At 36.8% G+C, this 45,967-nt stretch carries 30 protein-coding genes and 1 pseudogene; 5 read left to right on the top strand and 26 right to left on the bottom strand.

Translation table 11 applies throughout. The features are described 5' to 3' along the window. The first annotated feature begins 390 nt into the window (after window positions 1-390). Entirely contained in the window at window positions 391-1,062 is a 672-nt protein-coding gene (locus tag A3EM_RS0126195; protein WP_020531217.1) for a response regulator transcription factor, read from the top strand. A gap of 950 nt (window positions 1,063-2,012) precedes the next feature. Here A3EM_RS0126195 and A3EM_RS0126185 read toward each other — a convergent pair. The 11 genes from A3EM_RS0126185 to A3EM_RS0126135 form a co-directional block, all read right to left on the bottom strand. Continuing rightward, window positions 2,013-3,254, bottom strand: coding sequence for an exo-beta-N-acetylmuramidase NamZ family protein (locus tag A3EM_RS0126185; RefSeq protein ID WP_020531216.1), 1,242 nt, complete (start codon window positions 3,252-3,254; stop codon window positions 2,013-2,015). A gap of 269 nt (window positions 3,255-3,523) precedes the next feature. After that, window positions 3,524-5,272 (bottom strand): RagB/SusD family nutrient uptake outer membrane protein, encoded by a 1,749-nt coding sequence (locus tag A3EM_RS0126180; protein ID WP_245576555.1) that lies wholly within the window; start codon window positions 5,270-5,272, stop codon window positions 3,524-3,526. An 87-nt stretch (window positions 5,273-5,359) separates the two neighbouring features. Continuing rightward, window positions 5,360-8,743: a SusC/RagA family TonB-linked outer membrane protein gene (locus A3EM_RS0126175; protein ID WP_020531214.1), complete on the bottom strand. Its 3,384-nt coding sequence runs from the start codon at window positions 8,741-8,743 to the stop codon at window positions 5,360-5,362. A 333-nt stretch (window positions 8,744-9,076) separates the two neighbouring features. Beyond that, window positions 9,077-10,162, bottom strand: coding sequence for a hypothetical protein (locus A3EM_RS0126170; RefSeq protein WP_157638092.1), 1,086 nt, complete (start codon window positions 10,160-10,162; stop codon window positions 9,077-9,079). 315 nt (window positions 10,163-10,477) lie between these two features. Continuing rightward, the gene (locus A3EM_RS0126165; RefSeq protein ID WP_020531212.1) at window positions 10,478-11,110 is read right to left on the bottom strand and encodes a response regulator; all 633 of its coding nucleotides are present in this window, start codon (window positions 11,108-11,110) and stop codon (window positions 10,478-10,480) included. A 19-nt stretch (window positions 11,111-11,129) separates the two neighbouring features. Beyond that, on the bottom strand, window positions 11,130-12,014 hold the full coding sequence (locus A3EM_RS0126160) for a polysaccharide deacetylase family protein (protein WP_020531211.1): 885 nt from the start codon (window positions 12,012-12,014) through the stop codon (window positions 11,130-11,132). A gap of 90 nt (window positions 12,015-12,104) precedes the next feature. After that, window positions 12,105-12,866, bottom strand: coding sequence for a sugar isomerase domain-containing protein (locus A3EM_RS0126155; RefSeq protein ID WP_020531210.1), 762 nt, complete (start codon window positions 12,864-12,866; stop codon window positions 12,105-12,107). Window positions 12,867-12,870: 4 nt separating this feature from the next. Beyond that, window positions 12,871-14,034 carry an MFS transporter gene (locus A3EM_RS0126150; RefSeq protein WP_026210604.1) on the bottom strand — a complete coding sequence of 388 codons (1,164 nt, stop codon included), beginning with the start codon at window positions 14,032-14,034 and terminating at the stop codon, window positions 12,871-12,873. After that, window positions 14,031-14,969: an ROK family protein gene (locus tag A3EM_RS0126145; RefSeq protein WP_020531208.1), complete on the bottom strand. Its 939-nt coding sequence runs from the start codon at window positions 14,967-14,969 to the stop codon at window positions 14,031-14,033. Before A3EM_RS0126145 ends, A3EM_RS0126150 begins: the two co-directional genes overlap by 4 nt. A 34-nt stretch (window positions 14,970-15,003) precedes the next feature. Further along, entirely contained in the window at window positions 15,004-16,788 is a 1,785-nt protein-coding gene (locus A3EM_RS0126140) for a glycoside hydrolase family 9 protein (protein ID WP_245576553.1), read from the bottom strand. Between the two features lie 198 nt (window positions 16,789-16,986). Beyond that, window positions 16,987-17,382: a hypothetical protein gene (locus A3EM_RS0126135; protein WP_020531206.1), complete on the bottom strand. Its 396-nt coding sequence runs from the start codon at window positions 17,380-17,382 to the stop codon at window positions 16,987-16,989. Between the two features lie 209 nt (window positions 17,383-17,591). On the opposite strand from A3EM_RS0126135, the gene A3EM_RS0126130 reads away from it, so the two are divergent. Both A3EM_RS0126130 and A3EM_RS0126125 read left to right on the top strand, forming a co-directional pair. Then, window positions 17,592-18,332: a DeoR/GlpR family DNA-binding transcription regulator gene (locus A3EM_RS0126130; RefSeq protein ID WP_020531205.1), complete on the top strand. Its 741-nt coding sequence runs from the start codon at window positions 17,592-17,594 to the stop codon at window positions 18,330-18,332. Window positions 18,333-18,425: 93 nt separating this feature from the next. Further along, window positions 18,426-18,665 (top strand): alpha/beta hydrolase, encoded by a 240-nt coding sequence (locus tag A3EM_RS0126125; protein ID WP_020531204.1) that lies wholly within the window; start codon window positions 18,426-18,428, stop codon window positions 18,663-18,665. Between the two features lie 241 nt (window positions 18,666-18,906). Here the strand turns inward: A3EM_RS0126125 and A3EM_RS0126120 are convergent, their stop codons facing one another. The 15 genes from A3EM_RS0126120 to A3EM_RS47995 all read right to left on the bottom strand — a co-directional run bounded on the left by A3EM_RS0126120 (window position 18,907) and on the right by A3EM_RS47995 (window position 44,653). Beyond that, window positions 18,907-20,082 (bottom strand): alpha/beta hydrolase-fold protein, encoded by a 1,176-nt coding sequence (locus A3EM_RS0126120; RefSeq protein WP_157638091.1) that lies wholly within the window; start codon window positions 20,080-20,082, stop codon window positions 18,907-18,909. Window positions 20,083-20,139: 57 nt separating this feature from the next. Beyond that, a complete protein-coding gene (locus tag A3EM_RS0126115) occupies window positions 20,140-21,285 on the bottom strand; it encodes an alpha/beta hydrolase-fold protein (RefSeq protein ID WP_020531202.1) in 1,146 nt (381 codons plus the stop codon). Between the two features lie 11 nt (window positions 21,286-21,296). Beyond that, a complete protein-coding gene (locus A3EM_RS0126110; RefSeq protein WP_020531201.1) occupies window positions 21,297-22,475 on the bottom strand; it encodes an alpha/beta hydrolase in 1,179 nt (392 codons plus the stop codon). 107 nt (window positions 22,476-22,582) lie between these two features. After that, entirely contained in the window at window positions 22,583-23,539 is a 957-nt protein-coding gene (locus A3EM_RS0126105) for an alpha/beta hydrolase fold domain-containing protein (protein ID WP_020531200.1), read from the bottom strand. A gap of 76 nt (window positions 23,540-23,615) precedes the next feature. Beyond that, the gene (locus tag A3EM_RS0126100; protein ID WP_020531199.1) at window positions 23,616-26,165 is read right to left on the bottom strand and encodes a glycoside hydrolase family 9 protein; all 2,550 of its coding nucleotides are present in this window, start codon (window positions 26,163-26,165) and stop codon (window positions 23,616-23,618) included. Window positions 26,166-27,412: 1,247 nt separating this feature from the next. Beyond that, on the bottom strand, window positions 27,413-28,960 hold the full coding sequence (locus A3EM_RS0126075; protein ID WP_020531194.1) for an alpha-N-arabinofuranosidase: 1,548 nt from the start codon (window positions 28,958-28,960) through the stop codon (window positions 27,413-27,415). 531 nt (window positions 28,961-29,491) lie between these two features. Then, the gene (locus A3EM_RS0126070) at window positions 29,492-31,054 is read right to left on the bottom strand and encodes a carboxylesterase/lipase family protein (RefSeq protein ID WP_044239881.1); all 1,563 of its coding nucleotides are present in this window, start codon (window positions 31,052-31,054) and stop codon (window positions 29,492-29,494) included. Window positions 31,055-31,153: 99 nt separating this feature from the next. Then, the gene (locus A3EM_RS0126065; RefSeq protein ID WP_026210599.1) at window positions 31,154-33,070 is read right to left on the bottom strand and encodes an alpha/beta hydrolase-fold protein; all 1,917 of its coding nucleotides are present in this window, start codon (window positions 33,068-33,070) and stop codon (window positions 31,154-31,156) included. An 85-nt stretch (window positions 33,071-33,155) separates the two neighbouring features. Continuing rightward, window positions 33,156-34,907: a glycoside hydrolase family 43 protein gene (locus tag A3EM_RS0126060; protein WP_020531191.1), complete on the bottom strand. Its 1,752-nt coding sequence runs from the start codon at window positions 34,905-34,907 to the stop codon at window positions 33,156-33,158. Between the two features lie 70 nt (window positions 34,908-34,977). Then, on the bottom strand, window positions 34,978-36,504 hold the full coding sequence (locus A3EM_RS0126055) for an alpha-L-arabinofuranosidase C-terminal domain-containing protein (RefSeq protein ID WP_052323391.1): 1,527 nt from the start codon (window positions 36,502-36,504) through the stop codon (window positions 34,978-34,980). Between the two features lie 571 nt (window positions 36,505-37,075). Further along, complete coding sequence (locus tag A3EM_RS43735; protein ID WP_044239878.1) at window positions 37,076-41,203, bottom strand: hybrid sensor histidine kinase/response regulator transcription factor; 4,128 nt, start codon at window positions 41,201-41,203, stop codon at window positions 37,076-37,078. 499 nt (window positions 41,204-41,702) lie between these two features. Then, the gene (locus tag A3EM_RS0126040) at window positions 41,703-42,620 is read right to left on the bottom strand and encodes an SDR family NAD(P)-dependent oxidoreductase (RefSeq protein WP_020531187.1); all 918 of its coding nucleotides are present in this window, start codon (window positions 42,618-42,620) and stop codon (window positions 41,703-41,705) included. Window positions 42,621-42,702: 82 nt separating this feature from the next. After that, window positions 42,703-43,269, bottom strand: a complete 567-nt coding sequence (locus A3EM_RS0126035; RefSeq protein WP_026210598.1) for a Crp/Fnr family transcriptional regulator — start codon at window positions 43,267-43,269, stop codon at window positions 42,703-42,705. Window positions 43,270-43,755: 486 nt separating this feature from the next. Further along, the gene (locus A3EM_RS0126030; protein WP_020531185.1) at window positions 43,756-44,487 is read right to left on the bottom strand and encodes a hypothetical protein; all 732 of its coding nucleotides are present in this window, start codon (window positions 44,485-44,487) and stop codon (window positions 43,756-43,758) included. After that, a complete protein-coding gene (locus tag A3EM_RS47995) occupies window positions 44,465-44,653 on the bottom strand; it encodes a hypothetical protein (RefSeq protein WP_083925307.1) in 189 nt (62 codons plus the stop codon). The genes A3EM_RS0126030 and A3EM_RS47995 overlap by 23 nt, the downstream gene beginning before the upstream one ends. A gap of 147 nt (window positions 44,654-44,800) precedes the next feature. On the opposite strand from A3EM_RS47995, the pseudogene A3EM_RS0126020 reads away from it, so the two are divergent. Together A3EM_RS0126020 and A3EM_RS0126015 are read left to right on the top strand one after the other, a co-directional pair. Then, a pseudogene (locus A3EM_RS0126020) lies at window positions 44,801-45,032 on the top strand (IS91 family transposase); the annotation flags it as partial. A gap of 420 nt (window positions 45,033-45,452) precedes the next feature. Beyond that, window positions 45,453-45,967: SDR family NAD(P)-dependent oxidoreductase (locus A3EM_RS0126015; RefSeq protein WP_020531182.1), on the top strand; the 515-nt coding region annotated here is incomplete at its 3' end.

Raw genomic sequence — 45,967 nt, 5'->3', positions numbered from 1 at the left:
ATTATATCCTTTTCGGAAGCATTTGCAATCGCAAATTTTAAGGAAGCAAACTTGGCACTACCTATTTTATCCACCCCACTTTTAGAAACTAATATTTCCCGTCCCAAAGAAGAACCAACAATGGAAAAAATTCCTATCATTACTAATAGATAANTTTTCCCTAAATGGAGCCAAATCTTTAATGTTTTAATTTTCATGGAGTATTAGATTGGTTATCGTTTAGCAAAACTAAGTCTTAGAAAAGCCGAAAAAATGCCATTTTCACCTATTTTCATCAGTTTTTGGAAAATAGGTTTTTTACCTACTTTTTTAAGATAGATCAATAAATTCCATAATAATGAGTTAATAATGCAAAATAATCATCTTTACTAATTATCATATAATATCAAAATGAAATCTATAAGAATACTGCTTGTTGATGACCACAAAATTATTCGAGATGGAATAAAATCATATTTTACAGAAGATTCTAATTACACTATTGTAGACGAGGCCTCAAACGGACAAATGGCTCTTTTAAAGTTAGAGCAAATAAGTGAAGAAATTGATTTAGTTATTTCTGACATTTCTATGGATGTAATGGATGGAATAGAATTTACTAAACAAATTTCAAAAAAATTTCCCCATGTAAAAGTTTTGATAATGTCCATGTTACTTGATTCTAAAACTATTAAAACGGTTTTAAAAGCAGGAACAGCTGGATATTTGGTAAAGGATAGTACAGAATATGAAATTAAGGAAGCTATAAATTTAATAATGAAGGGCGAGACCTATTTTAGTAAGCAGGTGACTCAAATAATAATGGAGGGGATGAGGAAGAGGAGAATCCCGAATTCTATTGTTAATGACAGAATTAAAATTTCTAAAAGAGAAACAGAAATTATTCAACTTATTTCTGAGGAATATTCAAATCAAGAGATTGCCGAAAGATTATTTATTAGTGTTAGGACTGTAGATTCCCATAAAAGAAACCTGTTGGAAAAAACAGGGTCAAAAAATATTATAGGTTTAATTAAGTATGCTATCAACAATGATCTCCTTGAAGAATTTAAAGTAGCATAATTTTTATTTTCAAAGAGTTTCTTGAGATGACATAAGAAACTACGGCATTTTAAAAATGTAAAATTGCCAGGAATAAGAGAGAAAAATATATGACTTTTATAATGTAAATTATAATTATTTCAATATTTTTCATTGAATGATAAATTCATTTATGTTAAGTAGAATAATATTTATTTGAAAATAACACCATTCCTTATTTATTATAAAAGTACAAAAACCAACCTAAGTATCAACCAGATCAAAAAAGAAATTGCTCATAATGTGAGCAGAGTAGTAATTGGTAAAATCGTACAGGAAACACGATCAGACTACTAAATTAGCCCTACGCCAATTTTTGTGCATATCCCGTACATACTCGTAGTAGCAATTTATTAAAATTGTTTAAAGGAACCTATACTTTAAAAATTACTGATATTAACGGTGCATTTTGGGAGCATAAAATGGAAAAATAACAATAGCTAATGAGTATACCCGAATTTTAAGGGGTTATACATGAATAGGGAAAAAACCTTCTTGTTAAGTAAAGAAAGAACAAATTTTTTACAATCAAGAAGATTTTTTTATAATGATACAAAACTACATTCTTAAAAAGCAAACACAAGAACCAAATCATTTTAATGGCCAATCAGCTAACTACTTCTGTTGAAACCATGCCCTTTACAGGACTAACCCACCAAACTGGGCTTTTGGATACTGTATAAGTGTACACTGAAAAAAAAATGGGTACACCAAGTAAAATCAACCTCACCAAAAAAGCTATCCTACAAACAAGAAAAAAATGAAATTACACAGAGTTTTTACGGACCCAAACCCAACCAGATTAGTCCAAGATCGGTGAAAAAATCCATTGGTATCCTTGGAACCCAATGGATTTGATCTCTTATTATTAGCAATATATTTTTTTTACGGAAGTTGAATCCTAACATAACAATCCGTTTATCCAACTATTTTTAAGGATAAATGAGATAATTTAATCGCATTGATTTGTACTCTGAAAGTTCGGGTTCCCAACTTTTTCTGATTTCGCTTTCAGGTACTCTATTGATAATTTGTTTTCTGAAAAGCCCTGAACCGATAAGTTTTTCAATCACGCCCATCTGATTGCTTAAACTAGAATCAAAAAATTTCTCCTTATTAGGGTGGGCTTTATAAAGTTCCATAATCCAAGATAAGTTTATTTTTTTTTCCTTTCTTAATATTTCTACATCAAAATTTCTAAGGTCAATTCCATAACAGACTTCACCCTTAAAAATCGGATTTTCTGCCATTCCCTTTATTCCGTGTGGGGTGAAATTGAATTTGTATTTACCTTTAAGGTCTGGACTTCCCAAAATCGTAAATGGTGAATATGTACCCCGTCCATGGTTTATGTAGGTACCCTCAAACATACAGGTGGAAGGATATAATAAAACAGATTGCTGTGTGCTAAGATTTGGTGATGGTTTGACAGGCAACTCGTATGGCATATCATGATTGTAATTGGCTACAGGTATTACTTCGATATTGCATTGGACACCATTTGTTAGCCATCCTTCTCCATTTGCCATCATAGCGAACTCACCAACTGTAAGTCCATGCGACATAGGAATGGGGAACATTCCTATCCCTGATTTATACTTCAGGTCAAGAACAGGACCATCTACCAAATATCCATTAGGATTTGGGCGGTCCAAAATGATAAGTTTTTTTTCATTTTCATAACATGCCTCCATCAATTTTACCAAGGCATTAATATTTGTGTAAAATCTACATCCTACATCTTGCAGATCATAAATTACTATATCCACGTCTGCCAAATCCTCATTGCTTGGTTTCTTCTTTTTGCCATATAATGAAATAATAGGAATACCAGTAACCTTATCCGTTTCGTCATTAACTTCCACTCCGGCACTGGCATTTCCGCGAAAACCATGTTCAGGGCCAAACACCTTCACAATATTAATATCAAGAACAAGTAAGCTATCGACCAAATGACGCTCTCCAATTACTGTTGTAGGATTTGCCATTATCGCCACTCTTTTTTCTTTTAAAAGGTGTAGATATTTATCTAATCTTTCAGCACCAGTAATTATTGGAAGCTGTGAGTTTCCAGAAATTTCAGGTTTTTGAGTGTTTGAGGTAATAAGTAAAATTATCAGTAATGGTATGATTTTATATAAAACCGACTTGCTTATTTTATAAAACTTGTACATTATTTTTCAATTTTTGCTTATGAACAGTAATAAATCCCTGGTCAGGAAAGGTAGCCGAAAACCAATCTTCCGGTTAGAGCTTAAAAATTTGGTATTCCATCACAATTGAGAACTTTCCCTAGTTTGAATTTCCAACATTTTAAGCAAAACCTAAGAGAAACAAAATTGGATAAAATAAGCCCCCCAATTCGGAATTCTTCCGGAAAGGAGGGCTGTTTATCTAAAAATATTTAACGACCAATTATTTTCATAAAATTAAAGGATTGCTTTTACCAGCCAGTAGTTTGAGAGAGCGTATAACCTCGCTCAGCATATTCACTAATTTGATTTTCACCAACTGGAGCCATGTAAACCCGATCACTGAATGGATCCCTGTTAGAAATGTTCTCAGGAACATAAAAACCAACCATTTGTGTAGGGTTTGCTCCATCATAGGTTATTACAGTTCCATCTTCCTTTTCTATCTTAAGAATTCCTTCCTTTTCAGGTACAAGGAATTCAGGCATTTCATTTGGAAAATCTACCCAAGGGCCTAATAAAATATCCGGGTTGACAGAACCATCCATATTGTTCAATTTTTTCCATCTTTTAATATCTAGCAAGCGGGTATGTTCATGCACAAATTCCATTCTACGTTCCCTCCTTATTTCCCATAATAGTTCTGGCACATCTGGATCACGATTAGGATCATTGGGTATCGATGATACATTTAGTGGTGAGGTTTTTACTACCCCTTTAGCGATGGCAACTGCATCAAGTGGTCGGTCTCGGATAGCATTAATAGAAACATCCAAATCTCCCTGGGTAATCACAACACCTCCAAGAGTTGCTAATTCAGCTTTTGCTTCAATCCAATTTAACGCAACTTCAGCCAATCTCATAACAGGAGCATCATTGGTATTTGTATTTGAACCATACATTGGCGGATATCCAGAACCTGCATAAGTAGGTCCTATTCGATCTATAAATTTATCTGAATATAATAAGGTAGCTGACTTTACCAGAGGTACATCCCAAAAGGTGGCTTCGAATCGTGGATCGCGTGTTTTGATCATATTATCAATATCAAGCTTATTTGCATCCGGAACCGTTGATAATTGATATGGTAATCCATCTGTTGCTATAAAAGAACGCGCCAAATCTAAATTTGCTGCTGAACTCTGCCCTTCATTCACATTGGAATAGGAGGCAATACTATGTTTTACAAGTGCTGCATCATAATGCCTATACAATATTACCTCAGAGTTACCTGATAAATCCTGTGAGCCAAATAAACTACGAAAATCACTACCGAAGCTCCATAAACCCGAATTTATTACCAAATCACCTGCTTCTACTGCTAATTGAAGGTATTTTTGTGCTTTTTCATTATCGGCTTCATGGTATTTTTGCCAAGTACCTTCAAACAACATAAACCTGGAAATAAAACTGGCGGCTATAAACTTATTAAGATTTTGTTTACTGCCTCCATCGAGGACACGCATATTTTCCATAGCGTATACAAAATCGTCATACACCTTATCCATCACAACCCCTCGATCATCACGATCTTTATACAATTCGTCCAACTCATTGTCACCTACCAAATTTTCATAGTATGGAACATCCCCAAAGACACTTACTAATCGACTATATTCAAACCCTCTAAAAAACCGAGCAACAGCACTCCAATGATTATATTCCTCATCCGTCAAGTGTGAACCCTTCATCCCTTCGATTCGATCAATGAATAAATTGGATTTGCGAACCCAAGAAAAATTCCAAGTTGGACCAGCATATCCACTCATCCAGGCAGCTGTTTCACTGGTAGTTGCACGTGAGGCAGGTGGTTGATTCTCAAAGTTGACTTGCTTACCAGTAGTAGCCAAATCATCAGAGAAAGTATACCCACGCATTGGTGCATAGTCTGTCGCATAACTGGTATTATAACCAACAAAATAGTTAGAATAAAAGCCATGAGAAAACAACCTCACATTGAGTTCTGATACCCAATAAGTTTCATCGTTTAGTTGGGTCAAAGGAGGTCTTTCGAGAAAATCCTCACAACTCACTGAGAGAAGTGTAAGGAATAGTATTATTATATTTTTTTTCATTTTTTTAAAAGTTTAGAAGGTTAATTGGATACCAAGTGCAGCGCTTTTAAAAGCTGGGACACCCATACCTGTACGCCCTAAATTATACGACCCTGAAGTATTCCACATAGAATAACCGGAGATAACCTCAGGATCTATTGGCAACCCTCTTAAATTATCGAAAGTAAAGAAGTTCTCAAGCGCACCGTAAATACGAAGCTTTGTTATTTTTGCTCTTTCTGTTACAGATTGAGGAAAGGTATATCCAATGGTAATGTTCTTAATCCTTAAGTAAGACATATCCAGTAAATAGCGGCTTTGTACCTGCATATTGTTAGTAGAATTACTATTCCACTGGTTCCATGGTCTGGGATAAAAGGCATCAGTTCTATCTTCTTTCCAGAAATCACCTGCGATTGCTTGTGGCATAGCTCCATCTGCAGAGTTATAACCAGGAATAACTAAGAATCCATTTCCCCAAATTTCCCTTTTCCCGACACCTTGAAGAAACACTCCTAAATCAAAGCCTTTATAAGCTGCCCCCATCCTAAAACCGTATTCAAAACGAGGTGTCGAATTTCCGATTACTTTGCGATCTCCAGCATTACCAACAGTATTAGTTCCAAAATCAATAACTCCATCACCATTCAAATCCTTAAACTTGACATCACCTGGCCCGAACATAAAACCCCCACTTTGCAGTTTGTTTTGAGTCGGTGCATTTTCATCCGCTAATTGGTAAATAGGAACTCCTTCAACATCAATAGTGATCAACTCACCATTATTATCGTAGGCAAAATCATTAGCCTGATACAGCCCATCGGTTTCATACCCCCAAATTTCTCCATAGGTTTTACCTACATAATTTGCATAGATGCTCTCAGAGGTACCGTATTTTGTAATAGTAGTAACAGCATCAGCAAATGTCGCTACAAAACTCAATTCCAATCCATTTTCAAATACATGCCTATAATCTAACTGGAGTTCTACACCCTTTGTTCGCAGGTCGCCTAAATTGCTCTGCGGGGCACTTGTACCAAATGTGACGGGTATACCTTCCTGTGGTACAATCATATTTTTTGTATCTCGTTGAAACCAATCAAATGAAAGTCCCAGTGCACCTCCAAATGTTCGAATATCAAGACCAAAATCTAAGGTTACTATATCTTGCCATGTAATTGAGTTCGAAACGGCTGCCGGTGTCCCATATTGGTATGGTCGTTGATTATTAATCAACCAATTATTGTATGAACCACTCATGGTTGGGACATAAAGATTATTTCCCACAGATTGGTCCCCTATACTTCCCCAAGATGCTCTCACTTTAAATTCATCAAGAAAATCTTCGCTCCAATCCATAAATGATTCTTTGTTTATGCGCCAACCTGCCGAAAAAGAAGGAAACCACCTCCATTTGAGATCAGAAGGAAATTTAGAACTTCCATCATAGCGTAGGTTTGCCTCTAGCAAATATTTCTCCCGGAAATTATAATTAATACGGCCAAAGAATCCTAATTGGGAATCCCAGTATTTATTTCCACCAGAAGTTTGAGTACCCGTAGCCAAATTAAACTGTGGATTATTAATGTCGGACAACTCTGTCTTTTGGGCGTAACTGTCTTCCCATTTGTACCCCACCCTATTCATTCCCAACATGAACCTGAGGTTTTGATTATTGTTGAGGTATAGATCATAAGTTGAGAACATGTTTATGGTATTCCATTGATCATTTCGAACTCCCCGGTATATATGGTCTGGGTTAGCTCCTGGAGCCGTATAGGTTATATGTGTTAATTCAAATGCTGGAATGGCACCAGGAGTTGTAGATGATACTACCTCACCTGCATCGTTTACATATATACGATCGCCATTTTCGTCATATACCGCTGTCTCAGGAGTCCACCAGGAATCTCGTGCGGAAAATCTGGTACCTGGTCTCCTGTTGATGTAATCCTGATTAGAATGCGTATAATCAAACTTAATTTCCCAATTTTTTGTAGGATTAATAACAAACCCACCGTTAAAGCTAGAATAATTTGTCTCTTGAATTGCTGTATTTGCATCAGCATATTCTGTAACTGGACTTTTGATTTTCTCACCACCTTCAGTCGTGAGAGGGTATGTAGCAGCCCATCGATATAAGTATAACCAAGGATCTACTGTTGTAGAGCTGGTTACATAAGGATAGCTTTTTACTCGCTTTGAGTAGATTGCTCCAGCATTAACTTTCAGCCAATCATTTATATGAGTTCCCAACTGTAATGACCCATTATAGCGCTTAAAATTATCTTCTTTAGCTGCCTTATTCATACCACTCTGATCCATGATACCAAAACCTATATTATAATTAGTCTTTCCGGTCAATCCACTCACAGATAGGTTATGTAACTGCGTAGGAGCCCATTCATTGATAATATAATTATAGGGGTCATACATCCTTAAACCAATCCTCCTTCCATTGGCATCTTTGTAGTAATCACGACCATATAACATTGGATCATTTGGCCCAACAAAATCAGCATATTTTTCTTGCCATTCCTTTGCTCTTTCAAATCCATCACGTGTAACTTTCCAAAAAGCACCTGCTTCGGAGCCACCTGTCCTTTCAAAAGCATGTAGCGTATATTCCATGGCATCAATTTCCCCCATTTCCATTTTTTTAGAAATATTCTGGAAGGAAAGATTACCTGAATATGAAACCTTAACACTTTCCTTTTTTGCTCCTTTTTTTGTGGTAATCAGAATAACCCCAAAAGCAGCTTTTGCTCCATATATGGACGCAGAAGCTGCATCTTTTAATACCGAGATTGATTCGATATCATCTGGATTAACCATTTGAATAGAAGGAATTTGCACATTATCTAACAATATAAGTGGCTCAGACCCTCCTGCAAAAGAAGCAATCTGACCCCTAATTTTCATAATCGGATCTGAACCAACTTCACCACTAGGGATGGTAATATTCAACCCTGGGGTTGTGCCTTGTAGACCTCGACCTACATCTGGTATAGGTCTTCCTTCAAGCACCTTAGTGTCAACAGTAGCCACAGCCCCAGTGAGGTCGGTCTTATTTTGGGTTCCGTATCCCACTACCACTATTTCTTCAAGACTTGAGATATCCTCAATCATTTGGATTTCAAAAAACTGCCTGTTTCCCACCTGCTGCTCATAAGTTTTCATACCAATGTAACTAAACTGCAACACATCGGTGGGTTCTGCTTCAAGACGAAAATTCCCTTCAACATCCGTAACTGTTCCTATAGATTTTCCTTGAATAACCACCGATACTCCGGGAAGAGGCTCATTGTCAGACGCGTTTAAAACTGTACCTGATATCGTACTGTTTTGCGCTAAGAGCGAACTATGGACAAGGAAAAACCCTAATATCCACAGGTAATTTTGTAGCTTTTTTTTCATGCTATTAATTTTAATTTTTAACTTTTCACAATGGTCTCACTGTGATGAATAAATAATTTTTATATGTACCAGACCATAAACAAATTTTACTTTTTAACAGCAAAAAAACATCACTGAAAACTGTGATTTCTAAAGCTTAGGGAGGATTTTGACATGACATATTTTAGATTATCATCTAAATTTTAGCCGTTAAAAAGACAGAAGGAATTATCGGAACTTGATAGTATGGTGACCCCAATCAGTATAATATTGAGGTCAATGGTTTTCATGTGTAACCTCACTGAATTCCTGTTTTTTTATCTAGCCTCTACTGCTATCTTATATTACTGTTTGTTATTTGTTTGGAAGGTAGGCTAAAACAGTATCGTACATCTTAGAATGTACCTTTGTGTATTTTAGATAACCCTTATTTTTAAGAGTCTTATAGTCCTCTTTTTTTAATCGGGCTGGATCTGATTTCCACACTTCAATCATTTTTTCAATCCGATCTGTATCATGAGTTGCCGCATACCAAAATATTATTCCTCTGTCATTGTATGAATTTCCCAAGACCACTTGTTTTCCATAATCGCCTCTTTTATTTGCGTTGTTGTCAACATACCCGTTGGGAGAAGAAGGTGCAATATCATCATTAAATCTAACCGGGCTTAACCAGTAATCGGGATTAAGATTTTTTTGTATCATTAACCAAAAGTATTCGCGAACTGCGTTGGGAGAGCGAACCCCATGAGAATTATAGTGCAACTGAACAAGCTCACATATCACCTGAATATGGATATCAGGATTTTCCCATAATATACCTTCCAACTCATCAACCATATTAGAGAATTGAATACTCGCTGCTTCTTCTCCTTCTGCTTCCTTCATTTTGGTTTTGAAGTTCCAAACAGTTGCACCATATTTTGTTACATTGTCCTTATATAAGGTCTCAATGCCTGAATGAAAAGCCCTTCCGTAGTCCAGGTAATTGGCCGTAACAGCCTGAAATACACTCCACGATATTAAACCACCAAGGTCGTTTGATGGGTGAGAACGAAAATTCCAGATTTCCTTGTCCTGAACTCCTTTCTTATTCATCTTTACCAATTCACCTTTTGATTCTTGCAAAGCATGCGACATGAGGTCTTCCAATTCTACGTCCATCCATTTTCCATTCGCTTGGCCCTCAAGTAATACCGAATAACATCGATCAATAATTTCTTCTTCTACCGGGTCGATAGCATACAATAGCATTGATTCTTTTTTAGTGTCATGCTTTTCCTTAACGGTCATACCCGAATAGTCTATGCTGACAATTGGGGTATCAGATTCTTTATCTCCTGGCTCCGGACTTTCGATGCAACTGGCAAAAATGAACCCTAATAAAAGAAAGAAGCCAGCTTCTCTCCATAATTTAAATTTAAAATAACTTGAATGCATGTTTTTTTGATTTACAAGATTTGTGTTGTTGTTAACCGGCCTGAAACCGGTTGAAATATTACAATTGGTATTTTTTAAAAAAATATTGTTCACTATATCACTAATTGATATTTTCTTTTTTTAGCACAAAGGGTTTATCATAAAGGAGAAAGTGGTTTTAGACACTAATTTTTTATAGACAATTAAATTTTGTGACGTGGAGAACTAAAATAAAATGATATTTTACTATTTACTGACCATTTTGATTTGCAACCGTTATCAGAAAGCGTTTTAGACTTAACTTCCTGTCAAGGCAAACTTTAACCCCGATTAATTTCACTGCATTACTCGATGTCTAAAGGCATTATTAATTAATTCTGCAGTATTACGGGCCATCAGTTTATACAATAGATTTTTTCGGTGAGTTTCAACGGTGTTCTTGCTAATGAATAATTTTTCACCGATCTCAAGTGTAGTAAGGCCGGAGGCAATACTTTCTAATACTTCAATTTCCCGCCCTGATAGCTTTTCGATGTATTGATGAGATGGAGTGGGCGTAAATTCTTTCAAAAGAGTGGCACGAACCTCCATTCCTAGGTAATTTGCACCAGCCTGAATAGTGTTAATTCCTTCCGCCAAACTTTCCTTTCCTGTGTTTTTCAGAATATAACCAACTGCACCTGCTTTTAAAATACCTGATATGTAATCCATATCACTACACATTGAAAGACCCAGGATCTTTATACCAGGAAATCTTTTTGACAATTCCTTCGATACCTTTACCCCCCCCATCACGGGCGTATTAATGTCAATTATTACCAAATCAACATGGAAAGAACTGCAATAGTCTAACACTTCTTCCCTGTTCTTAGCTTCACCAACTACACAAATATCTTTTTCATTTTCCAGAAGAGCCTTTAATCCATCAATAAATACCTGATGGTCATCGGCTATAAGTATATTGGTCATATTCCTTAAATTTAATTTTTCAAACCAATGTCAACCCTCCCATTTTTTTATTTGACAACCCTTTAATTTCCTTCCAGGTAATTAAATCAATCCCTTTTTTCGCGAATGTTGCTTTTTCTAATTCATGAAAAAAATCAAAATCTATTTGACGCCATTTCGATCCGAAATTGGGATGGTCAACTGTGATACCTTGCATTTCCGAATCATCAAATGCCGGGTGAATTTGTAGTAGGTTGATTCCCTCTCCCAGGTTATTTAAAAGATGATCATAGTAATCTTTTAAACGGCCATTTTTAAATTGTTCAAAATCACCAAAGTGCACTTTGTCGATGGTAAAGTCATCCTCATTTACAGCAATGGCAGGATCGAGACCTACCATTGACAATAATTCTGTGTTAATTAAAACTGGGATGCTGTACTTTTCTTCAAGTGCTTTATAAACCTGAAAGATTCGATTGTCCGAACCTACACTATACATGTGCGAATCAAGGTGAGTCGGCCTTAAACCTAAATTGAGGGCACGGTTGATTTGTGCTTCAAGTTCACCTCTGATTTCTTCGATGTTGGCCCGATCCTTCAACTGGTCTCGTTTTCTAAAAAAAAATCCATTTTCATCTACCAATGTTGGAACCTCAGAAACTGGAAGTACCGGGCTAAATTTATAGTTTTTCCATTCACAAGTAAGAGTTAAATGAATACCATAGTCATATTGTGGATTGGCTAATGCATATTCTGCCATTTCATAAAACCATGCACAAGGAACCATCATGCTATAGGAGTTAATCGTTCCTCTCTCCAGCAATTGAATAGTGGCCAAATTATGCGAATGGGACAACCCTGCGTCATCAGCATGAATCATTAGTAATTTAGTACCGTTTTCTATTCCAACTTTTAATTGCTTCATCTTCTCCAAAAATTTAATTCATTAACTAAAAAATACTGACTGGGAAACTTTTATAATGATTTATACCCTCCCAGTCAGTAGCCATCACGATTACACTCCAGCAATCCTACGTTTGTATTCTGCTAGTGCTCCATCTAATCTTTCCTTTGGGGAATTACTGCCTGGCGCATTGTGAGAAGGGTGAATATGTAGTTTGAAACCACGATCAGCCAAAATTTCAGCAACGGTGGTAACCGTCATCCAGACACATGTAATAAATGCCATGGTTGAAACAGGTCCAACTTTGTCTTCATGATTTTTTAAGGTCACTGAGGCATCAGCCAGGGGGGCACAAGAATCTACCACATGATCAGCAATATCAAAAATTGTTTTCCCACAAGAATGCCGGGTGCTTTTTCCTTTTGCTTCGGACACAGAACCAAATGCAATTACTTTCATTCCTTTTTTTTTCGCTTCCAGCGCCACATCTATATTCACATTATTGATACCGGTGTGTGAAAATATCCACATGGTATCTCGTGAATCAAAGTTGTACCCCTTCATAATTTCAACCCCATATCCTTCTGCACGCTCCAGGAACAAAAATTGATGAACTCCCATTTCGCCAGTAATACGGGTGAAAAAGGTAAGCGGTAATTCGATGATTGGGTGAAATCCAACAAAACCACCGATACGCGGATACATTTCTTCAATGGGAATAGTGGCATGTCCACAACCAAAGGTGTGAACCCATCTACCTGATTCTATACTATCTGCCATAATTTCCGCAGCTTTACGGATGTTATCAAGTTGCGTATCCTCGATTTTATTCATTACATCTCGAGCGTTGTTAAGCCATTGTTTTGCTAACATTTTCTTATTTAGTTTTAATTTGAATTTTATTGAAAATAAAAAGTATAAGTACAAGCATTACAATTGATAGGATAAAGGATAGCAAAGTAAGATTGCTGATCCCAGACCATTCCACGAGCGACCCCATCCCATAATTTAAAAGAACACTTCCTATCAATGCAATTGAAATCACAATACTAAAAGCTGTACCGGAAATATCAGAATATCTTGTTCCTACCATTCCGAGCATTACCGGAAAACCAGCTGCCAAACCCATGCCCAGTAAAATTAATCCAGCTAATACAAAACCATACGAAGTTGTAACAGAGAGCAATAATGTACCTACTAATAAAAAGATAATAGAAATTAACACCATTGCTTTTGTACTAAATTTCCTTAACAGGCTTCCAAGTACCAGCCTCATGACTGCCATAGCTCCTACGTAAACAGTCAATGCATACAGCGCATTGCTGTTTGATATCCCTTTGGAATTGACAAGGAATGTGGTAGTCCAGTTATTTAGAATTGTTTCGAAACCACTTTGACAGAAAAGGAAAAGTCCAATTATCAACAACAGGTCATCTCTAAACAATTGAAATATTCGTTTTAAAGGAATTCCCTCTACTAATTTCGGTTTTGGAAATTTAACAACCGTAAAAATTATGGTAAATAAAAACACCAGGGCTCCTGTAAAAGAAAGTACAGTTTGATAGGATGTCTGGTCATCAAGCAACCCTAGGATAAACGGCATGCCCAAAGCACCAATTGCAAAAAAGACACCAAGAACACTTAGGTTTGCACCTCTGTTATCATTGGAAATATCAGAGACTACTCCATTGGCAGCGCCATTAATCGCACCACCTCCAAGTCCGAAAAGAAATACGCTGATCTTTAAAACCAAAACCGAATGGGTAAAAGCAATTCCCTCAAGACCTAGAATGATTACCAGAGATGCCAACACCAAAATAATCTTATATCCAAAGCGATCAGCGATCGGACCAAAAAGTAACGATCCCGATAGAATACCAAAAGGAAGTATGGCGAATAAAGTGCCCGAAGATACGGCATCTAGGCTAAATTTACTCTGGATATCCAGGGTAACAGCACCCAGGGTTATCATAGTTATTCCAAACAACAACATACCTAGGCATGCCGAAACGAAAATACTTGTAGGAATGCTTGTTTTCATATCCTATTTGTGTTTTTTAACGTTAGAAAGGCGGCACCGTAAACCGCTGCATCTGGACCTAAAACTGATTTCTCAAAATCTACTTTCGTCACACTTATAGGCTGTGCCCACCTTGTAGCTTCTAGTTTAATACGTTCGATAAATTGATCAGCGGGTCCAAAAATCCCTCCTCCAAAGATGATTTTACTGGGATTAAAAATGCTTACCATGTTGGCGGAGGCCATACCCCAATATGCAACAAACTCATCTATAATCTTGATTGCCAATTGGTCATTCTTATAGTAAGCATCAAAAACATGATAAGCTGAAAGTTGGTCTGGTAGCACATCCCTTAATAATGATGGGGTACTAAACTGTTGAAGGACTTCCAATGCAAGACGTGGAATTCCTTCTCCCGATGCATAATGTTCAAAACAACCACACGCTTTATATTTATTTTCATAAGGTTTATTTAGTGCCATCCAACCAATAGCCCCTGCTATATCATTAGCACCTCGAACAAGATTTCCATTAACTACAATGCCTGCTCCGATTCCTGTACCTACCGCCATAAATATAGCATTATTACAATTCTGGGCATTACCCTTCCATTGTTCCCCAAAAATGCTGCACGCCCTATCACTATCAATACTAATATGTCTGTCTCCAGCAACTTGTCTGACCTCTTTCAACAATGGATAATCGTCCCATCCTGAAATATTTGGTGCATATACGGTCCCAGTTGTTTGTCGACTTATTCCTGGTACTGAAATTCCAATTGAATTAATGTTGTATTTTTCAATTTGCGTTTCAACCTGTGAAGTGATAAGACTTCCAACGGTTTGGCCATCACCATGATTAAGAAAAACAGTATCCCTGAATATTAATTCACCTTGGGTTGAAAAAACGGCAACAGCTATCTTTGTGCCTCCTAAATCCAATGCTAGTACTGCCATGTGTAATCCATAAGTTTAAATCAATTTAAATGCATTATTTTTTCCGACTCACGTTTAAATCCAATGTCCAATGTACCATCATGATAATAGAACCTGCAGTTCCATCCATAGTAGGTTCATTAGTAGAGTAATCCCCAATATCATCATGATACACAACATAATCATTTTGCAAATGCTCAAATTCATCAGGAGTATATAATGTTATACCTTTGAGAGAATTGTAAATTGAAGAGAATATAGGACCATCAACAAGTCCTCCCGGAACCATTTTTTTTGTCAACGCCCATGTACCAGTATGTACATCTTCCGGATATTCTCCGGTTTCAGGAATACCAGTAAACATAGATGTACCCCATGGATTACGTCCCAAAAGCCAATCACGTTGATCAATAAGGAAGTCATGGTAGGATTTATCTCCTGTCATCTTTTCGTATAGTATTATTTGTGTATTTAAACTGGTCATCAGGTTGTTGGAACACCAGATAAATGGAACACCCACTCCATAGGGATTTTTTTGGCTTTTCTTAAAGGTATATTCTATACCATTCTTATAATAACCGGCAAGAGTATCCTGAAATGGTTTATCTACAAGATCAAATAAAGCAAAATGTCCCAAATTGATAAATGGATAATATTGATAATGAGCCGCAGAGTCCAGGTTCATCCAAGATATAGTATTGGCCTGGATTGCATACTGCTTAGCTTCATTTAAATATCTTTTATCGCGGGTTAACTTGTATAATTCGGCAGCTCCATACTCCATATCGTCAGCCCAGGTTTCTTCCGTATAACGATATGGTGCTCTATATGAATTGCCTTGTTGGAATCCTTCTTTTTCCCGCCCGAGTTGATACAGGGTTTTTGCAGCAGTTGCACATTGTTTAGCAAAAACAGTATCACCAAGCGATTCCCAAATTCTTGACCCTTGCGCCAGCGCAGCGGCAGATCTACCTGCCAGGTTAGCCAATCCAGTTGCGATACTTTTGTACTGACGCAACCCTTGTGGTGAACCAGTTGCAAAATAAGCTACTCGGTAGCTATTTTCACCCCATCCATAGTCTGAATTATCCTGGTCAGGCATCTTCCATCCATAATGATCACGGTCGTCCGCCACTTGATGGATTAGTTGATCTGGGGATACATGGAGTTTTAATATCCAGTTAAGCCCCCATTTAGCTTCATCAAGTACATCTGGGATACCATTAGGAATTGGCTGACCCAGCGCATTAGTTAAATCTTCAAACCTATCAGGGTATATCTCATAGGCCATTAACATATGGCCAGTTGCATAACTGCCTGTGATAAGATATTTTAATTGATCACCAGCATCATGCCATCCTCCTGTTGCATCCACAAATGTAGAATCAGGCATTTTACCATAGAAAGCACGCCCATCACGTTGATGGCAAACCATATCAAAAAATGGATTATAACCACACCTTTGTTGCCTCATGAATTCAAGGAGGTACTCGGGTTGAAATGAATAGGCTGATTTCGAAATAGGAAATGATTGGGACCTAATTCCCGATTTTTGACCTCTAAGAAAGTATTTTCCTTCTTCTTGAACAGACGTGAAATCCAATTGATAGTAGTAGTCAAAAGTCCCCCACCCTTTCGCATTTGATTTAATAATATTAAATGAAGAGATTCTTGAACCATCATCCAGTCTGACAATTTCAATCTTCTCTTTGATTGGTTTTTTTGAAAAGAGTACCGCTACCTTTGTTTCTCCGGGAAGATAGCCCACCTGGTTAACCCGAATATAAAAATCTGAAGGCTGTGCAAGCACTAACAAAGGGCTTAAAGCGGTTAGCATCATTACGATTAAATTCTTCATACTTGATTTTTTTTCATTTAAATAATTCATCAATTCTTGAAAATTTATATCCCTCCCTGAGCAGATCATTTTACAGTCTGTCCAATTAGGAATAATACTTGTCGTTTTGTTCTGGTGTAGAATCAAGGTGACTAAGCAAGATATCCATTTAAGCCGAAATCTCCAGTCGGGTACACTTCATTATACTGGCGTGAATTTCTCACTACTAAGGTATATAGCCATTGAAAGTATGATGTAGTCTACCTGGCATAATCTTCCAGGTATGAGATTGAGATTAATCAACTGTCTGTCAAGTTTCCATGCCCTGGTTCTAATGGTATAGTTATACCGCTCGTAAGGCAGTAAGAAAAATGAGGCATTTTCCCTACTGATTCCAAAATGTGCTATTTGCTTTGGGGTTTTATCTCCTGGAATGAATGCCTCATGAATCCATTCAAATTTTTGGCACTGACCTATTCCTTCTTCATCAAATCTACAGGCTATTACTGCCAGACTTATCAACAAAAAATTTATCACAACAAAAATCACCTTGTGAATCATTTTTACCCCATCTCTAAAATTACTCGGGATTTTCATTATGCTTTTGCTGTTTTATACTGTTTTGTTTTCAAATATCTAAAATAAAAGCATAAAAAAGCAAATAATATGGGAAATATTTTATGAGAATGTTGAAAATATCATATAAACAGCAAAAAACAGCATATTTCAGATTGTGGTTTTTTCAAAATAAAGTTGCAAATTGCATTTGATCTAAACAAACTCAATAATTTCAGAATCTAAGCTTTATGATTTCAGAGGAAAGACACTACTTCATATTAGAACAAATCAGTGCTAATAACAAGGTAATAGTTAGTGATTTAAGTAAACAATTGGACGTTTCCATAGATACTATCCGAAGGGATCTTAAATATCTTGAAAAGAAAGGTAAAGTTGTAAAAGTACATGGTGGAGCAGTGTCACCTAACTTTCATTACCCCTATCAACAACAAGATGTTTATGCTCAAAGCGAAAAAATTGAAATTGCAAGAAAAGCATTATCCTTATTTAAAGATGGGATGATCACACTGCTTGGTGGAGGAACTGTTATGCTGGAATTTGCAAGGTTAGTACCTGAAAATTTAAAAGGGATTATATTCACGGTTAGCCCTCTGGTAGCTTTAGAAATTGCCCAACGTTCAAGCGTTGAGGTTATCCTATTGTCAGGAGTAGTATCCCGAGACCGCTATACCTGTACAGGTTCAACTGTTATTTCGCAACTGTCGGAAATAAGTGTTGATTTGTGCATGCTCGGGACATCTGGGATTTCAATAAATGGCGGTGTGACTGATAGTGATTGGGAAATTACACAAGTAAAAAAAGCAATGGTTAAATCTGCTGAAAAGACTGCTGTTCTTTGTATCACCGAAAAATTAGAATCTACCCAGAAAATGAAAGTTTGCCGTTTGGAAGAAATTGACTATTTAATAACAGAAAAGGAGCCCAAAACCCTGCAGAAATACGCAAATATCATTAAATCAGTTCTATGATAAAGTTTTGACAAAAAATAATTATTCATTATTTTAGCCAGCTCAAGTAGAGGTGGTTTTGTTGCTAGTTTCATTGCATTAAATCATTCGGATGTGATAGGAAATGTTCTTTCACAATCTGGCTCATATTGGATTAAAGGGATAAAAGATGAAAATCATTGGATATATCCCGAAGATGATGGCAAACTGATTAATGCATATATGATTAGTGAGCGACTCCCGATAGAATTTTATATGCTTGGGATGAATAGACAGTTTCGTGATATTCTTAAGTTAAAGGGATATGATGTGGAGTATCAAGAATTTAAAGGAGGACACAATTATGTGAATTGACGTGGAACTCTTTCTGATGGTTTGATTTCATTAATTGGAATTGAGAAAAAATAGAAAAGACCTGTATAGTTCACCACGTCAGGATTCGAGATTTTTCATAAGACAGAATTAGTTATACACTTCCTAATATAAGCATGGCCAAACCAATGGCTTTTGGGTTTATTGATCTATTGTTTTTCATCGTGTTCAATTTAATATGTTATATCCACAGATGTAGGAATCATCGCTGTGAGGAATACAATTATTTGAAAAGTAAGGCTGCATATTCTTTCAGCGATCTTCTCCAGGTCAGCCATTCATGGGCAGTACCGGGAGATTCATAGTAGACATGATCCAATCCTATATTATCGAGCATATTGCGAAAAGCACCTACCGACCCAGGAAAGGGATCTGGTTCTTTTGTTCCCAGTCCGAGCCAGAAAACCTTGATCTGCTTGCTGAGCGCTTCACCATCTTTGAATTTGCCTCCCAAAAACGTATTCACATCGATATCGTCTGCGCTTGGATAATTGGATGTACCACTGAATCCCCCGTACGAGGCAAAGACATCCAGATTGTTCATGATAATACGCATGGTTTGGTTAGCACCCATAGAAAGACCGGCAATGGCTCTGTGTTCACGGTCTTTCAAAGTGCGAAATTCAGTATCAATCATCGGAATAATCTCCGTGATCATCACTTCTTCGAAAGCAGATGCAGGGCGTCCTCTTCTATCTGCATTCTCCAGATTCTGGGGTTTATAGGCATATCCATTGTCCATCACGATAATCATAGGTACTGCCTTTTTCTCAGCTATTAAATTATCCAAAATAAGGCTGGCATGCCCCTGAGCCGACCATCCTGTTTCATCTTCAAAGCTTCCATGCTGCAGATACAAGACAGGATAGCGCTTTGCATTGTCATTTTCATAACAAGGAGGTGTATAAACTAAGCACTGACGCCAGACCTGGGTAATTTTCGAAAAATAAACTCTCTCACTCACCAAACCATGCGGCACATCTTTTAAGGCATAAAACTCCCTGTCATGAGCGGGAATTTCAATACCACTACCCCATCGGCCTGCACCATAAAAATATTTCGAGCCTGGGTCAGGCACGGACGCTCCGTCAATGTTTAGCTGGTAATAGTGAAAGCCTTCATCTTGAGGTGCAGATTCTCCTGTCCAAACTCCATTGTTATCTTTTGTGAGGTCGTATTTCACTCCTCCAATATCCAATTGAACCAGGTTTGCTTCAGGCGCAGCAATACTAACCCGGACTCTACGCTCTGAATTCACCTGTGGAAATTGCTTACCAGGTTGGTTGACGGAGGAAGGCTTAAAATCCTCAACAACTTCAGATTGAGCAAAACAGATTACACCAGTCAGCATAAATCCTATTAAAAATAAAATATATCTGTGATTGATCTTTGATGTCATATTTAAATTCTTTAAGAAATCCATAAAAACAAAATGTAATCTGTTTATAAAATTGTTTTAATTGAAAAGCAATGGCGCCAGTTGATTTAAGCTTCGTCGCCATGACTGGAATTCATGTGCAGTGTTTGGCGAAATGTAAAAATGCGTATTTATCCCAGCCTCTTTGATCGCCTTGGTGTTTTCCTTAGGATCACCCCATGGTCCTCTTCTTGGATTTTCAAGCTCGCGGCTTCCATAGCTAACAAATACAAGCTTCACTTTCTCCTTAAAATCCGGGTTTTTCTCAAGGTCATCCATGCTGATGCTGCCACCACTTAGCAGGGCAACATGTGAAAATACATCTGGATTGGCCAAAGTGATTGTGCGTGTTTCCATGCCTCCCATTGAAAGTCCGGCCATGGCGCGATTTGGCTGGTCAGATAATGTACGGAAATTTGCATCCACATAAGGAATCAACTCATCAACCAGAACAGTTTGAAAAGGCTTAATATCAAAGTCCTTGAGACCTCCGAATTTAATTTCATTGGTCATCCCATATGTCATCACAATCAGGAAAGGTTTGGTTTTACCCTCTGCTATCAAATTGTCCATGATCAGGTTGGCACATCCCTGGTTGCTCCATGCTGTTTCATCTTCACCCCAGCCATGCTGCAGATATAAAACAGGATATCTTTTTGATTGGTCCTTATTATATCCCGGAGGCGTATAAACGAATGCCCTTCGTGAGGTGTTGGTGCTAGGAGAAGGAAACAAAATTTGCTCAACTTTACCATGAGGCACATTTTTCAGTGCATAAAAGTCTTGGTCGTGGGCAGGAATTTCAATGCCACTTTCCCATCGCACAGAACCGTAGAAATTCAAAGCGCCCGGATCATTAAATGTACCACCATCGATCGTGAGGTGATAATAGTGGAAACCCTCATCCATCGGTCCTTCAGTGGTTCCTGTCCAGAAACCATCTTCACCTTTGGTAAGCTTTGTTCCTCCTCTGCCTCCAAGTCCTAAACTAACATGTACATTTTGTGCTTCAGGTGCATTGATCTTAAATCGTGCATAACCCTGAGAGTTCACCTGAGGATATTCCTGCCCAGGCTGATTCAGGGTTGAAGGTTTAAAATCTTCTTTTACCTCAGTTTCCTGAGCAAAACAAAGGGAAACAAAAGTTACAAATAGTAGCGATAAGATTACTGAATATTTTTTCATCATGTTAGCATTTAATCATTGAATAATAATGGTGTGAACTCATAAAGGCCCCGTCGCCAGCTTTGCCACTCATGGGCAGTTTTGGGTGAAACATAAAAGTGGGTTTTCATTCCTGCTGATTTTAGCGCTTCGGTATTTTCCTTTGGATCTCCCCAAGGCCCTCTTCTTGGATTTTCCAGCTCCCTGCCTCCGTAGCTAATGAACACTAGTTTAATTTTTCCCTTGAATTCCGGTGATCCTTCAACATCATCAGGACTTATGCTTCCCTCACTGAACATTCCGACATAAGAGAACAATTCAGGATGAGCTAGTGTGATAATGCGTGTTTGCATACCTCCCATCGAAAGCCCTGCCATTGCACGGTGCTCAGGCTCAGCCAGAGAGCGGTAATTCTCATCAATCATAGGTATGATTTCTTTGATCAGGGTGTTCTTGAAGCCATCGGCCCAGCCTTGTGGCGGCCAAACCCTGCGTTGAGTCGTATCTCTGGGCGCTTTGTGTGCTCCTTCTGGCCTTCTCCATGTACCATAGTCCATCACAATGATAAAAGGCTTGGCTTTACCTGCAGCAATCAGGTTGTCCATAATCAGGTTGGCATGACCCTGGTTTGACCAACCAGTTTCATCTTCTCCTCCTCCGTGCTGTAAGTAAAGAACAGGAAATCTAACCTTTGGATTTTTATCATATTCGGGTGGTGTATAAACAAAACATCTCCCTGTACTTTCATTGATTTCAGAGTAATAGATATGTTCCCGCACCTGGCCATGAGGCACGTTTTTCATAGCATAAAACTCCTCGTCTTTGGCAGGAATCTCGATACCACTGCCCCAACGGCTAGCTCCATAAAAGAAAAGACTTCCCGGATCAGGCACAGAGGCCCCATCAATATTCAATAGGAAGTAATGAAATCCTTCATCCTGCGGTGCGGATTCACCGATCCAGACACCATCTTCATCCTTTTTCAAATCATACTTAACAGCCCCAATATCCAGCTGAACTCGGTTGGCTTCAGGTGCCTCGATACGTACCCGCACCCTCCCTTCTGAATTTACCTGAGGATATTCTTTGCCAGATTGGTTGACCGAGGATGGCTTAAAATCCTCAACAACCGCTGATTGGTATATTTGTGCTATGCTCAAAGTACCAATTTTGGTCAGCAATATCATCATAATTGCAATGTATTTTTTCATCATTTTTTATTTATGTTAAATTCAAAGTGGTACCATTTGAAAACAGATCGATTTGGTTTCTTTATCGAAACTATCTTCTTTCATTTTCATTGGAGGAAACCTATAACTCAATTAGACATAATATTGATCGTCTTGAGCCACTTTATCATGGGTGGAATCCACTGATCCTTTGGTTGAAACAATACAAATCCATGATCGCCTTTGGGGAAAATGTGCATTTCAACCGGGACATTGTTGTGTCTCAGTGCCTCAAAAAAAGTAATGCTGTTATCAACATCCACGAGTTTATCATCCGCGGCATGTATGAGGTAAGTTGGTGGTGTATTTTCATCAACCTGCAATTCATTTGAGAATTTGTCAATCAACTCTTTCGCTGAATCCGGCCCGATCAAATTCTTTCTAGAATCAATGTGTGTAAGGCTATCCTGCATACTTACTACGGGATATACCAGTATAGTGAAATCAGGTCGAAGACTGGTTCCTTCCTTGTTCTCAATGATATCCATCTCAAAATGCGTAGCTGCCGTTGAAGCGAGATGGCCTCCTGCAGAAAATCCCATGATACCTACTTTGGTAGGATCGACTCCCCAGTTAGTAGCATTTTCACGGACATGTTTGATGGCCTGCAGCGCATCCTGCAAAGGGCCAATTTTCTTATCTACAAGAAGTTCTTCACTTGGAAGTCTGTATTTTAAAACAAAGGCAGTAACTCCCAATTTTGCGAATTCTTTGGCTGTGCTTACGCCTTCACCATTATACACCAGAACACCATAGCCCCCTCCGGGACAGATAATCACTGCTACCCCAGTATTTGTTTCTTCATCAGCCTGATAAACTTCCAGGGTTGGGGTTATCACCTTTCGGATTAAACCCCGATTTTCTGAAGGCTCCGACTCTTCTGCAACTACCTCTTTTGCATTGGGTATATTGCCACCGTACAAATCAATAATCTGTTGTCCTCTAACTGAATATGTAAGAAGAAGAGTTAGGTAAAATACTATTATCGATGACTTCATTATCATTTCCTTAATAATTCCGGATATTCTTTCTTTTGCCGCCTTCATAATCCATGTTGCCAATCAAAAAAACATGCTCAATCAGCTTGGTGTAAAAACGTTTACAAATTTGACTCGATATAGACTATTCTTTGCTGATAAGTTCATTGATCGCCAGTGAGAGCAAAATAAAATCTGCACCAATATCTACGATGTATTCGTTTTCACCCCAGAAGAATGGCCAGTCTTCCTTGTTTTCAGGGAAATCCGGTTTTAAAACCAAAATACCTGGCACAATACCGCCTGCAATGTATGCGAAATCAGCACGATTGCTTCCATATGCTACTTTCTTGGATTTGACTCCAACAGCAGACACGAAAGACAGATTGTGATATGGATGACAGCCAAGAATGTAATCAAGGCCTCTGTAAACATCCTCAGGTTCTATAATGTCCGGGAATGCCTTGTATGCATAATAATTTGTGGTCGCCCAGCTTATGACCGAATTATTTCCAGCCCATCCCCTGGTAGTTATCGGCACTCCGTACGGGTTCTCCTCCTTCAGCTTTTCAATGGATTCCTTGTAGGCCACTATGAAGTCCTTGAGTTTAGCCTGATAGCCCGTATCCATATGAGGATAAGCCTGAATAGCCATGGAAAGTGTCCATGCTGGCATCGATTCTAGAGCAGGCCAGATGTCCTCCGCAAAGCGTTCTTTATATTTATCTTCTTGGGTTGTGATGAAAAGCTGCAATGCTGCTGAAATACGTGACATCTCAGCCCACCTACGCATACGGTTGTCGTTCATTTCATTTTGCATTTCTGTAGCTTCCTTATATAGTGTCTTGGCATACATCAAGCTTTCATCTGCTAATGGTTTGTTATAATTTTTCAAACTCCGATAAGCTGCAGCCAAAGCGCCAGCGGTTGAGAAGTCTAGCATAGGACTTCTATTGGTGAAAGCCCAACGGTCGTCCATTGTTCCACTCGTCAAACCATCAGATTCATAGGGATTTAGATTAGAGTTGTAACGCAAATTATCTGTTTCGGTGGAAGCATCGCCAAGGTGATGATACTGGTGAAGATTTGGTACAATAATACCTCGCACAGGGTGACCAATATTTTTGATCTGGGCCACAAGATTGAGCGTTCCATGTTCTAATTGCTGCAATACATCCGGTTTTCCATCAGGTCGATGGATATCAACATACCTGGTTTCCTGATCGATGTAGGTCTGGTCTCTGTCATGATTAAAATGCTCCCAAATATCCGTCAGGGTAGTCACAACACGATTGTGTGTTCCGGTCTGAATATCGAAGTCACCTGCATCAAACCATCCTCCCACAGCTAAACCAGGAATATGCTCCAGTGGTTTATACTTTGTATCGGTGGTATCACTCATTCGGTACCCATCAAAAAAATTGAGGTTGAGAGGCGCCTGAAGAGCATCATCCATAAATGGTTCTCCATGCCAGGTTCGATATCCTTCATTCACTTTCATGTGGTCCATCTGCACAGGGAAGAATACATCAAGGGTTGGATTTCCTATATTCTCATACACATTGGCTCCAATTGGAAATGAGTTGGTTTTATGATTACCATACTTAATAAAGTAAACTCCTTCATCTTTAACCGAAGAGAAATCAAATTTCACATAGTTGTATCTGTAGAATTTGCCCCATTCTATCACCTTGTTTTTCAAAACCTCTTTTACGGCACCCGATTCATCCACCATGAATAAGGAAGCACTTTGTAGCGGCTGAGCATTTTTGTCAAGCTCAATTACTGCAACCTTCTGCCGCTCAGGATGATATCCTACCTGCGAAAATCCAATGACAGGTTCACGAAACCAGTTATCTACAGAGTTGGGCTCTACATACCAATTGAGCACGTTACCGGTTTTATTCGTTGGTAAAATACTCCTCACAATAAACCATCCGTTTTGGGCCAGATTTCGACCATCAAAAAGCATTAAATCCTCTGTTTCAGATTCTATTTTTATATAGTTTTCTGGATCCTCAGGAGCCAGAACAATTGTTTTGCCCGTTTCCAAAGGATGAGGACTTATCCATTCACCCCTGCCTCTGTCATCAAAAGTTGAATGCCCTTCATACTGATGGATTTTTTTACTGATGGGCTCCATATTGGTATTTCCTGCGGGATAAAGTGGAAAAGTCCCCGGCTTGCCATCAATCAGGTAATTCTTTTCAAAGTAGGCTGAAGGGATAAACTCCATATTAAACCCAGCAAGCCCCTTGAGCTTTTCTGGAACTTCTTTATCAAGAATAACGCTGATAGCAACTCCATTGCCCTTAGCCTTGACAACAACCTTTGAATCAAAATCAAACTCCTCATAACGGAGGGTCACCTCAATACTGTTATTTTCCTTATCAACTTTTCTGTCAATAATCTTGGGCACCAAATCCCATTGCTCAGGAGTGTTCTGCAATCTCACAGCCCCACCGGTTGATGTCCTTACTCCATGATGAATGATTTCAATTCCTGCAGTTTTTTCATCGAAGAACATACCATTGTATTCACTACTGAATACCAGCACGTTTACGCCAGCAGTTTCAAAATAATCCTGGTCATTGATCTTCAATTTTTGACCAAAACTATCTACTGTTAAAAATAAAACCGCTGTTATCAAGAGCGTTGCAATTGGATATCTATAATTGCTTTTTGATTTTACCATCTCCAAAAAAATTTAATAGTTTATTTATATGATTATGCATTATTCTATCTTAAAAATCATGTCCAATTTCATTTCATCATTATCGCACTTTCCTATCCTTATTCTCATTAAATGATCTGGTTGACATCATGAATAAAGCCAGACAAAAAGGCCATAACTACTCTAAATGAAAGTGATTTGTATCTGCTCATTTGGTCTTAGTATTCATTTTTTTTTATATTAATTGATGCTATTCAGGTAGTTTGCATTTTGATAATTAAAATGCTACAAACAGTATAATCCACCTATTTTTTGAACTTTTAAGAATGATTATAAAAAAACAATACTCTTTAATTAAAAACCTCAATTCCTCTCATGTTCATGATCAGGCAGTAATTTTTCTTCTGACAAAATCATTGAGTCTGCATGTTTTTCTATAATTACCTCGTGAAGAAACCAGGTATACTGAATGTTCAAAAATGTATCCCTCATACAATATTTATACATGGTTCAGTATCACCATAATCTTTATTTAAAAGCATTTGTCAAATCTGCCTTAATGCTCTAATAAATTATGACAACAAAAATATCTAAATGAGCATTCATAGTCGTTTCGAATATGTTACATTGTCTTTACCTCATGTTACATGCTATGATTTTTTTTGCGAGAAGGTATAGATAATATCCTGGCATTAAAGAAAAAACAACAATTTTGGATATGGACTGGATTTCCAGAAACGCTCAAAGAAAAATTGAAGGGAGAAATCCATCTGATATCTTAAGAGCAGAATAAAGATTGACAACACGGGACATACTGCACTCTGCCATGTGTGCAGTAGAACCTAATTTATCACTACAGCTTAAAATCCTTTTTATAACATAGCATAAGTTGTTCTATTCGACATTTTGACTTTTGTGGACAAAAATCCAACTTCCTCAGTTTTCGTAAAAGCTTTTAATTTTCTCCTGTTCATTGTAATTTCCGATCAGCAGTAACCCTCCATTGGAAATCTTACTAAAATTGATTTCCTGATTTAATAAACCACCAAATCCCAAATTCAATTTTTAACGAATAGACAGCATTATAGCAATTACTCCCAACAATTTAACTGATTGAAAAATATTTCGGTAATCCCCTAAAAGCTTAGGATTTTCGATTGGGTTATACCGTAACCATAATCGGTAGCCATCTTCTGCTTTTAATTGGGAAAATAAAGCAAGCAGCATTAGGAAGAAAGAAAAACAATATTTAAGCATTTTTGAATAGATTATTGAGATGAAATTTGGAGTACGACTACAGATTTTGCGGGTAGATTGATCTCCAATTTACCTTTTTTTAATTCAAAGTCTTTAAAGGATTTTACAGCCACTTCCTCTGGGTTTTCGAATGTATTATAGGATTGAATAGAATTGGCAGTAAGGATCTGGGCTGATACTTTGCTCGGAATATTTTCACCTTCCAGCTGAGTTAATAATTGGATAGTTTTCCCCGGATGAGCATTGACCAGACTTATATTTACAGTGCCATCATCACTTTTAGAACAGGATACACTGATGGCATCTATTTTCTCTTCATTCAATTCATATTTTTCCGATTTTAGATAATGCGGTAAAAGCGTGCTATTCTGGTGCACTTTGTACATGTTAAAAACATGGTATGTGGGTGTTAAAATCAAAGATTCCTCATTGGTTAAAACGAGCGCCTGAAGTACGTTTACGGTTTGCGCCAGATTGGCTATTTTCACTCTTTCTGCATGATTATTAAAAATATTGAGGGTAATTCCAGCTACAAATGCATCTCTCAAACTATTCTGTTGATATAAAAATCCAGGATTTGTTCCAGGCTCTACATTGTGCCATGTTCCCCATTCATCCACTACTAAGGCCACCTTTTTATTGGGATCATATTTATCCATAATGGTAGCATGTTTTCGGATTAATTCATCCATAAATCCAGCCTTTCTCAGGGTAGTGATATAATCAACTTCATTGAAATCAGTGGCAGAACCCTTGTCGGCCCAGGTTTTGGTCACTGTATAATAGTGGAGTGAAATGCCATCCATTAATTGGAGTGGGATTTTTTTCATCAGGACTTCTGTCCAGTTATAATCTGCCGTATTTGCCCCTCCAGCAATTTTGAATAATTTATTCTCACCATAATTCCGGCAATAAGTGGCATATCGCTTGTACAAATCGGCATAATATTCAGGAGACATATTTCCCCCACAACCCCAGTTTTCATTCCCTACTCCCCAATATTGCACATTCCAGGCATTTTCTTCTCCGTTCTCCTTCCTCAAATTGGACATGGGACTTTCTCCATCAAAATTGATGTATTCTACCCAATCGGCCATTTCTTCTATAGTACCACTCCCTACATTTCCACAGATATATGGCTCAGTTCCGACCAGCTTACAATAATTTAAAAATTCGTGTGTGCCAAAACTGTTATCTTCGGTTACCCCACCCCAGTGTGTATTTACCATTTTCGGGCGGTTCTCGTAATTACCAATGCCATCCATCCAATGGTATTCATCGGCAAAACATCCACCAGGCCATCTCAGATTTGGAATACTGATGGCCTTCAGGGCTTCCAATACATCTTTTCTGTAACCATCCACATTGGGAATATCGGAATCCTTCCCCACCCAGATTCCACCATAGATACATCGGCCTAGATGTTCGCTAAAATGACCATAAATATGTTTATTAATTTTTACGGATCCTTCATCCAGATGAATAATTAATTTGTTTTCAGTTTGAGCAAAAAGTGAAAAGTTTGCTATTAGAAATATTAAAGTCAGATAAATTTTCATTATTTATGAAGTTTTGTAGATGAATTGAATTTTGAAAAAATTGATAGTTCGTGAGGTTGTATAAAAAATCACAATTGAAAAAATAGGCTGAAAAAAACAGAAATATATCTCTATAACCTTTAAAGCTGTTTCTGCTTTATTTTACTTCAAAATTTGTGCTTTCTCATTGTATTTCTATTATTTCTAACACCACCTTAAAAACCTTTTCTTTTGCATACCTTGGAAAAAAATCACATTAATTCTTTATTTGGTTTTCTCGCAATTTCCCCCCAAATTTCCATTATAATAATGTTTTATCTTGTTTTAGCAAGATTGAGGGCCTTTTAGGCTAAAATAGTATCATTTTGAAAAATTGAAAACTCTTTAAAATATATAGTTTTTCCAAAACTATATTTAATTATGGGCCCTAACTGACAACTGGGACAGTTTTTTTAGTTTATATAAAGTTATTGAAAATTTTAGGGCTATATGTCGAAAAGCCCTAAAATTTTCGTCCGAGTTATTCATACAGTTCAGGAATAACCCTTACGACTACTTAATAGGCTTAATAAAATTCATCAATTCTCGGTCGTGGTTATTTACAATTCTGCATTCATTATCAAAATACATTGTAGCACCATTTTCGGCAGTATAAGGTTCCCACTTTGGAAGCACACTCTCTACATTGGGATTACCTGTCTTTACAAAGTTTATCCAGGCGGAACTCATTTTGTTTGCTAATTTCCATGCATCTTCTGAATCGCCTGTCCAGTCGGCTCTGAGGTCAACTGTATTAAATGCCAGAGGAATGTCCAAACCATGAAAAGAACCTCTCGATGCACTATCAACTGGACTTTTCCATGTCAGCAAATAGACATACAGTGGAGCATCTGTCTCTGAAGCCCTTGCATCAGCAGTCCGTATAGTATAAGGTCTGAAAACCTTATCAATAGAAAGAAGATCCTGAGGTGTATAACCAGGATAAGCCTTGGAGAACAGCGAAATATATTGGTCGGTTTTGTTGCCATAATCTTTTGTTAAGCGAGCTTCGGCCTGCTCCATTGTTAGGTTTTTCTCGCCATAAACAGTGGGCATTAACTCATTCAGTGTGGAACCTATCATAACAGGTATATCTTTTGAAATATCAGCAAATCCAGGACTGAAAGGTTGTTGTAGCAAAACGACACTATCCACTGAAGGTGCAAAGCCAAACATCGTTGGCGATCCAGGTTTCCTAGGACCGGAAATTTTTGCTATAGCGGCATTTCCTGCTTTTACAAGATCCGGGTATGGGATAGTATCAAGTTTTTCAATGGAGTTTGGCGTAAGTCCCAAATTTTTAAGTACGGCTAAAGTTAGGGTTTGTGATTTCTCCTTAGTCATTGCATTTAGCAAGGTCCCACTCTGAATAATTGCTTTATGAAACAAGCCTTTTGCCGCTGGCATACACATCAGTGTGCCAACCTTTCCCCCTCCTCCGGATTCACCCACAATGGTTACATCGGAAGGGTTTCCTCCAAACTTCTCGATGTTTTTTTGGACCCACTCCAGGGCTTTCACAATGTCCAGCATACCGACATTAGCTGAATAAGAATACTTTTCGTCATATGCCGAAAGATCAAGAAAACCAAGAATGTTCAATCGGTGATTTACAGATACCATTACAATATCCCCCTTTTTAGCCAGGGCTTCCCCGTAGGTCATAGGATCATTGCTGGCGCCAACATGAAATCCACCACCATGTAACCAGAGCATTACCGGACGCTTTTTGCCATCCTTTATTCCCTGAGTCCAGACATTTACACTGAACAGTTCATTTTCGTCTTGGAGGAAATCAGGATACCAGGGTACAACTTGTCTGGCTACTGGTCCAAAGTCTGTACATTCACGAATTCCTTCCCAGGCATCAGGATCCTGTGGAGGCATAAACCTTTCAGCCTTGGCGTATGGTATGCCTTTAAAAGCATAAACACTATCATTAAAACTACCTGATATTTCACCATTTGTGGTTTCAACAACCAGTTCCAAATTGTTGTTTGTTTTTTGCTTGCAACCCGTAAAACAAAATCCGGCTGTGATTAAAAGAAGGAAAAAAACTTTTGTTGCTAGTCTCATGGCATAAAAATTCATTTATTTAATTTTGTTATTATTCAAAATAAGCCTAAAATTCATTGTATAAATTGTTATTTAACTATCTATAATGCAGGGAATAAGCTACCTAAACAATAAAGGAGCAAATTTAAAAAGGTCATTTCTCCATACTGGCCAGGTATGACCTCCGGGGCTTTCATAGTAGGTATGGTCAATAGCCAGTTCTTTGAATTTAGAAAGCATAATCTGGCAATTGTTAAAAGCAATATCCTCTTTTCCTCCCATGGCAATCCAGAAAAGGTTTAAATTTTTATTAATTAATTCTGAATTGTTTTCTGCAAAATCATAGTATTTTTCGGAAATAGATTTTTGCTGAGGCAACCAACCTGAACTGAAAACTCCCAAATAGGAAAATAAATCTGTATTATATAAGCCTGCATAGAGGGTTTGTAATCCGCCCATGGATAATCCGGCAAGCGCTCTATTTTTTGATTCAGTTTTTACTCTGTAGCTCTTCTCAACAAATGGAATGATGCTTTGCTTCAGTTCAGCATCAAAAAGCTTTAAAAAGTTTTCATCGAAGCTGGGTAATGTTGCATTTCCATCAATCATAACTACCAACATCGGAGTTGCCTGCTGTTCGGCAATGAGGTTATCCATGATTAAATCGGCTTTACCTTGGGTTGCCCAGCCTCTTTCATCTTCACCTCCTCCATGCAAAAGATATAAAACAGGGTAGGATTGCTCTGGATTTTCCTCATACCCTGGAGGTGTATAGACAAAGATCCTTTTCCACGAATTTGAAACTTTTGAAAAATATCTTTTCATCCTGATATCTCCATGAGGAACATCTTTTAGTGCGTAATAACTTCCGTCATCACTCGGAATTTCAATACCGCTGGCCATTCTTCCCATACCATAAAATGTTTCACTTGAAGGATCCGCAAGAGCAACACCATCAATTAAAAGCGAGTAATAGTGAAACCCACCACTGATTGGTTTGGTAGTTACCGACCAAAAACCATCTTCATCTTTTTCCAAGTCATATTTTTCCCCTAAGTCAATCTGGATTTTTTGAGCTTCCGGAGCTTTTATTCGAAATATCACGCGATGATCAGGAAGAATTTGTGGGTACGTGGCAGACCTCACATTGGTAGATGCCGGAGTTCCCAAAATACTATACTGATTAAAAGTGGATTGATCAACCGGCTTAAAAATAAGCTGAGAGAACATATAAAGGTCATTTTTCCAGACTTTAAAATCGTGGTCACCTGGCTCGATATAATAAATATGAGGTATTTTTTCTTTAAAAAGATATTCATGGGTGCGCCTACTAAATGAAATTAAACGATCTTTATCTCCGCAGGAAATCCACAATAATTTTAGCTTTTTCTTTGCTTCTTGGCTATCAGGAACCAATTCTTTTGGTGGTTTGGTATTTGGTGCAGAAGAAAATCCTCCTACCCAGGCGAATGTATCTAGATTACCCAATCCAAAGTTCAATGATTGACCTCCTCCCATAGACAATCCTGCTATTGCACGATGATCACTGTCTGAAATAACAGGATATTTTTTCTCAATAAATGGAATTAAATCATTAAGCAAATCTTTTTCAAAATTTGTAAAAGCCGCTACTTTTTCCTTGTCGAACACGTTTCCAACCGCACGATCATCTTTCATTGCCCTACCATTTGGCATGACTACGATCATGGGTTCAATTTTCTTAGAAGCATATAGATTATCCAAAATAACTTGTGGGTCTCCTCCTTTTAGCCATTCTTTGTGATCTCCTCCAATTCCATGAAGAAGGTATAATACAGGATATTTTTTCTTTTTGGAAAATCCAGGAGGTGTATATACTAATGCCATCCTGGAAGTTCCAACAGTTTTGGATTTATAACTGATACTATCAAGTTGTCCATGAGCAATATTGCTTTGCATAATATCAAAACCTGGAGGTGCAGATTTCTCATGGATTTGGCATACTGCCATTGAAAAATTTATGATTATACCTATTAGGCCATATAATAGTTTATCCATATCAAGTCAATTAATATATTTTGGAATTAGTGAGGTTTCTCAATTATTTATCCTTTCATAAGTAGAAAAGAGTTGTAAAATTCATTTATTCAGGTAGTGAATTGTTTCCTGAGGTAGTATATAAACCAATCAATGCCCCTGTGAACCCTCCTGCAATATTGGTTGAAAGAATATCACCAGAAACTATATCTCCTAGACTTACAAAATCAATCTCATTTGTAGAATAGCTAAACTGATAATCATCACCAGTAGCTTTCACCTGGAGCTGTATCGGATTATTAATATCAATCTTTGTACTTGCAATAATTTCGGAACTTACTTCTTGGTCTATCCTGCTTTTTCTTTGATTTTTTTCTAAAAGGACGACATGTTCATTGTCCTTTTTGGTAATCCCAAATACATAATTAGAGCCTTCATTTTGAAAACAAACTATTCCCGCCAAATCTTTTTCAGAACCTGGCTTATATTCCATAGTAGTAGTAAAAGTAAAGTGATTATGCTGCTGTCTATAAAAAAGTGTGGAAGTTGGTTTTAGCTCCTTAATATTTGCCTCAAATGGCTCAATGATTAAGCCTTTCTTAGTAATGTTGATAAATTTTTCACGAGGACCCCTGAGACCAATCCATCTGTAGTCTAGTTTTTCGGAACTAAAATTCTCTTTGAATGTGAAGTTACCATTTGGGAAAAAACCTTCTTGCTTAGTTTTATTTGTCACACCTTCAGGCAATCTGAGTTTCGGTTCCATTGGTATGAGGCCGTTTTCAAAAACAGGGAATTCTCCTGACCAGTCTACTGGCAAAATGAATGTTTCACGGCCAATATTAACCCTGTCTTTTTCATTTGGTCGAATTGCTAAAAACACCCCATAATATTTCCCATCAGGGCCTTCCACAAGATCAGCATGTCCTGCCCAATCGACCTTATTTTTTCTATCCTTTGTAAAATATCTTTGCGTTAAAATCGGGTTATTTGATGCAGGAATAAAAGGCCCTTTTGGGGTTTCACTAACAAAAATGACTTCGCTATGCCAATCTCCAGTACCTCCCTCTGCACACATTAAATAATAACGCTCGTTCTTTTTGTAGATATGTGGCGCTTCAATCCAAATTGGTTTATTAGTTAAGTCTACACCACCATCAACAATGATCTGATCAGTCCCATTAATTACCTGATCATTTTCCACATCGTAATCCCAAATTTTGATGACTCGATGACCATCATAAAGCTCTTTGCCTTCATCAGGTGCATCATTGTGGACTATATAACCTTTTCCATCATCATCAAAGAATATACAAGGGTCGATACCGTTAAAATTTAATTTTTTTGGCTCACTCCAACCCTGCATAGGATCTTTGGTTTTTACAATAATATTCCCAAGCCCGCCTGCAAATGCAGTTACTATCATGTAGAAAGTATCATTGTTGGGATTGTATGTAATACCTGGTGCATAAACCCCTCCACTAATATGAGTATCATGAACATCTAATTGTGAAATTCGATCTAAAACATGACCAATTTGGGTCCAGTTTACCAAATCATTTGAGTGGAAAATCGGTACTCCCGGAAACATAGCAAAGGAGGAGCATACCATATAATAATCATCACCTTTCCTTGTTATTGCAGGGTCAGGATAGCAGCCTTGTAAGATTGGATTATAAAATTCATCAGGTTCCAATGGATAATTCTTGTAAACCTGGTCATCTCCCTGATAAATTACCTTTGAAAATACAGGGCCATTCTTAGGAATTTTAACTTTTAATTCCCCCTTATTTCCTACTTGGCAAAATGTATATAAACCTAATAAGAGTGTAAAAATTATTATTTTCACCTGATTCATTTATGATTAGTTTTTGTTACTTTTAAAAATTTAACCTCATCTATTTTTCTAGAGATTGTTTTTATTACTACTATTTTATCCCAATTTTAATTTGAGTAATTGAATGGGGAGGAAAACTATAAGTCAATTCATTGCTGTGACTATTGATTTCCTTTTTTATAGGTTCATAATCCAATGCTTTTTCATAGGTGAAAGGTTCTTTCAAATCTGATCTGTTTATCGAAGTAACCTCAGCTTTACTTGTAAGTTCTCCTGAGGCATTCAGTATATCAGTGGTAATTGCTTTGTCTTTGTGTCGGTTAACTACATTGATAAATATTGTATTTGATTCTTTTGAGTAAACAGCAGTGACATCTAAGTAAGGGATACCTAAATACTTTTCAGTATTGAAAGTATCACATTCTACATAAATATCGAGTGCGCTACCAAGACAGTTGTTTGAAAACATTTTGAAAGTATGGAATAAAGGAGTCTTAAAACTCCCTTTTTCAGGATCAGTTTGGATAAGAGAAGTCATTAAGGTGAAGTTTGTTATCTTTACAACATCTGCATGCCGTACGAAAGAATTTAAACATTGAGCAATTGGTAGAACACTTCTAAAATCTCTTCCAAATACACCCCACTCATCAAATGCAATATAGATAGGATTCTCAAACCCCATTTTAGCTCTTGCTGTTTCAATTGCTGCTGAGGGAATTGTGATTTTTTCCTCAAAATCCATTGCACTTTGCCCCATATAGCTATAATAATCATCTGACCTTTCCCAATAGCGGTGGATGGATAAGTAGTCGATTTTATCTCCTAAACCTTCCAACACTTTTCTATTCCAATCCACCCATCTGCCTGAACTTTCATAATAGGATGATCCTGAAGCAACTAATTGTATAGTACTATCCACAGCTTTCATTGCCTTTGCAGCCTCCTTCCCGATTTTTATATAATCATCTGCATTTTTATATCCTAGCTCCCATGGTTCACCGTCTACTTCATTGCCCAGGTCCCAAATTTTGACATTAAATGGTTCTTTATTCCCATTTTCGATTCTGAAATCTGAATAATAAGTACCTTTTATATAATTACAGTATTCAACCCACTCAGCAGCATCCTGAATTGTTGCAAGACCCAGATTAACACAAATGATATTTTCGCTGTCTATCGCCCTATTCAATGCTATCCATTCATCGGTACCTACATGGTTATTATCTACTCCGCCCCAGGCGAGGTTGATCCGTGTGGGCCGTTGCTCTTTAGGTCCTATACCATCTTTCCAATTATAACCCATTACAAAATTACCTCCTGGCCATCGCATGTTGGTAATTTTAAGTTCCCTCATTACATCGATATAATCCTGTCTAAATCCTTCTTCATTGGCTAATGGAGATGAAGGGTCATACAAATTTCCATATAGGGTATTAAATTCTATGGTATCAGAAAGACCCATACGACTTCCGTTAAAATGGATAGGTTCCATAAACACACCATAGATCCTCGGATCAATATCCCCAATTGCCCTATCGATGTCAATTTTGATTAGGGCATGTTGGGCACTGAGAGTAATTGGAAGTATCAAGAGTATGTTAAAAAGGAAGTTTTTCATTTTCATTTTTACAGGTTAATTAAATTATTGGAAAGTAATCAATCATATTACTTTACCAATAGGCATATATATGTCTTATTTTCACCAGAAGGATGGATTATTCTTTATGTGTAAGATCCTTCAACACCCCAAAATGATCGATTTGGATTTTTCCTCAATATCAACCACATATTTCCCTTCAAGACCAGTACTCCTTTATTTCAGGGAATTCTCTAATCCTTCACCATTAGGATATCTAAGTGTGTTAAAATTATGTCTCAAAGATAACTACGTGTGTGTTTAAAGCGCTTTCACCTATGTTACAAAGTCTTGTCACCTTGATACATTTAAATATTTTTTAAGTCTTTGATTTAAAATTCATTGAAAAATTAGGTCAGCATGAAATGAGATTTGGATTTAGAAACAATTTTCTTTTTGAAAATTTCGATTCTTCAATTTGTAATTCAGAAATCAAAGGGGAATTTAAATTAAGGCAAAATATTAAACACAACTTTTCACATATTACTACCTGTAAACAGCATATATGATTAAATTGCTAAGAACTTATGATTATAAAAAGGATGATGGATTTCTAAAGTAATTTCTTCTTCTTTTCTTGATGATCACCAGGTTGTGATACATTAAAAGAGGAAGGAGGAATACCATAAAATTTTTTAAAAGCATTAGAAAAATGAGAAACGGTGGTAAACCCTACTGCATATGCAACTTCAGAAACATTCATCGGTTTGTCACTGTGAAGTAGAGTAGCAGCCTGATGCAACCGTATATTGCGTATAAAATCACTTGTGGATTGATTAGTAAGCTCCTTTAATTTGCGATACAGGTGAACCCTGCTGATACCAATTTCATGAGATAACATTTCAACATTTAAGTTCGGATTGTCTATGTTTTCACCTATAATGTCTAATACCCTGGTAAGTAATATTTCATCTGGTGGTTTCAATTCTACTTTTTTGACTTTGTCATTCTGGTGCTGGTTCCCACTATAATTATTCCTTAATAGTTTTCTATTTCGGATAATATTCTGAATAGTCTTTTTTAAAATTTCAATTATAAAAGGTTTAGTTAGATAGGCATCTGCTCCAATACCAAGTCCTTTTAATTTATCCTCTTCTCCTGATTTTGCTGTTAAAAGAATAATAGGTATGTGATTTACATTTACATTTTGTTTAATTTTCTGACACAGTGCAACTCCATCCATATCAGGCATCACAATATCACTGACTATGAGATCTGGTTGATTTTTTAATGTATATTTTAGTGCCTCATTTCCATTCGAACAAGTTGAAATTTGATATTCATGCGTAAGCTCACCGGAAAGGTAATCGAGGATTTCCTGATTATCATCTACCAAAAGTATTTTATCTTTCTTTTTTGATTTTTTATTTACATTATCTATTGAGTCAATTATAAAATCTGAGGGTTGAAGTATATACTCTTTAGAGTTACTAAATGATTTGTTATCAAATATTTCATCATTGTGCAAATGTTTATTGCCTAAAGGTAACTTTATTATAAATCTGCATCCTATTCCTTCTGGATTATCCTCTACCCAAATTTCCCCATGGTGAAGCTGGACAATTGAACGGGTGAGATGAAGGCCTACTCCTGTTCCTCCTTGGGTCATTATTCTACTTTCAGGAGTTTGATAAAAACAATCAAAAATCTTTTCTTTCTCAGCTTCTTTTATTCCAATACCATTATCAGAAACTACTATTAACACATAATCCTTGAAAAAATTTGCTGATGTTTGATCCTTTTCAGTGCTAATTTTAATACTAATATTTCCTTTTACAGGGGTAAATTTCAATGCATTTGAAAGAATGTTTAAAATGGCTTTATCAAAATTGTCAGGATCAATCCAAACATTTAGATGACTCTTCTTAGTTTGAAAAGCTAAATTAATATGTTTAGACTTTGCTTGTTCTTCAAATACAAGGCATAGGTCCTGGAGGTATTCCACCATTTCAATCTCCTTGAATTTCAACAACATCTGGTTTTTATCAATTTTTTGGATATCCATCAATTGATTGATGAGATGTAGAATTCTTTCAGAATTTCTAAAGATACTCTTATATGACTTTTGACGCTCCTCATCCACATCTTCCCTCTTTAGTTTTTTCAAAGGATTAATGATAAGAGTCATCGGGGTTCGAATCTCATGGGCAATATTAATAAAGAATTGCAACTTAGCATCGTACACTTTCTTTTCCTGAATATGCTCAAGCATTCTCTTTTTTGTGAGATAACGTTGGCGGGCCTGATGAATTAGAAAAAAGGAGATCATTAAAAAAAGTGAAAAATAAATCAATTTTGCCCAACTCGTAAGAAACCACACTGGATGAATAATTATTGAGATTTCTTTTTCATTGGAATAAGTATTGTAATATTTCGCCCTAACCTTAAAAGTATACTCTCCTGGTGATAAATTATTAAAGGTAACATTATTAGTCCCAGGTCTTAAAGTAATCCAGTTTGCATCCTGATTAACTTTGTACATGTAGATAATTCGTTCTGGATTTGAGTATTCCATAGTTGAGAACTCAATAGTAAATGAATTGTCTTTGTGTGCCAAATTGAATGTTTCAGCAAGGATCACTGCTGAATCCACTATTGAATATGGACCAGATTTAGTCCTTTTGTTCACAGGCTTATCATGAATATAAAATCCAGTAAAAAAAACGTCAACTTTTTTACCTTCATCTTTTATTTCTAAGGGATTAAAAACTGTTACCCCCTGGATTCCACCAAACATTATTTCACCATCCTTATCAGTAAAAACAGATCGCATATTAAATTCATTACCTTGCAAACCATCGTAAGTATAATAATTAATAAAATTCCCAGATGCTTTATTCATCTTAGAAATTCCATAAGTAGTACTGACCCATATATTATTCAAAGTATCTTCTGTAATAGAACAAATTACATTGTCTGGTAATCCATTGTCTATTGAGAACGAAATGATATCATTAGTTTTAGGATTTAACTTCATTAATCCTTGTGTTGAACCTATCCATAGCATACCAACTTTGTCCTCATATAAAGTAGTAATAGCCTGATCGGGTAAAATGGTATTTACTCCAAATGTTGATATAAAACTGTTAGATTTAAGATCGAGACAACCTAATCCTACCACCGTACCGATATATAATTTTTCATCAGATGAAACCAATAGGGCATTTATCCATCTATTGTTCAAATTATTAGATGTATGACTCTCAGATTTATCTTCATCGAAATGCGTGGTTATACCAGTAGTTAAGTTAATTTTGTAAAGTCCAGAACCAAGTGTACCTACCAATAGGTTTTTATTGTAATCTTCTTCGATACTAAAAATTGGCGTGATTTTTCTTTTTTTGCTGTCCAAAAGTTTATTCATCAGTTCGCAATAACCTGATGATGGATCCATTTTTACTAATCCTTTATCATATGAGCCTAACCAAAAATTATTTTGAGAATCTTCGAATATGGTCATAATGGTAGCTGGCACATTTGGATTACCATTTTCGTACTTAAAGTGAGAAATAAAGTCACCCATTTCATCAAGTTTATAAATACCATCTCCATCTGTACCTATCCAAATAAAGCCTTTTCGGTCTTTATAAACTGAAGTAATACTGGAAGAACCTATACTATTTTTTTTTATAGATTTGTGACCAATATACTGAAAGTTGTTGCTGATAGTAGGTATTAGTACAACCCCTTTTTGATAAATTCCCAACCAAAGGTTACCAGATTTATCCTCGAGAATGGTAGTGATTTTGGATTTTGAAAAATCAAATGAAGCCACATTAAAATTTCCATCAGATATGGATCCTTTGGTAGGATTAAATACTTTTAGTCCCATCCCCTCTGTGCCTACGAGAATGTCTCCCTTGCTGTTACGATTTAAGGTGTTAACCCGAAGGGGAGGACCATTGTCCAATGGAATTGGAATAAAGCGTCTCCTATCTCTATTATATTCAAATAAGCCGTTTTTAGTGCTTCCTACAATTAGTTTACCTGAATGATCCTCACAGAAACTGGTAATGGTAATTATTGGATTTTCTTCCGTTGTGAAAAAGTTTATAAGTTCATTTTGGCTAGTGTAGCAAAACAGGCCTTTATCTTGAGAGGTAACCCATAAGTTATGGTATTTATCTTCATATAGATGGGTTAAAAATTTGCTGGGAATTTGGTTGGAGATTTGTTTTGCCTGAAAGGATCTACCGTTTCCAACTAGTTTAAAAATTCCGAAACCTGAGGTTGAGATAATAATATCGCCATTTTTTCGCTCAAGGATTGAGGTAACAAATGCACTTAAATAGTCTCCTGTTTCTGAAATTAAAGGTATTTCATAAAAAGTATCTGTATCGTAATTAAATTGTTGTAAGCCATTACCATATCCAATAAACAGATTATTATGGCTGTCCTCAAACAGAAGATGGGAAAAATTGCTCAAAATACTACCTGATGACTTATTGTTTTTCTTATAGGTTACGAATCTTGAAGCATCATAGCGCATTAATCCATTTTCTGTGGCGATCCAAATAAAACCAAAATGATCCTGAAGCACATCATGAACCATGCTGCTAGAAAGTTCGTTTTCTACAGTGAAAAACTTACCTGATTGTGAATATCCAAGGCCTGAAATCAGAAAAAAAATAACGGAATTAAGGAAATAGTTTAGATATTTCAAATCAACAAATTTTTTCATTTCCAAGGTGTTATCACTCACGAGAATATTTTGAGATAACAAATATCCTAAAAATCAGTACAATATTATTTTAGGACAACATAAACAATCCTAGTTTATTAATTTGTTTTAAAAACAAATTAATATCTCAAAGTGGAAAATTATGGATAACGCAATTGGATTCCAAGTATGTGCAATTATTGGTCAGAATTAGTTCGTTTTTGTCTCCCGAAAATGAAGTAATGGTTCCGTCATGGGATAAGGAAAATGTGTCTGCTATTTTTTCCTGGGTTGTCATTTTTAAATATGCTACAACGAATAATTGCAAATTCAGCTTAAAGCGTAGTAGCTGTTTAATTTGCCTGAGGTTTACTTTAATTTACCAGGCTTATAAAACAGATATTCGAATTTGCATAGTGTTATGCTTCAGTTTACTCCTTTAGAGTATAGGAACTTTCTGTAAACGGTGGTGCATTTTCGAAAAACTTTCTGCTACTTTTTTTTCAGAAGTATATTTATGTTATTCTATGAATGTGGTTTTTGTAATTTCGAGACTTTCATTCCATAAATTTTTTTGAAAGTCCTTATTGTAAGAATCAATTGAGGTTTTAACCTCTTTTCCATCTGAGAAGTAAATTCCTTTCAAGTCTTTATATTTTGCAGAATACGCAAGGTTTGCTAAATTTCTTCCTGCTTGGGCTGGGGTATGTATATTGCTTTTTAATAGGATCAAAATAGGGAAGACATTTTTCCATAAAAATCGCATTACAGGTGTGTAAGTTCTAGCAAGCCCCGTTCCTGGTGTTAATCCTGGGTCATAAGCATTCACCCGGATATTTGTGTGCTTTAATCGCTCTTGTAATTCGTAAGTCGTCATTATGTTACACAATTTTGACGTGGAATACCTTCTTTGCCCAACAATATTTTGTTTTTCGGAAGTTTCTTCTGGATAAGCAAGCTCTTGAACACTTGTGTAAATTGGTGGTTCTATTGGAGTTTTAAGTGCTGGGTCGTGAGTTTCACTGGATGTAAATGTTATATGTCCATTATTTTTTATAAAAGGAAGTAATTGCATTGTCAAAGCAAATGCTCCTAGATGATTTACACCAAATGTCAGTTCAAATCCGTCTGCGGTATATTGCGTTTCACCAATATTCTGCACGCCTGCATTGTTTATCAAAATAGAAATTGATAGTTTTTTTTCTCTTGACAATTTCTCTGAAAATTCACGAATAGATTGTAGTGAAGCCAAATCCAATTCCAAAGACGTTAGGTTTTTATGATCTGTTTTGTCCTTTATCTTTTCAATCACTTCTTTTCCTGCTTTTATATTTCTGGCAGGAATAATAATGTGTTCGTTTTTGGCAATTTGAGCCATTCGTAAGGCACATTCAAAACCAATTCCGTTGGTTGCACCTGTAATAATTATTGAATCCATAATTTCTTGCTTTTATTTTAATGATGAAGCAAAGTTCAACACTTCAAAAGCAAAAACTTTTGCCATTTGGCAAATAATGAATTCAGATGCTTTTTCTAATTCTACTTAGTGATGATTGCGTAATCCCCAAGTAGGATGCAAGATAGGAAAGCGGAACTCTATTAGCTAAATTCGGAAATTTCTCTAAAAAATTTAAATACCTTGTAGTAGCATCCTCAGCTAACATTGGGCTAAGTTTATTTACTTTTTCAACCAATGCTTTTTCGGTTATTTTATTGATTATACTGTCCCATTGAATGATAGTAGCTGATAAATCATTAAGTGATTCAGTAGAAAATACAAGCAGCGTACAATCTGTTACAGCCTGTACATATTCCGAAGATGGGATTTTTTGATTGAAGCTGTTTATGTCCACTGCAAAATTGTTTTCCTCAACAAAGTATTTGGTGATTTCATCTCCTTTGCTGTTGTAGTAACAAACTCGAAAGATGCCTTCTTCTATGAATGCTACTTGTCTTGGAATTTTCCCTGCTTCAGAAAAGTAATCGCCTTTTTTCAACTCCAATATTTTTACTTTTCTTTTTATCAAATCAATTTGTTGCTGATTTAGCTGCCCAAATTCCAATAGATAGGTTATTAATTTCTCCATATCCACAAAGATTGTCATTGCATTTCTTCCAGAATTTGTCAAATGGCAAAAAAGATTGAATGATATTGATGGTGTAACATTTGGACTGTTTTTTTAGTTGCAGGTAACGAACAATTGCAAATTCAGCTTAAAGCATAGTAGCTATTCTATTTACCTGAGGTTTAATTTAGTTTCTAAGGCTTATTCATATCTATTAGCCATATCGTCCCACCCTGCACTGTATCAGCTTAGCTTGCCGAAAGCTACCGCTTCTCACGTTGCAGTAGCTGTTAAGGCTACACGAGCCAGAACTTCGTTGCTTCTCCCCCAAGGCTTCACCCTATTACTAGAGCGCCTGGGTAGGGTCAGATGGTGAACATCTAGTTTCTTACAGATTTAAAACCTGTAAAACATATATAAAGGCGACTTCATGTCGCGAGTACGCTGGGTGGTGTGAGAGGCGCACTGGCTACCAGTTGGTAGTCAGCCGTCTCGATTTTGGCCAGTTTATCCAAATATTTCAGCGTTTTTAAATTCCTTTAGTTCTAATTCTATAGGTAAATTTTTTTTATCTCTGAATTTTAATATTTTAGGATCATTGTCACAATAGATAATATCAAATGATAATCTATTATTTCCATAAATTCCTCTATGAATCATGTTTGCAGAAAAGACCAATAAGTCAGTCCTTTCTAACTTTATTAAGTTTCCTTTTTTAAGAGAATCACTTGGTTTCTTATTGTTTAGTGAATTTCTAACCTGATATTCTTCTGTAGAATCCCACTTCCTATGTGTCTCTGGTATTAATTCAATCCCAAGTTCCTTTTTAAAAGGTATTCTAAAATGAATAACATTTTGAGTTTTTATAGCCTCTTTTTGGTCTTTTTCACTTATTCCCGTATACTGAATATCTCTATGCCAATAGTTTTTCTGATTCAAGTTATTAGGGTCGAAAAAAAGTTGAGTATTCAGAAATTTTGGGTTATCAATTTCTATGAGATTTACCATCTTGTTGGAAGATATAAACTCAAACAATATTTTCTTATCCTGTTTGCTCAAACTTTTTGAGGAAGTAAGGCTATGGCTATTTATAGCTCCTTTTGAATAGAATTCTTGGTTTTCCTTTAACCAAGAATTATGAAACTTGATTATTATTGGCTCAATAAGCGAGAGTTCCTCTTCATTAAAGAAGTCTTGGAAATAACTAAACCCATAATTAATATAATTTCCTGTTTTCATTTTCTTGCGTAATTGTACCGTAGAGTAGAGCCTGATAGCCCTCAAGTTTTATCACGAATATAATGAAACTTTTCAGACTATCAGTACCCCAATTCCATTGTGGCCATTCATCAAGTTTTCTCTCATACGGCTGGGCGGCATTCCGATTACCGATAGGGTTCTTCATTGAGCTTTCGCAAGGGTTTTCAAGCGTGCATACTTTCCCAAGTCCAACAAGTTTTTGTATTTCACCAGATACTTGTAGGGTTGCTGGCGTAGCAACTTGTGCGCTTTTCTTCCTTTGCTTTTCAACCATTTAATTAAATAGTTTGTAATCCACACACGGGTTAAAAAATTCCCCCTACCCAAAGTAAGGAAAAGCCTGGGCATGCCAGCAGCTGTAGCAAAACCAGTGTTTACTGTAAAAGATGTCCTCAGGATCACCGAAGGTTTTGATCCGGATAGCTGCCCAGTTTGCAAAAAGGGGAAAATGCATGCTGTGGAGGAATACCCAAGACTGAGAGGATCACCTCAATATCAAGGTGGAGTGGGCAAAAGTGTTGTAAAAATGAAAGAAAAAACCGTTTCCAGCAAACGGATGAAATTGCTATGCCCCTGGCAACATGAATCTGCCAAACCGGGCTATTGATTACCCTAAAAATGATTACTGAAATGGAAACTAGCTACAAAAAACGTTACTCCAAACAAAAGCACCCCTACCAAAAAAGCACTTCTACAAGCAAGAAAAAAATTGAATTTAAAAAGGACTTTTTCCGAATCTAATCCCCATTAGGTTTGCTCAATACAAGAAAATTTCAGTGGGATCCCCAGAACCCACCTGAATTTGATTTTTTATTATTAGCAGTTGTGTTTTTTTGTCGTTCGAACGATACTAAGATAATTACATAATTTATTTGGAATGTTCGTTCCGGAATTTATATCTTTACGGAACAAACATTCCAATTAGGAATATAAAAAATACAAAAATGGATAAATTAAAAGACAAAGTCGCTGTCGTTACTGGCGGTAGTGCAGGTATTGGTTTTGCAACAGCCAAAGAATTTGTTGCACAAGGGGCAAAGGTTGTCATAACAGGTCGCAATCAACAAACGATGGATGCTGCCGTGCAAGAATTAGGGAATGAAACCATAGGCATACGTTCTGATACTTCAAACTTGGAAGACATAGACCACCTTGTAAAACAAGTTAAATCTAAATTTGGCAATGTGGATGTACTATTTGTAAATGCCGGTGTTGCATTGCAAGAGCCAATTGGTCAGATCACAGAAGCCGCTTTTGAAGAAATGGTTAGCACTAATTTTAAAGGAGCTGTTTTTACTACCGAAAAGTTCATTCCGATTTTGAAAGACGGTGCCGCTATCATACACAACACCTCCGTTAGTGCGTTTACTTTTAGCGCAGGAACCGCAATTTACAGTGCAAGCAAAGCGGCTTTAACTGCATATAGTAAAACCGTATCTGTAGAATTAGCCCAAAGAAA

Source organism: Flexithrix dorotheae DSM 6795, from assembly GCF_000379765.1.
Lineage (GTDB): Bacteria > Bacteroidota > Bacteroidia > Cytophagales > Flammeovirgaceae > Flexithrix > Flexithrix dorotheae.
The sequence above is the reverse complement of the archived record's forward strand: the minus strand, read 5'-3'. Positions and strand labels throughout refer to the sequence as shown.

Excerpts from the sequence above, each read along its gene's own strand:
- A3EM_RS0126195 (WP_020531217.1), top strand. The coding sequence starts at position 391 with ATGAAATCTATAAGAATACTGCTTGTTGATGACCACAAAATTATTCGA.
- A3EM_RS0126185 (WP_020531216.1), bottom strand. The coding sequence starts at position 3,254 with ATGTACAAGTTTTATAAAATAAGCAAGTCGGTTTTATATAAAATCATA.
- A3EM_RS0126175 (WP_020531214.1), bottom strand. The coding sequence starts at position 8,743 with ATGAAAAAAAAGCTACAAAATTACCTGTGGATATTAGGGTTTTTCCTT.
- A3EM_RS0126170 (WP_157638092.1), bottom strand. The coding sequence starts at position 10,162 with ATGCATTCAAGTTATTTTAAATTTAAATTATGGAGAGAAGCTGGCTTC.
- A3EM_RS0126165 (WP_020531212.1), bottom strand. The coding sequence starts at position 11,110 with ATGACCAATATACTTATAGCCGATGACCATCAGGTATTTATTGATGGA.
- A3EM_RS0126160 (WP_020531211.1), bottom strand. The coding sequence starts at position 12,014 with ATGAAGCAATTAAAAGTTGGAATAGAAAACGGTACTAAATTACTAATG.
- A3EM_RS0126155 (WP_020531210.1), bottom strand. The coding sequence starts at position 12,866 with ATGTTAGCAAAACAATGGCTTAACAACGCTCGAGATGTAATGAATAAA.
- A3EM_RS0126150 (WP_026210604.1), bottom strand. The coding sequence starts at position 14,034 with ATGAAAACAAGCATTCCTACAAGTATTTTCGTTTCGGCATGCCTAGGT.
- A3EM_RS0126145 (WP_020531208.1), bottom strand. The coding sequence starts at position 14,969 with ATGGCAGTACTAGCATTGGATTTAGGAGGCACAAAGATAGCTGTTGCC.
- A3EM_RS0126140 (WP_245576553.1), bottom strand. The coding sequence starts at position 16,788 with ATGATGCTAACCGCTTTAAGCCCTTTGTTAGTGCTTGCACAGCCTTCA.
- A3EM_RS0126135 (WP_020531206.1), bottom strand. The coding sequence starts at position 17,382 with ATGAAAATCCCGAGTAATTTTAGAGATGGGGTAAAAATGATTCACAAG.
- A3EM_RS0126130 (WP_020531205.1), top strand. The coding sequence starts at position 17,592 with ATGATTTCAGAGGAAAGACACTACTTCATATTAGAACAAATCAGTGCT.
- A3EM_RS0126120 (WP_157638091.1), bottom strand. The coding sequence starts at position 20,082 with ATGACATCAAAGATCAATCACAGATATATTTTATTTTTAATAGGATTT.
- A3EM_RS0126115 (WP_020531202.1), bottom strand. The coding sequence starts at position 21,285 with ATGAAAAAATATTCAGTAATCTTATCGCTACTATTTGTAACTTTTGTT.
- A3EM_RS0126110 (WP_020531201.1), bottom strand. The coding sequence starts at position 22,475 with ATGAAAAAATACATTGCAATTATGATGATATTGCTGACCAAAATTGGT.
- A3EM_RS0126105 (WP_020531200.1), bottom strand. The coding sequence starts at position 23,539 with ATGAAGGCGGCAAAAGAAAGAATATCCGGAATTATTAAGGAAATGATA.
- A3EM_RS0126100 (WP_020531199.1), bottom strand. The coding sequence starts at position 26,165 with ATGGTAAAATCAAAAAGCAATTATAGATATCCAATTGCAACGCTCTTG.
- A3EM_RS0126075 (WP_020531194.1), bottom strand. The coding sequence starts at position 28,960 with ATGAAAATTTATCTGACTTTAATATTTCTAATAGCAAACTTTTCACTT.
- A3EM_RS0126070 (WP_044239881.1), bottom strand. The coding sequence starts at position 31,054 with ATGAGACTAGCAACAAAAGTTTTTTTCCTTCTTTTAATCACAGCCGGA.
- A3EM_RS0126065 (WP_026210599.1), bottom strand. The coding sequence starts at position 33,070 with ATGGATAAACTATTATATGGCCTAATAGGTATAATCATAAATTTTTCA.
- A3EM_RS0126060 (WP_020531191.1), bottom strand. The coding sequence starts at position 34,907 with ATGAATCAGGTGAAAATAATAATTTTTACACTCTTATTAGGTTTATAT.
- A3EM_RS0126055 (WP_052323391.1), bottom strand. The coding sequence starts at position 36,504 with ATGAAAAACTTCCTTTTTAACATACTCTTGATACTTCCAATTACTCTC.
- A3EM_RS43735 (WP_044239878.1), bottom strand. The coding sequence starts at position 41,203 with ATGAAAAAATTTGTTGATTTGAAATATCTAAACTATTTCCTTAATTCC.
- A3EM_RS0126040 (WP_020531187.1), bottom strand. The coding sequence starts at position 42,620 with ATGGATTCAATAATTATTACAGGTGCAACCAACGGAATTGGTTTTGAA.
- A3EM_RS0126035 (WP_026210598.1), bottom strand. The coding sequence starts at position 43,269 with ATGGAGAAATTAATAACCTATCTATTGGAATTTGGGCAGCTAAATCAG.
- A3EM_RS0126030 (WP_020531185.1), bottom strand. The coding sequence starts at position 44,487 with ATGAAAACAGGAAATTATATTAATTATGGGTTTAGTTATTTCCAAGAC.
- A3EM_RS47995 (WP_083925307.1), bottom strand. The coding sequence starts at position 44,653 with ATGAAGAACCCTATCGGTAATCGGAATGCCGCCCAGCCGTATGAGAGA.